This is a genomic window from bacterium (assembly GCA_024228115.1).
In the GTDB taxonomy this organism is placed as follows: Bacteria; Myxococcota_A; UBA9160; order UBA9160; family UBA6930.
In genome coordinates, this window is the sequence record JAAETT010000077.1 from 1 (window position 1) to 47,341 (window position 47,341).

At 65.5% G+C, this 47,341-nt stretch carries 40 protein-coding genes; 28 read left to right on the forward strand and 12 right to left on the reverse strand.

The window, feature by feature from the left end:
- A partial coding sequence (locus GY937_04375; protein ID MCP5055945.1) for a long-chain fatty acid--CoA ligase occupies positions 1 to 918 on the forward strand: 918 nt, incomplete at its 5' end.
- Between the two features lie 20 nt (positions 919 to 938).
- Here the strand turns inward: GY937_04375 and GY937_04380 are convergent.
- On the reverse strand, positions 939 to 2,135 hold the full coding sequence (locus GY937_04380; protein MCP5055946.1) for an amidohydrolase: 1,197 nt from the start codon (positions 2,133 to 2,135) through the stop codon (positions 939 to 941).
- Between the two features lie 89 nt (positions 2,136 to 2,224).
- Here GY937_04380 and GY937_04385 point away from each other — a divergent pair, with 89 nt between their 5' ends.
- Entirely contained in the window at positions 2,225 to 2,593 is a 369-nt protein-coding gene (locus GY937_04385; GenBank protein ID MCP5055947.1) for an MmcQ/YjbR family DNA-binding protein, read from the forward strand.
- Positions 2,594 to 2,629: 36 nt separating this feature from the next.
- On the opposite strand, the gene GY937_04390 is transcribed toward GY937_04385, so the two are convergent.
- Positions 2,630 to 3,103, reverse strand: coding sequence for a nuclear transport factor 2 family protein (locus tag GY937_04390; protein ID MCP5055948.1), 474 nt, complete (start codon positions 3,101 to 3,103; stop codon positions 2,630 to 2,632).
- A 156-nt stretch (positions 3,104 to 3,259) separates the two neighbouring features.
- Here GY937_04390 and GY937_04395 point away from each other — a divergent pair, with 156 nt between their 5' ends.
- From GY937_04395 to GY937_04405, 3 genes are all read left to right on the forward strand, one after another.
- Positions 3,260 to 4,561, forward strand: coding sequence for an MFS transporter (locus GY937_04395; protein MCP5055949.1), 1,302 nt, complete (start codon positions 3,260 to 3,262; stop codon positions 4,559 to 4,561).
- A gap of 117 nt (positions 4,562 to 4,678) precedes the next feature.
- Positions 4,679 to 5,257, forward strand: coding sequence for an acyltransferase (locus GY937_04400; GenBank protein ID MCP5055950.1), 579 nt, complete (start codon positions 4,679 to 4,681; stop codon positions 5,255 to 5,257).
- A complete protein-coding gene (locus GY937_04405) occupies positions 5,254 to 7,380 on the forward strand; it encodes a PQQ-dependent dehydrogenase, methanol/ethanol family (GenBank protein ID MCP5055951.1) in 2,127 nt (708 codons plus the stop codon). The genes GY937_04400 and GY937_04405 overlap by 4 nt, the downstream gene beginning before the upstream one ends.
- A gap of 250 nt (positions 7,381 to 7,630) precedes the next feature.
- Here the strand turns inward: GY937_04405 and GY937_04410 are convergent, their stop codons facing one another.
- Complete coding sequence (locus GY937_04410; GenBank protein ID MCP5055952.1) at positions 7,631 to 8,092, reverse strand: helix-turn-helix transcriptional regulator; 462 nt, start codon at positions 8,090 to 8,092, stop codon at positions 7,631 to 7,633.
- Between the two features lie 416 nt (positions 8,093 to 8,508).
- Here GY937_04410 and GY937_04415 point away from each other — a divergent pair, with 416 nt between their 5' ends.
- Positions 8,509 to 9,708 (forward strand): MFS transporter, encoded by a 1,200-nt coding sequence (locus GY937_04415; GenBank protein ID MCP5055953.1) that lies wholly within the window; start codon positions 8,509 to 8,511, stop codon positions 9,706 to 9,708.
- 47 nt (positions 9,709 to 9,755) lie between these two features.
- On the opposite strand, the gene GY937_04420 is transcribed toward GY937_04415, so the two are convergent.
- Positions 9,756 to 10,694 carry an LLM class flavin-dependent oxidoreductase gene (locus GY937_04420; GenBank protein MCP5055954.1) on the reverse strand — a complete coding sequence of 313 codons (939 nt, stop codon included), beginning with the start codon at positions 10,692 to 10,694 and terminating at the stop codon, positions 9,756 to 9,758.
- Between the two features lie 77 nt (positions 10,695 to 10,771).
- On the opposite strand from GY937_04420, the gene GY937_04425 reads away from it, so the two are divergent.
- From GY937_04425 to GY937_04465, 9 genes are all read left to right on the forward strand, one after another.
- Positions 10,772 to 12,610: a type II/IV secretion system protein gene (locus GY937_04425; GenBank protein MCP5055955.1), complete on the forward strand. Its 1,839-nt coding sequence runs from the start codon at positions 10,772 to 10,774 to the stop codon at positions 12,608 to 12,610.
- Positions 12,607 to 14,085, forward strand: coding sequence for an AAA family ATPase (locus GY937_04430; GenBank protein ID MCP5055956.1), 1,479 nt, complete (start codon positions 12,607 to 12,609; stop codon positions 14,083 to 14,085). The genes GY937_04425 and GY937_04430 overlap by 4 nt, the downstream gene beginning before the upstream one ends.
- Positions 14,086 to 14,427: 342 nt before the next feature.
- The gene (gene amt, locus GY937_04435) at positions 14,428 to 15,681 is read left to right on the forward strand and encodes an ammonium transporter (GenBank protein ID MCP5055957.1); all 1,254 of its coding nucleotides are present in this window, start codon (positions 14,428 to 14,430) and stop codon (positions 15,679 to 15,681) included.
- 11 nt (positions 15,682 to 15,692) lie between these two features.
- The gene (locus GY937_04440) at positions 15,693 to 16,034 is read left to right on the forward strand and encodes a P-II family nitrogen regulator (GenBank protein MCP5055958.1); all 342 of its coding nucleotides are present in this window, start codon (positions 15,693 to 15,695) and stop codon (positions 16,032 to 16,034) included.
- A 99-nt stretch (positions 16,035 to 16,133) separates the two neighbouring features.
- On the forward strand, positions 16,134 to 17,654 hold the full coding sequence (locus GY937_04445; protein MCP5055959.1) for a hypothetical protein: 1,521 nt from the start codon (positions 16,134 to 16,136) through the stop codon (positions 17,652 to 17,654).
- Entirely contained in the window at positions 17,651 to 17,845 is a 195-nt protein-coding gene (locus GY937_04450; GenBank protein MCP5055960.1) for a YnbE family lipoprotein, read from the forward strand. The genes GY937_04445 and GY937_04450 overlap by 4 nt, the downstream gene beginning before the upstream one ends.
- The gene (locus tag GY937_04455) at positions 17,845 to 18,210 is read left to right on the forward strand and encodes a YdbL family protein (protein MCP5055961.1); all 366 of its coding nucleotides are present in this window, start codon (positions 17,845 to 17,847) and stop codon (positions 18,208 to 18,210) included. Before GY937_04450 ends, GY937_04455 begins: the two co-directional genes overlap by 1 nt.
- Before the next feature lie 93 nt (positions 18,211 to 18,303).
- Positions 18,304 to 19,878 carry a rhomboid family intramembrane serine protease gene (locus GY937_04460; GenBank protein ID MCP5055962.1) on the forward strand — a complete coding sequence of 525 codons (1,575 nt, stop codon included), beginning with the start codon at positions 18,304 to 18,306 and terminating at the stop codon, positions 19,876 to 19,878.
- A 127-nt stretch (positions 19,879 to 20,005) separates the two neighbouring features.
- On the forward strand, positions 20,006 to 21,868 hold the full coding sequence (locus tag GY937_04465; protein MCP5055963.1) for a hypothetical protein: 1,863 nt from the start codon (positions 20,006 to 20,008) through the stop codon (positions 21,866 to 21,868).
- On the opposite strand, the gene GY937_04470 is transcribed toward GY937_04465, so the two are convergent.
- Complete coding sequence (locus GY937_04470; protein ID MCP5055964.1) at positions 21,807 to 22,511, reverse strand: gamma-glutamyl-gamma-aminobutyrate hydrolase family protein; 705 nt, start codon at positions 22,509 to 22,511, stop codon at positions 21,807 to 21,809. The genes GY937_04465 and GY937_04470 overlap by 62 nt on opposite strands.
- On the opposite strand from GY937_04470, the gene GY937_04475 reads away from it, so the two are divergent.
- From GY937_04475 to GY937_04495, 5 genes are all read left to right on the forward strand, one after another.
- Complete coding sequence (locus GY937_04475) at positions 22,385 to 23,056, forward strand: peroxiredoxin (protein MCP5055965.1); 672 nt, start codon at positions 22,385 to 22,387, stop codon at positions 23,054 to 23,056. The two genes, GY937_04470 and GY937_04475, sit on opposite strands and share 127 nt — an antisense overlap.
- A 49-nt stretch (positions 23,057 to 23,105) precedes the next feature.
- Positions 23,106 to 23,486, forward strand: a complete 381-nt coding sequence (locus tag GY937_04480; GenBank protein MCP5055966.1) for a PPOX class F420-dependent oxidoreductase — start codon at positions 23,106 to 23,108, stop codon at positions 23,484 to 23,486.
- Positions 23,487 to 23,555: 69 nt separating this feature from the next.
- Positions 23,556 to 26,822, forward strand: coding sequence for a hypothetical protein (locus GY937_04485; protein MCP5055967.1), 3,267 nt, complete (start codon positions 23,556 to 23,558; stop codon positions 26,820 to 26,822).
- Between the two features lie 34 nt (positions 26,823 to 26,856).
- On the forward strand, positions 26,857 to 30,441 hold the full coding sequence (locus GY937_04490) for a UvrD-helicase domain-containing protein (protein MCP5055968.1): 3,585 nt from the start codon (positions 26,857 to 26,859) through the stop codon (positions 30,439 to 30,441).
- A 153-nt stretch (positions 30,442 to 30,594) separates the two neighbouring features.
- Positions 30,595 to 32,127 (forward strand): YdgA family protein, encoded by a 1,533-nt coding sequence (locus GY937_04495; protein MCP5055969.1) that lies wholly within the window; start codon positions 30,595 to 30,597, stop codon positions 32,125 to 32,127.
- Between the two features lie 166 nt (positions 32,128 to 32,293).
- Here GY937_04495 and GY937_04500 read toward each other — a convergent pair whose 3' ends face one another.
- From GY937_04500 to GY937_04530, 7 genes are all read right to left on the reverse strand, one after another.
- Positions 32,294 to 33,853 (reverse strand): propionyl-CoA carboxylase, encoded by a 1,560-nt coding sequence (locus GY937_04500; GenBank protein MCP5055970.1) that lies wholly within the window; start codon positions 33,851 to 33,853, stop codon positions 32,294 to 32,296.
- Positions 33,854 to 33,873: 20 nt separating this feature from the next.
- A complete protein-coding gene (locus GY937_04505; protein MCP5055971.1) occupies positions 33,874 to 34,362 on the reverse strand; it encodes a gamma-glutamylcyclotransferase in 489 nt (162 codons plus the stop codon).
- Complete coding sequence (gene egtD / locus GY937_04510) at positions 34,359 to 35,324, reverse strand: L-histidine N(alpha)-methyltransferase (protein ID MCP5055972.1); 966 nt, start codon at positions 35,322 to 35,324, stop codon at positions 34,359 to 34,361. Before egtD ends, GY937_04505 begins: the two co-directional genes overlap by 4 nt.
- 19 nt (positions 35,325 to 35,343) lie before the next feature.
- A complete protein-coding gene (locus GY937_04515) occupies positions 35,344 to 35,856 on the reverse strand; it encodes a YfcE family phosphodiesterase (protein ID MCP5055973.1) in 513 nt (170 codons plus the stop codon).
- 10 nt (positions 35,857 to 35,866) lie between these two features.
- Positions 35,867 to 36,544 carry a pyridoxamine 5'-phosphate oxidase family protein gene (locus tag GY937_04520; GenBank protein MCP5055974.1) on the reverse strand — a complete coding sequence of 226 codons (678 nt, stop codon included), beginning with the start codon at positions 36,542 to 36,544 and terminating at the stop codon, positions 35,867 to 35,869.
- A 62-nt stretch (positions 36,545 to 36,606) separates the two neighbouring features.
- A complete protein-coding gene (locus tag GY937_04525; GenBank protein MCP5055975.1) occupies positions 36,607 to 38,088 on the reverse strand; it encodes a HAMP domain-containing histidine kinase in 1,482 nt (493 codons plus the stop codon).
- On the reverse strand, positions 38,085 to 39,554 hold the full coding sequence (locus GY937_04530; GenBank protein MCP5055976.1) for a HAMP domain-containing histidine kinase: 1,470 nt from the start codon (positions 39,552 to 39,554) through the stop codon (positions 38,085 to 38,087). Before GY937_04530 ends, GY937_04525 begins: the two co-directional genes overlap by 4 nt.
- A 59-nt stretch (positions 39,555 to 39,613) precedes the next feature.
- Here GY937_04530 and GY937_04535 point away from each other — a divergent pair, with 59 nt between their 5' ends.
- From GY937_04535 to GY937_04570, 8 genes are all read left to right on the forward strand, one after another.
- Complete coding sequence (locus tag GY937_04535) at positions 39,614 to 40,273, forward strand: gluconate 2-dehydrogenase subunit 3 family protein (GenBank protein ID MCP5055977.1); 660 nt, start codon at positions 39,614 to 39,616, stop codon at positions 40,271 to 40,273.
- Positions 40,270 to 41,808 (forward strand): GMC family oxidoreductase, encoded by a 1,539-nt coding sequence (locus GY937_04540; protein ID MCP5055978.1) that lies wholly within the window; start codon positions 40,270 to 40,272, stop codon positions 41,806 to 41,808. Before GY937_04535 ends, GY937_04540 begins: the two co-directional genes overlap by 4 nt.
- A gap of 180 nt (positions 41,809 to 41,988) precedes the next feature.
- The gene (locus GY937_04545; protein MCP5055979.1) at positions 41,989 to 43,272 is read left to right on the forward strand and encodes an alpha-hydroxy-acid oxidizing protein; all 1,284 of its coding nucleotides are present in this window, start codon (positions 41,989 to 41,991) and stop codon (positions 43,270 to 43,272) included.
- A gap of 147 nt (positions 43,273 to 43,419) precedes the next feature.
- Entirely contained in the window at positions 43,420 to 43,737 is a 318-nt protein-coding gene (locus GY937_04550; GenBank protein ID MCP5055980.1) for a hypothetical protein, read from the forward strand.
- A 510-nt stretch (positions 43,738 to 44,247) separates the two neighbouring features.
- Positions 44,248 to 45,597 (forward strand): DEAD/DEAH box helicase, encoded by a 1,350-nt coding sequence (locus GY937_04555; GenBank protein ID MCP5055981.1) that lies wholly within the window; start codon positions 44,248 to 44,250, stop codon positions 45,595 to 45,597.
- 161 nt (positions 45,598 to 45,758) lie between these two features.
- On the forward strand, positions 45,759 to 46,292 hold the full coding sequence (locus tag GY937_04560; GenBank protein ID MCP5055982.1) for a cupin domain-containing protein: 534 nt from the start codon (positions 45,759 to 45,761) through the stop codon (positions 46,290 to 46,292).
- 68 nt (positions 46,293 to 46,360) lie between these two features.
- The gene (locus GY937_04565; GenBank protein MCP5055983.1) at positions 46,361 to 46,501 is read left to right on the forward strand and encodes a hypothetical protein; all 141 of its coding nucleotides are present in this window, start codon (positions 46,361 to 46,363) and stop codon (positions 46,499 to 46,501) included.
- Between the two features lie 112 nt (positions 46,502 to 46,613).
- Positions 46,614 to 47,168: a hypothetical protein gene (locus GY937_04570; protein MCP5055984.1), complete on the forward strand. Its 555-nt coding sequence runs from the start codon at positions 46,614 to 46,616 to the stop codon at positions 47,166 to 47,168.
- The last annotated feature ends 173 nt before the right edge of the window (positions 47,169 to 47,341 follow it).

Here is a 47,341-nt window from a genome sequence, read left to right on the forward strand (position 1 = left end):
CGGTCGAGCCGGGAGGGCGTTCGCCCTGGGTCAAGGACCTTTCGACCCGGAAGATCTGAATCGGAATCCGGAACGGCGGGCTGCGTCGCCCCCCGGCCAAATGATCAGATTTCTACGCTTCTGAGTGAGCGTCTACAATCCTTCACGGGTGTCCCGATGATGTCCCGGGAACTGGTCGAGCATCCCGAGTTCGTCAGCCGGGACACCTCCAGCCTGGCCGGCCTCGGTGGCGGCGGGGCCGCCGTTCAGCCGGATCTCGTCGAGAAGATCGAAGCCAACCTCGAGCGCGGCCGGGCCGGCACGGGCTACGGACTCACGGAGACCTGTGGCGTGATCTCCGTGAACTCCGGCGATTTCTTCGTCGACAAGCCGGATACCGTCGGCCCAGCACTCCCTGTCGTGGAGGCAAAGATCGTCGACGAGGCGGGAAATGTGCTGCCCTGCGGCCAGGTCGGGGAACTCCTCGTACGGGCTCCGAACAACGTCCGGGGCTACCTGAACAAGCCCGAGGCAACCGCGGAAGCATTTCCGGAGGGCTGGTTTCGGACCGGGGACCTGGCGGCCTTGGATGAAGCCGGTTTCATCTCGATCCGGGACCGCGCGAAGGATATGGTGCTGCGCGGCGGCGAGAACATCTACTGCGCGGAAGTCGAAGCGGCGATCTTCGACCACCCGGCCGTGAAGGAATGCGCGGTGTTCGCCGTCCCTGACGACCGCTTCGGCGAAGTGCCTGGTGCAGCGGTCGTCTGCAAGCCCGGCGCGAGTGTCAGCGAGGATGAACTTCGCGCCCACGCGGGCGCACGCATTGCGGCGTTCAAGGTGCCGGTCCGTTTCTGGTTCCCGAGCGAAGACCTCCCGCGCAACGCGAACGGAAAGTTCGTGAAGCGGCAGCTGAAGGAGGAGCTACTCGGCAGCTGAGAAGGCCCTCTGCCTCAGCTTCAGCGACGGAAGGCGTTGGTATGCGTCTTCTTCGGGAATTCGTCTTCGGAAAGCGGTTTGGCGAGTTCTCCCGGCCGCGGTCCGATTCGTTCGACGAGTGGTGCGAGCTTTTCGAGATCGAAATCGTAGAGCTCGGCGGCATTGCCTCCGAGGATCGCGCGGACCTCTTCCTCGGGTTTGTCGTGGAAGCAATGGCGCATGGCGAGCCGGGTGTTCGGGTAGGTGCCCTCGTAGTGTGGGTAGTCGGTCCCCCAGCAGATGCGCTCGATGCCCGTTTCGTATCGGCCGGCGAGTTCCGGCGGCGAGGCCGAGCTGGCTCCGTACCAGCAGTTTCGCTTCGCGTAGAAGCTAGGCGGCTCCGGAGGCATGGCCTCCTTGGCGAATTCGAACTCGCCGACCGCGCCGCTGCCGATTCGCGACCAGAACATGTCGAGCATCTCCAGCTGTTCCGGTACCCAGCTGCAGCCAGCTTCGGTGAGGATGTAACGAAGCTTGGGGAAGCGATGGAAGATGCCGCTCAGCAGAAGGTGCCCGTAGCTTCGGGTCGAGTAGAAGGCCGTCTCGACGAGTCGGATCGGTAGAGAAATGGGCCACTTGCCGTAATCCGGGGAACCCATGCCGCCGTGCTGGTTCACCACCAGGTCGAGATCCTGGACCATCGCCCACAGCCGCTCGTATTCAGGTGAGTAGAGCGGTTGGATATGCGTGCAATCGTCCGGAACATGAGGCAACAGGATGCCTCCGCGTAGGCCGTGGTCCGCGATCCACTGGATGTCCTCCATCGCATCGTCGAGGTCGTTCAGGTAGACGAGCCCGATTCCCGTGCGCCGCTCCGGATGATCGGCGCAGAAATCCACCAGCCAGCGATTGTGCGCACGAATTCCCTGCAGCCAGAGTGCGTAGTCCTGGGGCTTGGGGTTTCCGCAGATCAGCACGCTGGATCTGAAGAATGGCGGAACTGTATTCGGGAAGATGACCTCCCCAGCCACACCCTCCGCATCCATGTCGCCAAGTCTTTCCGCATCGTCCCAGTTCTTGTGCTTCTTCGAACCGATGTGCTTCTTCTGCGGGTTCTTGTACGTCCCGCGCCACTCATCGAAGAGCGCCTTGTGCTTCTCGTCCAGGTACTCGCGATACGATTGAATGCTGGCCCCCGCATGGGCATCGGACGTAATCACTGCATAGGGCTGGGACATCGATCTCTCCTCGGCCTCATGGTAGCAGGGCGTCGTTGACCGATTTTCCCTCAGTTCGTGGACGAGAGTCGCCGGGCTACTCTTTGGCAATGGCGAAAGTCCGCGATCCGCTCACCAAGTTGCGCAAGATCGTCAACCGCTGGCCCGAGGTCTCGGAGCGTCTCTCCCACGGCGCGCCGACCTTCTGGGGCGGCAAGAAGACGTTCTGCAATTTCCACGTCGACCATCATGGCGACGAACGGGTCGCGATCTGGTGCAAGGCGGATCTGCCGACACAAGAGGGGCTGGTCGAAGCCAAGCCGGAGATCTTCTTCGTGCCGCCCTACGTGGGGCCGAGTGGTTGGATCGGGATCCGCGTCGATCGGGACGTCGATTGGTCGATGATCGAAACCATTCTCGAGCATGCCTACCGGAGCGTCGCGCCGAAGCGAGCCCTCAAACTGCTCGACGGTGAGTAGCGTGCGGCCCCTCGATTTCTCGTGGGCCGCCGACCCTCACTCAGTCGCCCAGACATTCTGCGTCAGCACCAGGCCGGGTACGCCCTTGCGCGTTCGGATCTCTTCGAAGGTTCGCTCATAGCCGGTCGATCGGATCTTCCACGCGCCATCGATCCGCACGTACTCGTCTTCGTAGAATGCAGCCCCGTGCAGCGTGAACTCATTCTCGGTATCGATCACCACGTCTTCGAGAGCCCAGATGCCCGTCGCCGTCGTTTCGCTCGTGAGCGTGATTTCGGGTTGGGTGACGCGATGGCAGGAGACGAAGCTGTCGCGGCTCATCGAGCCGGAGAGGAACTCCATGATGGCCTCGCGGCCTTGGAACGCGTATTTCCCGCCGCTGTAGGCACAGCTCGCATCCTCCGTCAGAAGCTGCTCGAGTTCGTCCCAACGCTTCTGATCCACGCAGCGCATGTATTTGTGCTTGAGCTGCTTGATCGCCTCGATGGCCTGAAGATCCAGTTGTGTCACGATGGTCTCCCTGACTTCTTCCCGACGGGGAACGGTACCATGGCTCTTCCCATCAGGAGCCCCGATGACGGATTCCCAGACGGAGAGCTGTAGAGCCCCCTGCAAGCTGATCGATTGCCCGTCCGAAGCGGATGAGCGCTGAGCCCGGCCACCAAGTTGCCCACCACACGTCCCCTCCCGCTCCTGCATCGGCTGGCGCCGAAGATCTTCTACGGCTGGTTCGTCGCGTTCGGGTGCGGCCTGCTCTCATTCGTCGTGGTCGGCATCGGCTTCTACGGCCTGGTCGTATTCCTGGATGCATTGGTGGCCGAGCGCGGATGGGATCGTGCCCAGGTGGCTGCCGCTACCAGCCTCTACTGGGTGGTGACGGGCCTCGTTGGGATTCCAATCGGGCGCGGGGTGGATCGTTTCGGTGCGCGCGGCTTTCTCCTGGCCGGCGTGTCCGTGATGGCGCTCGCGCTGATCGGGATCGGTCGCGTCACTGCCCCATGGCAGATCTTTCCCCTCTACGTGGTGCTTGCAATCGGATTCTCCCTGGCAGGCTCGATTCCGAGCGGTTCGATCATCACGCGCTGGTTCTCGGCACGGCGAGGAATGGCGATGATGCTGGCCCATACCGGTGTCTCGCTGGGCGGCATCATCCTCGTTCCCGTCTTCAGTGGATGGATCGCAGCGCATGAACTTGGAGTCGCCGTGGATCGCCTCGCGGTGATCCTGCTCCTGGTCGCCTTGCCCGTGATCGGTTTCGTCCTGCGGTCGGACCCCCGCTCGCATGGCCTCGAGGCGGATGGCGACGCGCGAATCAGAGCCGCGGAATCGCAGGCGTCCCGGCCCGGGCCCGGAACGCGATCTCAGGCCGACATTCTTCGCAGTCCTGCCTTTCGCCGTCTTGCGGCCTCGTTTGGATTGATGCTCTTCTGCCAGGTCGCATTTGCAATGCACGAGCTGGCCTTCCTTCGCGGCCGGATCGGCCCGGAGCTTGCGGCGCTCGCGGTCAGCGCGACCGCCGGCGGTAGCCTGGTGGGTCGTCTCGTGGTGGGGAGCTTCACCGATCGAATGGATCGTCGTCCCATCGCGGCGGCGCTCTTTCTGCTGCAAGCCGCCATGGTGGCGTTGGCTGCATCGGTCGAAGGCACACCCGCGCTGCTGGTGGCGGCCGCCGGTTTCGGTTTTACGATCGGAAACATCTTTCTCCTTCAATCCCTGCTCGTGGGCGAGCTCTTCGGCGCCGCTTCCTTTGGCACGGCCCTCGGGCTCCTCCAATTGGTCAGTCAGATCGCGAGCGGGCTGGGTCCCCTGGCGCTCGGCCTGCTTCTGAGCGCTCATGGTGCCTATGAGCCGGCTCTTTTCTGGTTGGTCGGCGGCGCCTGTGGGGCTGCGGGCATCGTTTTGACGATTCGGCGGCCTGAGGAGGAGGGAGGCGGGAAACGCCGGTTTCTGGGTAGCCATGACGAATAGGAGCGCGAAGCCTCCGAGGGCCGGGGCCCAGGGCGCGTCAGTGGTCAAGCTGACTCCACGTCAGCCCCGAGCCGCTCGGTTGAGGTAGTCTCCGCCACAACGGAGGTAAGAGGCATCATGCGACGTCAGCTCGCCGGCGGGATTCTGCGGCTCCTTGGATGGAGCGCAGTGGAAGGTGATCCCGTCCCGGATCGTGCTGTGATCGTGGCGGCACCCCATACTTCGAGTTGGGATTTCTTCCTCCTGATCTTGTTCGCTTGGCGATTCGATGTTTCGCTTTCCTTCATCGGGAAACACACGATCTTCTGGGGGCCGATGGGCCCGGTGATGCGCGCCTTCGGAGGTGTGCCCGTGGACCGATCCCGTCCGGGCGGGTTGGTGGGGCAGCTTGCGGAAGCGCTCGCTCGCGCAGATCGGATGAGCCTTGTGGTTCCCGCCGAGGGGACACGCGCCTGGCGGCCTCATTGGAAATCCGGCTTCTACCGCGTGGCACAGGTCGCCGGTGTGCCTGTGAGTCTTTCATTCCTCGACTACACGGAGAAGACCGGCGGCTTCGGTCCCTGCTTCGACGTAACGGGTGACATGAAGAAAGACATGGATCTCGTGCGCACATTCTATTCCGACAAGCGCGGCCGCCATCCCGCGTTGTTCGGTCCCGTGTTGTTGGCAGACGAAGAGGCGGCGCGGATCGAATGAGGACGGTCCGAGCGGGTCTGCTCCTGGCCGGAGCATTCGCGCTGATCGCCTCTCTGCAGAGCATGCCGGCCGCGGCCGAGCCAGGATCGGCTGCCAAGAGGCCCGAAGCCGAGTGGGCGCTTCACGGTCGGACCACGGACGAGCAACGTTTCAGCCCGCTCGAATCCATCCATCGCCGCAACGTCACGCAGCTCGGGCTGGCCTGGTCGGTTGCGACCGGAACGACACGCGGCATGGAAGCGACCCCCATCGTGGTCGATGGTGTCATGTATGTCACCACGGCCTGGAGCCGAGTGATCGCGCTCGACGCCGCGACGGGGGTGGAGCACTGGCGCTACGACCCGAAGGTTCCGGGATGGAAGGCTCGCCATGGCTGCTGCGACGTGGTGAATCGCGGAGTCGCCGTCTGGAAGGGTCGCGTGTATCTCGGCACCCTCGACGGACGGCTGGTCGCGCTTTCGGCCGGGACCGGGGAGCAGCTTTGGGAGGTACGCACGGCACCGCTGGACCAGCCCTATACGATCACCGGCGCGCCGCGTGTGGTGAAAGGACGCATCCTGATCGGAAACGGTGGCGCCGAGTTTGGCGTACGCGGCTACGTGTCGGCTTATGATGCCGAGACCGGGGCACTCGTCTGGCGCTTCTACACCGTGCCTGCGAGCAAGGACGGCCCACATGAGCACCCGGAGCTCGAGCAGGCGGCCAAGACCTGGTCGAAGGATTCCGTCTGGGAGTCCGGGCTCGGTGGCACCGTCTGGGATTCGATGGCCTGGGATCCGGAACTCGACCTGCTCTACGTCGGTGTCGGCAACTCGTCCATCTACCACCGGGAGACCCGAAGTCCCGGCGGAGGCGACAACCTCTTCCTCGCGTCGATCCTTGCGCTGCGCCCGGATACGGGGCGCCTCGTCTGGCACTACCAGACGACGCCCGGCGAGCAGTGGGACTACACCGCCACGCAGCATCTGATCCTCGCAGATCTCGAAATCGGGGGACGCTCGCGCAAGGTGTTGATGCAGGCGCCCAAGAACGGCTTCTTCTACGTCCTGGACCGCGCCACGGGTGAACTCCTATCCGCCGAGAAATACGTCTCCGTGAGCTGGGCGACCCATGTCGATCTGGCGACCGGCCGGCCCGTCGAACGCCCGGAGGCAACCTGGGATGACAAGGACGCGATCGTGGTCCCGTCGATCGCGGGCGGCCACAACTGGCACCCGATGTCCTACAGCCCCCGCACGGGATTCGTATACGTTCCGGCGGTCGAGTATGGCTACAGATACCTCCACGATCCTGAGTTCGCGTACAAGCCCGTGAAGTACAACACGGGCGAAGATATCGACCGGTTGGCGTCGAGCATGGAGGGCTACGAGGAAGTCGCCCTCGCGACTTGCTCGCCTACCCGCCTGCTGGCCTGGGATCCAGTCGCGGCCAGGAAGGTCTGGGAAGTTCGGCGAAGGACGGCCTTGCCGGCGGGTGTGCTTGCCACTGCCGGTTCCCTCGTGTTCCAGGGTGGCGAGCAGGGACGTCTTGCAGCCTACGATGCGCGAACCGGCGTGCGGCTCTGGGCCTCCGAGCCCGGAACACGGATCATGGCTCCGCCGATCAGCTATGCCGCGGGAGGCGAGCAGTATGTCGCGGTGGTGGCGGGCGCCGGGGGTAGCGCCGGTGGCCACTTCATCCGAATCGAGGATACGAACGAAGGCCGGATTCTCGCCTGGAAGCTCGGCGGCGACCAGAAACGGCCGGCGGCCAGCCCTCGGCGGCCCGGCAAGGTGCGGGCGCCCCAGGTCGCGCTTTCACAGGACGAAATCGCCCGCGGGCGGGGGATCTACCATCAATACTGTTTCGCCTGCCACGGCGTTGGCGTGAAGGCCAGCGGGCTCTACCCGGATCTCCGCTTTGCAACGCCAGAGGTTCACGATCGGTGGACGGACATCGTGTTGGGAGGAGTCCGCCAGGCCAAAGGCATGGCAAGTTTCGCCGACGCGCTCTCGATCTCCGACGCGGAAGCTGTCCACGCCTACGTCATTGAAAGATCTCTCGCGGAGCCGACGCTGGCGCAGCGCCTCGTAGGCTGGGCAACCGAGAACGCCTGCGTCCCCGCCAGCTGGCTGGCGGACTAACATTCCAGGAGTTGGCCCCAGGTCATCGCCGTCCGCGTCGGTGAGCTCTTCGGAGCCACTTCGCTTCTCCTGCGAAACACTCGACCCCCGGCCGAGCCATCCCGCGATGGCCGCCCCCCGCCCCGCGATCCGACACGAGAAGCGAAGCGAACCCGGGAAGCAGGGACGCCACCCGGTGGGTCCCAATCATGTTTCCGGTCGATGCTGGGCTGGAACCTGGCGGTATCCGCCTTCCGCCCGGTTGTCAGATTCAGGCTCGGGATGCGCGGCGAAGGTCGCGGATTTCGTCTCGTGCGTTTCGTAGCACCGTGCGGACCTGCTCCCGGACATCCGGGTCGTCGCAGGCGCCTACGGTTCGTACCGCTTCCTGCATCAGTCGGAAGCTGGGCCGGATCAACTCAGCGGCATCCGGGTCATGGGCATGGCCCCAGCCACCCCAATCGTCCTCTTCGAGCCGCGCCCAGATCAGATTGACCTGTTCGGCTTCGCCCGCGAGATGTTCGCGGCCCGCGTCGGTGAGTTCGTAGATGCGTCGGCCGCCTTCTTCCTCCCGCGATCCGGCCAGGCCTTGATCCTGCAACTGCTGGAGCGTCGGATAGATCGTGCCCGCGCTCGGCTGGTAGCACCCGTCCGTCCGCTCCTCGAGCAGGGTCATCAGCTCGTAGCCGTGTTTCGGGGCGTCCTCGAGCAAGGAGAGCAGTGCCAGAGACACCTCCCCTCGATCAAAGAAGCGGCCCTGCCAGGCCCAGGGCCCGAACCGAGCCCCTCGCCCTCGATGCCGTCGCCGATGATGTCGTCCAAGATGTCGATGATGATGTCGTCTCATGTATCAAAAACTATATCGTCCGATATGATTTCGCAAGGGCTATCGAGAACTCGGGTTGACCCGGGGGGTGGCCATCTGGTGAACTCCCGATCGCAGCGAACAGACTGGAGAACCCGATGCGCAAAGCGTTCATGTCCAACCAGAATCGAAACGCGACTCCCTCAGAGGACATGAGCGCCCATGCGAAGATTGATCTCCGGAGTACCGGAGCCGGCTGAAACCAGGAAACCAAGCCCGAGCGGCCGGCCGCTCCCTGCCGCGGGCCCCAGTGAAGGCCAGCTTCTGCTGGAACGGCAGATCTCGTGAGCGTGCCGACAAAGGACGTCGCCGCCGTCTATCTCCGCTGGGTCTTCCTGAGGGCGATCTTCCACCGCGGCTGGTGGCTCGTTACGAGCCTCTATCTCGTGGCCGTCGCTGATCTGTCCGCCCTTCAACTCGTGCTTCTCGGCACGGCCCAGAACTTCACCGCTCTGGCGTTGGAGGTCCCCACCGGAGTCGTGGCGGATACGCTCAGCCGGAAGGCATCCATCGTGATCGCCCATGTCCTGATGGGTGCCGGCATGTTGGCCACTGGGCTCGTGACCGCTTTTCCAGCTCTCGTCGTGACACAGATGGTATGGGGGTTGGCCTGGACGTTTTCGAGCGGTGCCGACGTGGCGTGGCTCAACGATGAACTCGACCAGCCCGGGCGCATTGCCGGCGTGCTGACTGCCAGTGCTCGGAGGGAACAATTTGGAGCGGCCGCCGGATTGGTCGGTTTCGGGGCGCTCGCCTGGGCTACGGCTCTCTCCACGGCGATCGTGGTTGCGGGCGTCGGGATGTGGCTGCTGGGATTGTTCGTCGTGGTGCGCTTCACCGAGCACGGCTTCACGCCTACCCGAGAGCATCGCTGGCAGGAGGCGGTGTCGATCTTCAGGCGCGGGGCCGAACTCGCGCGCCGCGATGACCAGATCATGGTCGTCTTCGCCGCGACGATCCTCGTGAACGGTGCCGCGGACGCATTCGGGCGTTTGTTCCCGAAGCGGCTCCTCGAGCTCGGTTTCCCCGAAGCGCCCGCGCCGATCGTCTGGCTCACGGCACTCGGACTGGTCACCCTGATGGTCGGTGCCCTTGCACTCCGCATCGTCGAGGCGCGCATCGATGGCGTGGGTGTCGCACGCCGTGTCTACGCCGCGGCCTGTTTCGTGGGCGCGCTCGGCCTGGCCATGCTCGCCCTCGCGCCCGGCGATGCCACCGGCATGGCGGGGGTGGTGCTCGTCAGCGGTATCGCATGGACCGTGACCCGTTGCGTGAGCATCATCTGGGTCAACCGGCGCACCACCAGCGACGTGCGCGCCACCGTGCAGTCCTTTCTCTCCCAGGCCGAGTACATGGGGGAGATCCTCTTCGGGTTCATGCTCGGTCTTCTTGCCCAGGCCACCAGCATCTCTCTCGCCATGCTGGCCTCGTGCGCACTCGTCGTCAGTGCCGGCCTGTGGGTGATTCGCTCGCGTCCCGACTGATTCGAGGCAATGCAACGAAGCGCCCGACCCATGGGCCCGCTTCGCTTCTACCTCAGCTTCGCAAGAACCGTGTCGGCGAAGAGCTTCGCCGGTTCGCGGGTATCCCGGCCGAAGAACTCGATCACGAACATCGTGCAGCCAAGGGCGCGGTGGCGCTCGATGCCGTCGATCACCCGCGCGGGATCTCCCCAGATGCCGTGGGCTTCGAGGCTCGCGCCCATGTGGCCGCCGTAGACCTTGTGCGCCTTGCCCAGCTGTTCCTTCGCAGTCGCCTCGTCGGGCGCTATGACGATCGTGCACTGTTGGGCGATCGTGATCTCCGCCGGATCCCGGCCTATCTCCGCACATCGCGCTCGGAGCGCTCCCACCTTGTGTTCGAGCTGTCCCTGGAAGACGGCCATGTTGTTCCAGATGTCGGCCTCGCGCGCGGCGATTCCCATCAGGATCTTCTCGCCGCTGCCTCCAATCAGGATCGCCGGCTTCTCTTCGGGCTTGGGCTCGAGCACACAATCCTTCACCTGGAAGTGCTGACCTTCGAACGTCGTGCGTTCTTCGGTCCACAGGGATTTCATGATCTGTGTCATCTCGTCGAGGGCTCGCAACCGCTCGCCGGTCTTCGGGAACCTGGCGCCGTAGCCTTCGAACTCCGCCTCGAACCAGCCGCCACCCAGCCCGGCGATGATCCGACCTCCCCCGGCGATCTGATCGATGGTCGCAATCTGCTTGGCCAACACGGCCGGGTTCCTGAAGAACGGTGGTGTGACCAGGCTGCCGAGTTTCACCTTCCGCGTGACCGCGGCAACAGCGGCCAGCAGGCTCCAGGCTTCGAGGATCGGAAGCTGGGGCATGGGGACGCCGTAGAGGTGATCGCAGACCCAGACGGAATCAAAGCCGAGTTCGTCGAAGCTCTCGGCAGCGGCTCGGGCTTCTTCCCAGCTGCGCTTGATCTGGGGAAGAGTGACGCCGAAGTGAAGCGAACGGTCCATGGAAGCGCAGGGTAGGGCGACAACTCCCCGCCAGCCAATGCTCAATCCCGGCCCCAGGCTGGCCGATAGAGCTGCCCATGCCGAGCCCTACGTCCGCGACCGAACCGCGTGCCCCGATCAGCCTGGAGGAGCTCCTCGAACAGCTCCAGTCCGCCGATCGCATCACCGCCGAACAGGCGCAGGACGTAGCGGCGCGGGAGCGCACGTTGCACAGCCAGGTGTTGAAGGAACGCTTCGGCTCCGTGCGCTCCCAGGCGGCATTGCGCTACGACGTGGCTCCGGCCGAAATCCTGACTGCGGCTCGTATTCCCGATCGCAAGGATCCCGGCAAGCGCCATTCCGAGGATACGGTTGCCGAGTTCATCGCAGAGCAGGCGGGCCTCGGCTCCGTGAAGATCTCGCCGCTCGAAGTCGATGCCAAGCTCGTCACGAAGACCTTCTCGCGTCCCTTCGCACGGCGCCACGCGGTCATCCCGCTGGCGGAGACAGCGGAGGGCGGCTTGCGCCTGGCCATCACGGATCCCCACGACAGTGTGCTCCGCGAAGATCTGGCCCAGCAGCTCCGTGTGCCGCTCGAGCTGGTCGTCTGCTCGAAGCGCGACATCCTCGGAATCATCGACCGGGTGTACGGCTTCCAGGCCAGTGTTTCCGGCGCGGAAGAGAGCCTGGGAGAAGGTGGCTTCGGCGCGGGCCTCGCTCCCTTCCTGGAGCTTCGCTCGAACGAAGAGCTGGCGGCCGCCGGCGACGAGCATGTGGTTACGGCGGTCGATTATCTCCTGAACTACGCGTTCGAGCAGCGCGCTTCGGATATCCATCTCGAACCGAGAGAATTCGACGCCGTCATTCGCTTTCGCATCGATGGCATCCTGCATGAGATCGAACGCTTGCCGATGAACGTCCACTGTGCGGTCGTTTCCCGCATCAAGGTGCTGGCGTATATGGACATCGCCGAGCGGCGGCGCCCCCAGGATGGTCGGATCAAGACCTTCCGAGCCGAGCGCGAGGTGGAGCTGCGCGTTTCGAGCCTGCTCTCGGCCTTCGGTGAGAAGGTCGTCATTCGCGTCTTCGATCCAGACGTGCTGATGACGGATCTCCAGCAGTTGGGTTTTGGCCGGGACGATCGCGAGAGCTACGAGCGTTGGATCACGTCGCCGAGCGGGCTGATTCTGGTCACCGGCCCGACGGGTTCCGGAAAGACGACGACGCTCTATTCGACGCTGCGCTATCTCGCCGGGCCCGAGATCAACATCACGACGGTCGAGGATCCGATCGAGATGGTGGATCCACGTTTCTGCCAGGTGCAGGTGCAACGTCAGGCAGACGTTACGTTCGCCAATGCCCTGCGATCGATCCTCCGGCAGGATCCTGACATCATCATGGTCGGTGAGATCCGCGATACGGAGACCGCGAACATGGCCGTGCAGGCAGCGCTCACCGGTCACCTCGTGTTCTCTACCGTTCATACCCGCGACGCGGCGGGCGCGGTTACCCGCCTGGTCGAGCTCGGCGTCGAGCGATTCCTCCTCTCGAGTGTGTTGAGAGGCGTGGTGGCCCAGCGCCTCGTGCGTTCCATCTGTCCGCATTGCGGTGTCGAGGGTTTCCTCTCTTCGAACCAGGTAGACGCGCTCGGCTTGAAGGTCCCGTTGGAGCGAAGAGAACAGCTGCGAGTGCAATGGGGCGAGGGCTGCGTAGACTGCCGTCAGACCGGCCTGTACGGACGAAGTGGTGTCTTCGAGATGCTCGATGTGGGTCGTCGTGTGCGCGGCTTGATCAATGAGGGCGCAGACGCCAATGAGATCACCCGCGCCGCCCGGGTGGAAGGCATGCAGAGCCTGCGGGAGGCGGCGATCCAGAAGCTCGCAGCCGGCGACACGCCCTTCGAAGAGGTCGTGCGGTTGACGGCGGATTCCGAATGATCTCGCCCATCGAGCAGGAGCTGAGCCTCCAGCTACGAGCCGGTTTTCGATTGATCGCTCTCGAGGCCCTGGAGGAAGAGCGCGCCCTGCGCGTGCTCGAGCGCTGCGCGCGACGGGCCGAGCGGGAGCTTCATACATGGTCTCTGGCGACGGGCTTCGGTGGAGATGGCAGTGGCGCCGGGAGCCTCGATGCCGCCATTCGGGCATTCGAAGCTCGTGAGGCACCCGCGATCTTCGTGATCGTCGATGCCCATGCCGTCCTGGGCGATCCGGTCGGCGTCCGACGTCTTCGCGATGTCCTCCCGCGCCTGGCCGAGCGGCGGCAAATCGTCGTGCTCCTCGCGCCCCTCCTTGATCTGCCGGTCGAACTCGAGCGGGAAGCGGCCCGGCTGTCGCTTCCACTGCCCGGGGCGGACGAACTGCGCAAGATGTTCGAGCGCGTGGTGGCCAACGTCCCGAATGCAGAGGCGGATTCGTCTCTGCTCGACGATTGCGTGCGGGCCGCTCTCGGCCTGACCTCAGGCGAAGCCGTGCGGGCTTTCCGAAAGGCCTGGTTGGCAACGGGCTCGCTTTCGCAGGACGCGGTCGCGGCATTGGCAGGAGAGAAACGCAAGGCGCTTCATCGCATCCCCGCGTTGACCTTCCACGATGGACCCGCGGATCTGGCGAGTGTCGGAGGGCTCGGCGAGCTCAAGAGCTGGCTACGCGAGCGCCGCCGCGCCTTCGGCCAGGAGGCCCGAGATTTCGGCCTGCCCTCCCCGCGAGGCTTGTTGCTGCTGGGAGTCCAGGGTTGCGGGAAGTCGCTTTGTGCCAAATCCGTTGCGGCCGAATGGCGCTTCCCGTTGTTACGCCTCGACCTCGCGGCTGCCTTCTCCGATCCTGCCCGAAGCCCCGAGCTCACCATTCGCGAAGCCACGGCGGTGGCTGAATCCCTGGCGCCCGTCGTCATCTGGATCGATGAAATCGAGAAGGGCTTTGCCGTCAGTGATCGCGACCCGGGGGCGTCCCGCGTGTTCGGCACCTTCTTGACCTGGCTCGCCGAAAAACAGGCACCGGTTTTCGTGGTGGCAACGGCCAACGATGTCGCTGCGCTTCCGCCCGAGCTGTTGCGCCGAGGTCGCTTCGACGATCTCTTCTTCGTGGATCTCCCTACGGAAGACGAGCGCGCGGAGATCCTGGCCATTCATCTCGCCAAGCGCGGTCGGGATCCGAAGCAATACCCGTTGGGGGAGCTCGCAGGCCGCGCTCTGCACCTTTCCGGTGCCGAACTCGAGCAGGTCGTGGCGGCTGCCCTCTATACCGCCTTCGCGGAGGGACGCGAGCTCCAGGACACCGATCTCGGGGAGGCGATCCAGGACACCGTTCCCCTGTACGAGACCTATGAAGAACGGATCAAGGAGCTGCGCAATTGGGCGCGGCATCGAGCACGTCCTGCGACGCTCGATGGGAAGGCCGTCAGCTGGTTCCAGGAGTAGGCATCGTTGCCCGCTTTCGGGCCGAGCAACGGAAACAGCGGAAAGAACGTCCCCGCCCCAGGCATCATTGCCTCGGAAACAGGCAGGCACCGACCCGATCCCAGGCAACCTCCCGCGAGGGCATGTGTCGACCCCGGCCCATTGGGGCCATCTGCCTCAGGTACGGCGGCGATCCGGTTGGCACGCCAGTTGCTCTATGCCACGCCGAGGGCACGAATTGCCCTGGGAGGATTCGACGTGGTTCGTTTGTTTGGAATCGTTGCGTTCGTAGGGCTCGTGCCTGCGGTGGCACTGGCTGAAGATACGGTGTCGCCGGGGTTGTTCACCGCCAACAATGTCTGGATGATGCTATGCGCGGGGCTGGTGTTCATCATGCACCTGGGCTTCGCAACCCTCGAGTCCGGGCTCACGCGCGCGAAGAACTCGACGAACATCCTGTTCAAGAACACGTTCATCGTGTCCGTCGGCATTCTCACCTACGCATTGATCGGCTTCAGCTTGATGTATCCCGGCGATTTCAACGGGATTCTCGGATGGGCGGGCCTGGGTATCGGTACCGATGCGGCCGGGCTGACAGCCGCCTACGCTAGTGGCGGCTACACCTACTGGACCGATTTCCTGTTCCAGGCCATGTTCGCCGCAACCGCCGCGACGATCGTCTCCGGTGCCGTCGCCGAGCGCATCAAGCTCTCGTCGTTCATGGTGTTCGCGACCTTCTTCGTCGCGATCGTCTACCCGATCGCGGGCTCCTGGAAGTGGGGTGGCGGCTGGCTCGATGGCGCGGGCTTCTACGATTTCGCGGGCTCGACGCTGGTCCACTCGCTGGGCGGCTGGGGTGCGCTGGTCGGCGCCTGGATGCTCGGGCCCAGGCTCGGCAAGTATTCGGGAAAGCGCATGAATCCGATCCCCGGCAGCAACCTGCCTCTGGCGACGGTCGGCGTCTTCCTGCTCTGGCTCGGTTGGTTCGGTTTCAACGGCGGCTCCGTCCTCTCGGCCGATCCGGCGTTGACTTCCTTCACTCTGGTGACGACGTGTCTGGCCGCGGCCGCCGGTGCGCTCACAGCCATGGTCACTTCATGGATCCTCGCCACCAAGCCGGATCTCTCGATGACCCTGAACGGCGTGCTTGCCGGCCTCGTGGGAATCACGGCGGGCGCGGATACTGTGAGCATTCTCGGAGCGGTGATGATCGGCGCCGTGGCGGGCATGATCGTCGTCGGTTCTGTCGTGATGTTCGATCGGATTCGGATCGACGATCCGGTGGGCGCCATTTCGGTTCACCTGGTGTGCGGCATCTGGGGCACACTCGCCGTCGGAATCTTCTCGACGAATCCCGAGCATACGTTAGGCGCACAGGCGCTGGGCGTCGCAGCCTACGGAGTCTTCACAGTGGCTTCGGCCCTGCTCCTCTTCGGGGCGATCAAGGCGACGATGGGCCTGCGTGTGGACGAGAGCGAGGAACTCGAAGGGCTCGATCTCGCCGAGCATGGTGGCCACGCATACGACTTCGGCGGAACGAAATCCGGTATCGCGGATGATGCCGTCACCCGGCCCACTCTTACTCGACCCGCTGCAGAGCTGGTCACCGAGCTCTAGGAGGTATCGAGATGAAGAAGATCGTTGCGATCTTGAAGCCGTTCAAACTGGACGATGCGACGACCGCGCTGCGGGAACTGGGAATCACGGGGCTCACTGTGAGCGAAGTGAAGGGTTTCGGCCGGCAAAAGGGGCATACCGAGCTCTACCGCGGCGCCGAATATGTGGTCGATTTCCTGCCGAAGGTCCGCCTGGAGGTGGCGCTCGCGGACGATCTGGTGGAGAAGGCCGCGAAGGCCCTGATGGAAGCGGCCCAGACCGGACGTATTGGCGACGGGAAGATCTTCATCGAGCCGCTGGAGGATGCCATTCGCATTCGAACCGGCGAACGCGGGGACGCCGCACTCACCTAGCTCGCGATTTCCACTTCTCTTGGGGCGGGTGACACCCCCCGAAACGCCCGAGTCGACGGAGGCCCCTCCCCGGCTCGGGCGTTCTCTATGGTTCTAGCGATGCGTCGCCTGATCTACGCGCTCTTCGTGCTGATCGCGCTCGCTTCCCTGGCGCTTTTCATGGCTTGGCGGGAGCGCGTGGTTTGGGCCCAGCGGGCGCTGGATGAAGCCCTGCGCAGGGCAGAGATTCCCGGGGCCGCCGCCACGCTCGCCGCGGTCGAGCTGGACGGGCTGCGCATTCGTGACGTGGCCCTCGGCACAGAGCCCATCTTTCGGGCGGATGAGATCGTGCTCGAGGCGCCGTGGGCAGAGCTGCGTGCGGGGCGAATTGCGGACGTGACGGTTCGCGAGGCCGAACTGCGCGTTCGGCTGGAAGCCGAAACGATCTCCGTGGGCTCCCTCGAACCTTGGCTCGCCGCGCCCGAAGACGAGGCAGCATCCGGCCCTCCCTTGCTCCCCGTCGAGCGTCTCAGCCTCGAGGACGCCAGCATCGCGGTGACCGGTGATCTCGGGCCCCTGGGTCTGGATGTAGATGGCGAGCTGTTTCTCGCTGAGCGGGGTCGCATCGAAGCAGCGCTCGGGGTGGTCGCCCGTCGCAAGGATTCGCTCATCGCCGGCCATCTGGAAGCCACGGCGGTTCATGGAGACGCCGGTTGGCAAGGGCAGGGCGCGCTGCGGATTCCAGAGACGACGATCGATTCGACCTGGCTCTCCCTCGCACCGGGGGTCCGGGACACGGTTCTGGGCATCCGCGGCCCGGCCGCCGCCGACATCGCGTTCGACCTCGGGAGCGAGGGCATCAGGGCGCGGGCGAATCTGGCCCTGGCGGGCATCGATCTGCGGACGCCCTGGGGCCGCATCGAAGGGATCCACGGCACCCTGCAGGTGGACGGCCCGGAGCCGCTCTCCACGCCGCCAGGCCAACTCCTGGCGATTCGAAGGATGGACGTGGGCTTGCCGCTTCTGGAGGGCCTGATCGAATTCCAGCTCTTTCCCGATGGAGCGATCGACGTCCAAAGCGCGATCTGGCAATGGGCCGGGGGCACGCTTCGGGCGGCGGGTGCCCTCCAACCCGACGCGGAGGCGAACGAAGTCACCCTACAAGCGGAAGGGCTCGAACTCGAACTTCTCCTCGAACAGGCGCAACTGGAGGGGCTCACAGGCAGCGGGAAGCTCGCGGGAACCCTGCCGATCTTCCAGGAGGGCGACCAGATTCGCATCGAAGGCGGGCGCCTCGCAGCCACCGGCCCAGGGCGGGTCCGCCTGGCGCCAGGCGCCGTGATGGGAGCGGCCGCTCGCAAGGGCAGCCAGCTGGAACTGGTTCTCGACGTTCTCGAAGATTTTCGTTTCGAGGAGCTTTCGATGGATCTCGACGGAGACACACGCGGCGAACTCGATCTGGGCGTCCATTTGAAAGGCAGCAATCCGAATTTCGAGGGGGGTCGAGCCGTCGAATTCAATCTGAACCTGGAAGCACGTCTGGCCGATCTCGTCCGGACGGGACTTACCGCCTATCGTTTGCCAGACAAGATCCAGGAGCGGCTCGATTCGTTTCGGGCCGCCCAGGAGGATTCGCCATGACCCGGCCGTACATACCTGCGCTGCTGGCGCTGCTCGTCTGGGGGGGCCTGGGCTGCGCTCCGACGGTGCAGGTAAAGGCTCCCGAGGAGCCCATCGTGATCAACTTGAATGTGAAGATCGAGCACGAAGTTCGCGTCAAAGTGGACAAGGAACTCGACCAGGTCTTCGAAGAAGAAGAGGATCTCTTCTGATGCTGAACTTTTCGATCAACCGACGACGAACTCTTGGCTGGATGCTCGCTTTGGCAGGCTCCGCGCTCTTGCTTTCGACGGCCGCCTGGGCCGCCAGTGAGCTGGATGCCGCGCGGGATACCGGCGTCGTGGGGGAGCGGCGCAATGGCTACATCGGGCTGGTCGTGAAGAACCCGACCGACGAGCAGAAGGCCCTGGTGAAGCGGATCAACGCCGGCCGACGTGCGCAATACAAGAAGGTGGCCAAGAAGACCGGCGCGACCGTTGAAGAGGTCGCCGCCCTGACGGCTGAGCGCCTGATGCGCGAGGCCAAGTCCGGCCACTACGTGCAGGCAGCCGACGACGGCTGGGTCCGAAAGCCCTAGCCCTCCGATCGGGCGAGCCCATTTCAGGGGTAGTTTGCCCACATATTCGATGCGCCTTCAGATCGGCCCCCGAATCGCCGATTCACGTGCCGCATGCTACTGCCCTGGAGTCACGAATCGACGGAGTTGCGCCGTCGTCCCTGGATCACGCTCACCCTGATCGCGATTTGCGTGGTGGTCCTGGTCGGTAGCCAGAGCGACCCGGCTGTCCAGCAGTTCGATCGGACACTCGGCGAGGCCCATGATTTCTGGCAGAGCCATCCCTACCTGGAGCCGGGTGAGCTGCTGGCCTCCCATTTCGGCGATGACGGCGCCGATGCACGGATGGAGTTCCGTGCCGACCTCAAGGCGGGCCGCGTTCCGATCCCGGTCTCTGCGGTCGAGGCGGAGCAGCGCGATCTCGATGTGCTCACTGCGCACGCGGAGGCCGCCCTCGAGCGCCACGTCTGGTATCGCTTCGGACTGGTGCCGACGGCGATCCGATGGCAGGGCGTGCTGGGACATATGTTCCTGCACGCAGGCTGGGCCCACCTGCTCGGGAATCTGCTCTTTCTCTTCCTGACCGGGCCGTTCATCGAGGATCGCTGGGGTCGCTCCGTGTTCCTGATGTTCTATCTCGGTGCCGGGGCGACGGCTGGGCTGGTCTTCGCCTTCCAGAGCCCGGAGATGACGAGCCCGTTGGTGGGGGCGTCGGGTGCGATCGCAGGCGCCATGGGCGCATTCCTCGTCTTGTTCGCGACGGTCCGCATCAAATTCGCCTATTGGCTGGGCTTCTTCTGGGGGACGTTCGCAGCACCGGCCTGGTTGCTGCTGCCGCTCTGGTTTGCCGGCGAGCTGGCGACCGCACGCCTGATGGACGTCGCAGGGGCGAGTGACGGAGTGGCCTACTGGGCGCACGTCGGGGGCTTTGGCTTCGGCGTGTTGTTCGCTGCTCTGATGCGGCTCTGCGGTGTCGATGCCTGGATGCAAGCACGCACGGAAAGACGGGTCGCCAAGAAAGCAGAGGTGTCAGAGCCCCCGGCCGATGCACTTCCGAACAGCCTGGCACCCAAAGCTCCCGCTGCCGCCTCTCTGGGCCGCCTCTGGACCGCGGTTGCAAAGGTCGATCGGTCTTCCGCACTCCGCGAGTGGGCTGAGGTGGTGAAGACGGGACCGGCTGTCGTGGGTGGCGATGCGGATGTGACGTTGCGTCTCGCCGGCTGGCTGGCTGCGACGGGTCAACAGGCGGCGGCCTGTAGCATGCTGGCAGAGCTTCTCCCGCGAAGCGACGCCGTGGTCGCTGCCCGCATCGCCGGAGCCGTCCGTCGCATCGATCCGAAGCTGGCCGCCCGCGCGCTGCAACAAGCTAGCGCGGGGGCCTCGCCGGATTCCGGTCCGACGACGATCGGGAAGGTCGCGTTGGCTCAGCGCCCTGTCGCCGGAGCTGCGGTGCCGCCCGCAACCGCCGAAGCATCCTCTCCCGTCGATCCCCCGGCTCCGCCCAAGCAGGTCGACGAAGAGGATCTGGATCTCTTCGAGACCGATGCGGTCGATCTCAGCAAGGACGATGAGGCCTGGGCCGAGGCCGACCTGGATGTCGATCTCGGAGCGCCCGGAAGCCACGCTGGCGAATCCGGCGACGAAGCCGAGTTATTCGATTCCGACGCTTTCGATTTCTCCGAGGAATAGCGAGCGCAGCGGGTACCCGAAGGGTGGGTCGGCCGGGCGGTGTCAGGAATCCCGGCCGGATCGAAGCGGGCTTTGTGGGCCTGCTGCGAAGCAAACCGAATGGCTTTCTCGCTAATCTGATCCGTCCATGCGTGAACGGGTCTTCGGAATCGAGACGGAGTACGCGGTCGTCTATTTCCCGGCCCGCGGCGAGGAAGGGCGTCCGACGAACCTGTCCTTGTATCCGCTCTTCGAGGGGCAGTTGGCCTTGCGGGTTCCCAGTGTGCCGCGGACGCTCTCGCTGCTGCGGGCCAAGCCCGGACGCTTCCTGGCCAATGGCATGTCCTTCCACTACGAAGCCACGCCTCACGCCTTCGAACACGGACTCCTCGAGATTGCGAGTCCGGAGTGCCGGGATCCCTTCAGCTTGTTGGCCCACGAGCGAGCCAAGGACGAACTGGTCGAGGCGCTTCGGATCGATGTGAATCGTGATCTTCGGGAGCGGGGTTGGCGCGGCGAGGTGCGGATCTTCAAGAGCAACGTCGACGCCCACGGCCATACGTTCGGCTCCCATGAGAGCTATTGGATCGACGATCCCCTGCCCGCCCTGAACCGGCTGGCATTGGCCCCGCTCTGGCTGTTGCTTTGGTTGGCGACTCTGCCCTCGTTGCTCTGGCTCGTGGGCGTGAGTCTGATGATGTTGTCGGCTCCGCTGCTACTGCTCCTGCTGCCTCTTCTGGCGAGCGGCATCCGTCTGGCCGCACGTGCCATGCGGGGCGTCTGGCCCGATGTGGCGCAAGCCTGGCGGCGCGCGGCCTACCGTCTGTCATCCGTACCGATTCGAATGGCGGCCCGTCTTCAGGCCGATCCCGGGCTTCTTGCGCGGCATCTCGCCTGGATCGATTGGCCGATCCGACCCTTCATGCACCTGCACGCTGCGTTCGCGCGCCGGTTCTTCTTCCGGCCCACCATTCGGGGAGCCATGGCTCACCTGGTGACACGCACGCTCTATTGCGGCGCCGGGCGCCTCGTCTTCGATGGCCAGAATCCCTTGCATTGCAGTCAGCGTGCGGAGTTCATGCGCGTGCCGGCCCACATCTTCACCCATGGTGAGCACCGCCCGCTGGTCGAGCTGCGCGATCTGTTCTTTCGCCCGTGGAGTGCCTTTGGTCGCTATCGGAGGTTGCACCTCATGTTGGCCGACGCCACGCAATGCGATCAGGCGAGTCTTCTCCGGATCGGAACCACGGCGCTCGTGCTCGAAGCCATCGAATCCCTTCCCGAGGCGCCCTGGCCCGAGCTGGTCGATCCCGTGGCCGGCTTGCGCGCTCTGAGCCGCGATGCAGACGCGATGCTTCGGCTTCGCGATGGAACGAAGGCGAACGCGCTCGAGATCCAACGACAAGTGTTGCAGCACGTTCGTGAGCGCGTGCCGGGGATCACCGAAGACTGGAAACGTGACGTGCTCGCCCTCTGGAAGGAAACGCTCGATCAATGGGAGCGCGACCCTGACGCCCTGGCGGATCGGGTCGATTGGATTGCCAAGCGCAGCCTGCTGCGACGCGACTGCGCCTCCGTCGAGGATTGGAAGCGCCTCGCCACTCAGGGAAGGCATCTGCTCGCCGCCGGCGCTTGCGACGGTGAAGAGGAGAGGCTGCGGCAGCTGGTCTTTCGAATGCTGCGCACGGACCTCCGCTACCATGACCTCGGGCCGCGCGGCGGGCACCGGCGGTTGCGCGGCCGTGGTCGGGTACGCGAATGGGTGGAGGCGGACGCCGTTACCCGCGCGCACGCCCATCCGCCCGCGGACACGCGGGCCCACGCCCGCGGGCTCGCCATCCGAGAAGCGCTGGCGGCTTCCGTGCCGGGAGCGGCCACCTGGCATCGGGTACGTGTCGGTCTCTGGGATTGGCGTTGGCTCCTCGACCCGTTGTCCCCAGGCCCGGGCGTCAGTCTTCTCGGCAAGCGTCGACGAAACCACGGAAGAGTCGGGACCGATTCGTCCCCCTGAGCTTCTCCGGATGCCACTGCACCCCGAGCCGGAGCAGCGGGCCTTCTGCCTCGATCGCTTCGATGATCCCATCCGGCGCATGAGCCGCGACCCGGTAGCCCTCACCGGGCTCGGCTACGGCCTGATGGTGCAGGCTGTTGACTTCGGCCGGTGCGTCGCCGAGCCACCGTGCGAGCTGGGTGCCGGCCTGAAGCGTGATGCCGTGGCGGCCGTCCCGCTCGTCGAGCCGGTGGGCTCCTGCGTCTGGCCGGTCGACCGGAATGTGATGATGCAGTCTGCCACCCGCTCCAAGCGCCATCAGCTGCATGCCGTAGCAGATGCCGAGTACCGGCAGGCCGCGCTCCAACGCTGCTGCCAGGAGTGCGGAGTCGAAGGCTCTTTGCTCGGGTTCGACCAGGCTGAATCGAATCTCGGCCGGGTAGGGCTGGGCCGGCGGGAAATCGTCGCCGCCCGGGAGCAAAAGGCCGTCGATCCCCTCCAGTGCGGCTTCCGGCGAGGCCGGCAGCGGTAGGTAGCATGGCGTGCCTTCCGCCTCGGCCACGGCCACGGCGTAGGCTTCGTCGATGTAGTGGTAGCGACGGCCGGGCCGGATTTGATCCGCTGCGTCGAGACAGAGCGGGATACCGATGCGCGGCTGGGCCATGGGGCCAGACTAGCCGAGAGACCTGTGCGAACATCCCGCCTTCCGGAACAAGGAGGATCGCCGTGGCCATCCAGGTGGGCGACCAGCTTCCCTCGCTGAAGCTCAAGATCGTGACGTCCGCCGGCCCGGCCGATGCCACGACGGAGGAACTCTTTTCCGGCAAGAAGGTCGTATTGTTCGGTGTGCCAGGAGCCTTCACCCTGGTCTGCTCTTCCCAGCACCTGCCTGGCTACATTCGCAACGCCGGGGCCCTGCGGGCCAAGGGTGTCGACCGCATCCTGTGCTTGTCGGTGAACGATGTCTTCGTGATGGAGGCCTGGGCTCGAGACCGGGGTGCGAGCGACGCCGTTACGCTGGTCGCGGACGGCTCGGCAGAGTTCACCCGCGCTGTGGGCCTGGACTTCGATGCCAGTAGCTTTGGCATGGGGACCCGCTCCCAGCGTTACGCGTTGGTGGCCGAAGATGGTGTGGTCACGCATCTGGGCATCGAGACCCCGATGAGGTTCGACGTTTCAAGCGTCGAGGCCATTCTCGCCGCCTTGTAAGAAAGGCCTCGACCGCCGGGCACCGAAGACTGCGGGCCAAGGAGATGCCATGACAGAACTAGGCGACGAACGCTACGTGAGCCTCGGCACCTTTCGGAAATCCGGAGTCGAGGTTCGGACAGCCGTGTGGATTGCGCAGAGCACGACGGGGGAGGTCCTCTACGTCTATACCAACCGGACATCGGGCAAGGTGAAGCGCATCCGGAATGGTGCGCGGGTACGCCTCGCGCCGTGCACCGCTTCCGGGCGTGTCACTGGAGACTGGACCGAAGCCAAGGCCCGCATGCTCGAGACTCCGAACGAGCGCGACCTGGGGCTCGAGGCGATCATTCGGAAGTACGGATTGCAGATGCGGCTGGCTCTCCTCGCCTCGCGACTCTCGGGACGCTACGCCGACCGGGCCGTCATCGAAATCCAGGTGGGCGCTTAGGGGCGCAGACGGCCCGTGACCGGATCGGTCACGGTTACGCAGTAGCCTGTGGACATCACGGGGGTAGGGTTGGGCGACTCGTTCGAGGCGGAGGCGGTACCGCGGACACCGGCCGCGCACATCGTATCGGCCGGGGAGGTCGTTGCGGCGCCTAGCGCACGCGCGGCCGAAGATCGGCTCGTGGTCGAGGTCGTGAGCCGAGCCGACGCCGCCGTTCGTACGCCCGGTGGTTTGCTGCGGCACATACGGGTGATCGTGCCCTCGGCCAGTCTTCGCCAGCATTTTTCTGCCCGGCTCGCCCAGGAGCGGCCGGCACTCCTCGGAGTGGTGGTCCAGACGCTCGCCTCGGTCGCCCAGCAGTTGGCGAACTCGGGCCGGGGCGAGGCCCCCGTGGCGGATGGCGATCTGCTGTTTCCGGTGCTGGTGCAACGCGCTGCGGCTGAAGAGCCAGAACTGCTGCGCGAGCTGCGTGAGCCGTCCGAGGGTGATGGCGCGTTGGTCGGGGTCGTGCGGGACTTGCTCGATGCGGCTTTTCTTCGGCCTCATGAGGAAGGTATTGGGGAGCGGTTGGCAGAGGTCTCGACCGGCCGCGTGCGCGCACGGGCCGAGGCCGTCGTGCGGGTTGCACGGCGGGTGCTCGTGGCCTGCGAAAACGGCGGGCTGAGGCCGCGATCGGCGGTCTTCCTCCAGGCAACCGAGAGGCTCGAATCCGAAGGGCCGGCGGCATTGCCCTCGAGTGCAGTCTTCATCCATGGAGTCGCAGACGCGACCGGCGTCGCCAGCGAGTTGATCGTGGCGTTGGTGCGGGTTCTCGGGGCGCAGCTCTGGCTTCCCATGCCAGGGGATCCCGCACAATTCGTCGATCCCTCCCCCCCGGCCAGGCCGGGGCCTGGGCATCGTTTCACGGAGCGGCTGCGAGAACGCCTTGGCGAGCCTTCTTTCGTCGAAGAAGGCCCGGCCTCGGAATCAACGATCCTGAGCCTCCAGCGCGCCCAGGGCGCCAGCGCAGAAGTGCGAGCAGCTGCTGCGCGCATCCGAGGGCTGCTCGAGGCCGGTGCGATTCCCGAGCGCATCGGATTCGTCGCGCGGGATCTCGACGGGTACCGCTTGGCGATCTCCCGCGAGTTTCGCGCGTTGGGCATTCCCTTCTCCGGTGGCCTGGGTTTCGCCACCCACGAGAGCCGCCGTGTGCGGGCCTTGTTGGGCCTGCTCTCCACGGGTGACGGGTGTGTCGTCGATCTCTGGCTCGATGCGACGGATCGTTTCCGCGGGGCCGAACTCGGCGATCTTCGGTTGGGCCTCCATGGTCTCGGCATCGGGCGGCTACGCGATCTCGCCGCTCTCGATCTCGATGAGCGACTCGGCGAGCGCAAGGTTCTTCGATTGCCTTCGGTGCGCGGGATCGCCGACGATGAAGGATGGCTTCCCCCGCTCAACCCTGAGGCCTCGGCGCCGCCAGGCTCCAGGCGATTGAGACGGCGGACGGTCTCCCGGGAAGCGCTGGCCTGGGCGGTGGAAGCCGCCGGCGCCACGCTGCGCTGGCTCGAGTTGGCATTCGAGCCGCGCAGCTTGGAGGCACAGCTCGGCCGGATCCAGGAACTGCTCGCAGGTCCACTTGGCTGGGGAGAGACGACGTCCGGTGCGAAGACGGTTGTGGCCGCCACCCGGGATCTGGTGGCACGGGTTCTCCCCGGATGGAACTTCGACGGGCCCGAGGTTGCGCTTCTGCTCGGCCGAATGCTCGAAGGCGCCGGCAAGGCAGAGTTGGGCGGTGCCGGCGCCGGCGTGCAGGTGTTGACCGCCATGGAAGCCCGGGGGCGGAGCTTCGATCTGCTCTTCCTGGTCGGCCTGAATCGCGATGTGTTCCCGCGTCCCGTCGGAGAAGACCCGCTCCTGCCGGATTCGCTCCGTCGGGCCCTCCTTCCTCTCTTGCCATCCATCCCGGTGAAGAGCCGCGGCTTCGATGAGGAGCGGCATCTGTTCGCCTGGTTGTGCTCGGCGGCACCGGAGGTCGTTCTCTCCTGGCAGGCGGTCAGTGAGGATGGCAAGGAGCGGGCACGGTCGCCGTTGGTCGAGCGCATCCTGATCGCGCACCCGACGCTGCCCGTACTGGATGCGTTGGCACCCATCGAGGCGGAACTCAGCATCCGACCCCTCCAGGAGCATCTGCAATGGGCAGCACTCCGCGGCGGAATCGGGGCACAAGGAGCGCTCATGTGCGCGCTCGATCCGGCGCGGGGTGCTGCGCGCATGGCGGTACTGGACGAACTCGAGGCGCGAGGCGAGCGCTGGCAACGGCCCGGTCCGTACTCAGGTTTTGTTGGAGCGGATGCCACACGCCTCCAGGGGCTGTACGTCACACGCCTCGAGGGTCTTGCGCGCTGTCCCTGGCAACATTTCCTGGAACGCAGCCTGGGCCTGGAAGCGGTGCCTGATGCGATCGCCGCGCTTCCCGATACGAGCCCGGCGCTGCTCGGAAACGTCGTTCACAATGTGCTGGAAGCCGTCGTCGCTCTTTCCGGTGTGCCGACGCGAGTGTCGCTGGCAGGTCAGCTGGCCGCTGAGCCACGATCCGTCGCCTGGCCGGCCCCTGCAGAGCTCGACGCCTTGTTGAAGAACGCAGCTCGCGAAGCGGCTTTGGACGAGGGCATCGTGCTGCCCGCCTTCGCCCATTTTCTGGCGCGCCGGGCCAGGCCGATCCTCGAACGGATCGCTGAACTCGAGACCCAGGGCGGTGTGCTGCCGGCTGTCATCGGTGCCGAACTGGAGGCATCGCTTTCAGTCACCGGGCCCGGCGGCGTCTCGGTCGAACTGGGATTTCGCGCTGACCGCGTCGATCGAGAAGAGCGGTCGCTCGTGTTGGTCGACTACAAGACGGGCAAGCCCTTCACCGATGCGAAGGGGGCTTCGACGCGGCAGCGACATCTGATCACTGGGATTCGTGAGGGCCGCCGCCTGCAGATCGCTGCCTACGCAGCGTTCGAGGCGGACAACCTCGCGACCGAGGGACGTCTGGTATTCGGCCAGCCGGAGGCAGAGGACGAACACGCTCAGGTGAACCTCGAATCCGGGAATTCGGAGGCGCGTGCGGCGTTCGATGAAGCCGTCGAGGTCCTGCTCGGCGCCCTCGGCTCTGGCGCGCTTCCGCCCAGGCTGTTGGATGCCAAGCTCACCGACGAAGCTGGGCAATGCGCGTATTGCGAGCTGAGCCAAGCCTGCACGCGGCGTGATAGCGGGGCCAGGCGTCGATTCGCTTCCTGGATTGCGAGCGACGGGGGATCGGAAGCCGAGCGCGCGGCTCGCGCAGTCTTCAACCTCGCGATTGGCAAGGCATGAGCCGGTCCATGGACGCGTACCGGGGCAAGCTGCGATGACGTCTCGAGCGGACGATCGACGAGCCCGAGCGCTCGCGCAGCGAGAGTTCGGGTCTCCCCTGGTGCTCGAAGCCGGTGCCGGAACCGGGAAGACGGCGGTACTGGTCTCGCGAATCGTGGCCTGGTGCCTGGACCCGGGTTGGCAGCGAGCCAAGCTGCGGGTCGAAGAGCGGGGCCTCCTCGGGGCTCCCGCTCCGACGGATGACCAGATTGCGGCAGAGGCGTTGCGCGGTGTGGTCGCGATTACCTTTACCGAGGCCGCTGCCGCGGAAATGGCGTCAAGGGTTGCCGAGGCATTGCTCTCGTTGCGTGCCGGAAAAACCCCGGTCGGTTTCGACGACGAAGCGCTGCCCAATGCTCCGCTTCGGGATACCCGAGCCGAGGCGTTGGTGGGCGCACTCGACCAATTGGCGGTGCGCACCATTCACGCCACCTGTCGACGTTGGCTCGCTGCCCACGCGGTCGATGCGGGCCTGCGCCCCGGCTTCGAGATCGATGCGGATGGCCAGCGCCAGGTCGAGCTCGTGCGCGAAGTGTTGGAGGCGCATCTCCCGGAAGCCTTCGGCGAGCCGTTCGACCCGGATTTCGCCGTTCTGGCCGATGCGGAGATCGGCCCGCGGGACATCGAACAGGCCCTGGTCAGCCTGCTCAATGAGGGTGTCCTGGCCGAGGATCTGGCCGTCGATCCGATCGAACCCGACGCCCTCGCCGATCTGGCGATCCAGCTTCGCGAAGCCAGCGACGCATTTCTCGGGCTCGAGGCCGGGCGATTGCTGGGGTTGGGGAAACGCGCTTCAGCCGTCGTCGAAGCGGTTGAAGCGGTGATGGGGACCCGCGCTGCGGTTCACGAAGCGCTTCCGCGAGACGCGGAAGCCTGGGACGAATGGCGCCGGGGAATCGCGGAGTGCTGGGCGGCTCGCCGTCCGAAACTCGCCGAGTTCGCGCGCGGCAAATTCACCAGGGGTGGAGGCGACGCGCTGGCAGACGATGCGCCTGCGTTGGCCGACGCTGCGCGGCGGCTGCAGCTCGTCCTGAAGCACGTGTTGGATTTCGATCCGATCCGGTTGGCCTCCAGCCGCCGGGTTCTCCTGCGCCTGCTTGCCGAAGCCGAGGAACGGTTGCGCGAGTCCGGCGTTGTTTCGTTCGGTGGGTTGCTCCGTGGCGCACGGGACCTGCTCGTCTCGCGGCCGGATGTTGCGGGAAGGTTGCGACACGAAATCGATCAGATCCTCGTCGACGAATTCCAGGACACGGACGCGCTGCAATGCGAAATCCTGGAGGCGCTGGCATTGGGAGGCGAGGCCTCCGAGCGGCCGGGGCTCTTCCTCGTGGGAGACCCCAAGCAATCCATCTACGCCTGGCGAGGCGCGGATCTGCGCGCCTATGAGGATTTCGTCGGCAAGGCCCGCGCAGCCGGCGGGCAGGTGCTTCCCCTGATCGTGAACTTCCGCTCGACCGGTGCCGTGTTGGACGAGGTCGAGCGCGTGGTCGCGCCGATCATGCACCAGGCACCCGGCCTCCAACCCGCCTTCCAACGCCTTCTGCCCCAGGAGGGAAGGGTCTTCGAGCCGCTACCCGAGGGCTGTGCGTCGGTTGAACATTGGTTGAGCTGGCCGCTGGACGACGAGGGCTCTCCGGATCCGAAGAGGGCCAAACGTTTCTCCACCGAACTCGAGGCCCGGGCGGTGGCGGCGGATCTGCAGAGGCTTCGCGAGAGCGGAGTCTCGCCCGGCGAGGTGGCGTTGCTGATGCGCTCCTCGGGCGATTTCGATGTCTACCTGATGGCATTGCGCGAGGCCGGTATCCCTTTCGTGGTCGAACGTGAGGAGCAGCATGGTCGGCGTCGCGAGGTGGTGGATGCGATGGCCTGGATACGCTGCGTGCTGGATCCGAACGACGCATTGGCCCTGGTGGCGACGCTGCGTTCGTCCCTGGTCGGGGTTCCCGATGCGGCGTTGGTTCCGCTCTGGCGGCTCGGGCTGCCGGAACGCGCGGGCCGCCTGCACGGCAGCGGAGGAGAGGATCTCGAGACATTAGGCGAAGAAATCCGCTCGCTGGCGGCAGCATTGCCTGCGGGTGTTCCCGGGCTCGAGCGGGTCGCGGGCTGGGAGGAAGGCTTGTTGGCATTCCTCGACGAACTGGGTCCCTTGCGGGCCCTGGCAGAAGAAGGGCCGGTCGATCGTTTCGTCGAGGCCCTGCGCGGGCCCTGGGGGCTCGAGGTGGCCGAAGCCGGGCGGCACCTCGGAGCCCACCGACTGGGCAGCCTGGATCGGGTCTTTCGGGAGCTGGCAGAGGCTCTCGAAGCCGCAGGCGGTTCGTCGTCTGCCGTACTCTCGCAGCTGCGCCGGGCCGGCAGTCCGGATCGCGAGCATCGCGAGGGGCGAAGGCGGTCCTTTCACGAGAACGCGGTGCACGTGATGACCGTGCACAAGGCCAAGGGCCTGGGGTTCCGTCACGTCTACGTGCTCCAGACGCACAAGGGCGTACGCTCGGAAACGCCGGGCGATACCACTCTGGAGCGACGCGGTGGGCGTTGCGAGTACGTGCTCTTCGGGTTCGCGACGCCGGGCATGCTCGCCCTCGGAGAGGAAAGAACGGCGAGGGAAGCCTGTGAGGGTGTTCGCCTCCTCTACGTCGCAGCGACGCGCGCCAAGCAGAGGCTGGTGATCGCCGGGCACCGTCCCCCGCGTTCGGGAACGGACCCGGGAGTGAGCCCGACTCCCTCTCGACTGGCCAAGGCGAGTTTCAGCGAACTCCTCGAATCGCGTCGCGGCAGCCCCGAAGCTCTCGCCGATCACGGGGAGGCAGCGCGGCTCGCCGGAGGCAGCTTCCTGGACGATGACGGCGTTCGTTGGTGCCTGCCGGCTGGTTGGCCTCCTCCTTCCCTGGCTGGCCCCGCCGCAAGCGCACTCGGGCCATCCCAGCCGTCGGAAGTGTTGGCCGAGGAGAAGCGCCTGGTTGCGGCACGGGAGTTCGCGGCCCGGCATCAGGCCCGACCCTTCGGCGGCACGGCATCGTCGAGGCATGAGGCACGACTGCCTCCTGGTGGTGCGCCCAGCGATGCGACGAGTCGCAGCGAGGCGATGCGAATCGGTACGGCATTCCACGCCGCTCTCGAACGGCTCACCTTGGACACCCCGGTGGATACCTGGCGTGCAGCGCTGGAGACCTGCTTGGAGGAACAGGACCTGGATGCAGACATGCTCGCCCGAGCCAATGCCCTGGTGGAGCGCTTTCTCGGCTCTCCCCTGGCAGAACGGCTGGGGGGCCTGGGTGAGCGCTTGATGGGACGAGAAGTGCCGCTCCTGCTTGCCCCGGAGAAGGGGGAGGACGAGCCGGTTGGTTTCGTCGCCGGGGCGATCGATCTGCTCTACCGGGACGAGCACGGCAAGATCGTCGTGGCGGATTTCAAGACCGACGCGGTCGGGCAGGCTGGGGAGTTGGAGAGGCGCAGCCAGGCGTACGCAAGCCAGGGCCGGGTGTACGTCCGAGCCGTCCAGGCCGCGTTCGGCCTCGACGAGCCACCGCAATTCGAACTCTGGTTCATCGACGCGGGGCAGGCGGTCCGGATCGAGCCGTGATCCGGCTGTGAGAGGGCGTGAGCCCGGTCACCGCCGCCGAATCCACATCTGCCGCTTCTTCCCATAGCTGAAGCCGGACAGTGGCTTTTGGCCCCAAAGTGCCTCAAGCCTGCGGGGGGGGCGGACGATGGATGTCGCGATGGCGAACACCGGATGAAGAAGACCCTAAGCGTCCTCCTTCTGCTTGGATTGGTGGCCTCGGGCCTTTCCGTGTGGGCCGGGTTGCGCGTCGAAGCCATCCATCAGGAGATGATCGCCGCCCTCGAAGAGCGTCCCCAGCTGCGCGTGCTCGGGAGCACCTTCGAGCGCGGCCTTCTGGGCTCGACCGCCGAGACGACCTTCGAGCTGCGCGGCGCTGCGGGTGAACTCTTCCAACGGCCCCTCGCATGGGCCGGCCAGGAGAATGTTCGTCAGCGCATCGGCTTCCGGCTCGAGCATCATATCGATCACGGCCCGACCAGCCTCTGGACATGGTTCAGTACGGGCGCGGTGGGCCCGCCCATCGTGGCCTATGTGCATTCGACCCTGACGCTCGATCAGGAGGCCTGGTCCGAGGTGGCGGCTGCCTTCGGAAAGCTGCCGGCGGCGAAGTTCTACGTGCAGGTCGCCGCCGATGGACACGTGAAGGGCCGCCTCTCCATGCCGGCTGCCGAGCTGCGGCCTCGCGATGTCGAGGCGGGTGATACGCCGCGCTGGGTTGGCAAGCTTCAAGCGCTTCGCGCGAAACTGGAGGTCGCTCCGGAAAGCGACCTGTTGCAGGTGAGTCTCCAGGCCGGAGGGCTCCAACTGGCCGGCAGCGACATGAGCCTGGATCTGGGCGAGTGGACCGGCCAGCTCGGTATTCCGCTGAGTGAGTCGATGCGTTCGGTCCGTAGCGAGCATGTCATCCAGAAGCTCGCACTGACCTGGCCCACGTCGGAAACTGGAGCGCCGGAGGGTGCGGCTGCACGGCCTACCCCTGCCGCACAGCTTACGAGGATCGCCGTCGAAGGGATCGCCTGGACGACTGAAGGTCGCCCCGAAGAGCTCTGGGTCGAAGCTGGCTTCGACCAGGTGCACTGGAATGCCCTCGAAGCCGCGGATGTACGGGTCGGATTCGAGGCCCTTCGCGATCTCGACACGGACGAGGCGTCGCCTGAGGCGAGTCTGGCCACGCTCCTGGGTTTCCTGCCGGAGCTGAACATCACGGCGATCGACGGTCAGACAGCGTCTGGCCCGTTTCACGTTTCTGGCAGGATTCGCTTCGATGAAAGCGTGGGTGAAGGCGGGTCGAACCTCGAAGGCGAACTCGAACTTCGCCTGCCCGGTGGCTGGGCCGATGCGCTGGCAGACGAAAATGATGAATTGTTAGGTGCCTGGGTCGACTCCGGCGAGCTGGAACGAGACGGTGAGGGCTTCCTCGGCGACCTTCGTTTCGAGCCCACGGAGCCCGACGAGGAGAGCGAATCGAGTCGGCTCGCGATCCGTCTGCTCGAACTGCTCCCCGAGTTGCCCGAGGGCAGCACGGCTGGAGAGGCGGAAGGGGACGTTGCTGTGGCCGACGAGGCAACGGAAGATTCGGCTGGCCCCGAGGCCGAAGCCGACCCGAAGGGCGAGCTCGTCGTATCACCGGAGCCAACCGCACCGGCGGAGCTGGCGGACGACACCGCCGCGCCGTCGGCGCCACCCGCAGCTCCGGCACCCTAGCAGGCTACGGAAGAACCCCTCCCGTCGCCTGGCACGCGTCTTTTCGGCCCACTCTTCGTTGCGAAAGCTTGCTGGGGCTCGCCCCAGCTGCGCTTCCGCGCCTCGATTGGACCGAAAATCCACGCACCCGGCTCGGTCCGGAGTTCTTCCGCAACCTGCTAGAACCCTACGGTCTCAGGCTGTATTGGCGCGGGCCACGCAAGGCCGCGAGCTGCGGTGCGCATAGCTCGATCCATTGGCAGAGCGCCGGCCGCGTCTCGCGGGGGTCGAGCAGGTCGTGCACGCCAAAGGCTTCCGCCCGCGGGTAGGGGGAGCGGCGTGAGGCGAACTGCTCCTCCAGTTCGGCACGCCGGGCGGCTGGGTCTGCGGCGGCTTCGATTTCACGGCGGAAGGCGACGGCGACACCGCCCTCGATGGGGAGGGCGCCACTTTCCGCGGATGGCCAGGCGAATACCGTTCCGTCGGGCCCGAAGTGGGCAGCCGCCGCGACACCGTAGGCCTTGCGCACGATGACGGAGACCATGGGAACCGAGGATTGCTGAACTGCGAAGAGCGCGGCCGCACCGTGGCGGATGGTCCCGGCCCGTTCGGCTTCCGAGCCGATCATGAAGCCCGGTTCATCGACGAAGGCCACGATGGGAAGATGGAAGGTGTCGCAGAAGTCGACGAAGCGACGAACCTTCTGGGCAGCATTCGCCGTCATGGCGCCGGCGTAGAAACGCGTATCGTTGGCCCAGACACCGACCGGGTGACCTGCCAGGCGAGCCAGGCCGGTGACCTGGGAACGGCCGAAGCCCGGCGTCATCTCGAAGAACGAATCGCGGTCGACGATGTGGCCTACGAGCTTGCGTGCGTTGTAGACGCGGCGTCGCTCGCGAGGAATGATCTCGGCGAGTGCTTCTTCCTTGCGATTCGGATCGTCCTCGCATGCCGCGACCGGTGGGAGTTCCCAGACATTGGTCGGCAGGTAGGAGAGGAAGCGGCGGATCGCCGTGAAGGCTTCTTCTTCGTCTTCGACCACATTGTCGACCACACCGCTGCGGGCGTGCAGTTTGGCGCCCCCGAGCTCGTCCTTGGTGAGGTCTTCACCGGTGGCGCGAGCCACCACGGCGGGCCCGCCAATCAGGATCTGCGCCGTATTGCGGGTCATCAACGAAAAGTGGGAAGCGACCAGCCGGGCGGCGGGAAACCCCGCGACCGCGCCGAGCGCTGCGGAGACGACCGGGGCCGTTGCCATCACCTGCATGATCGAGCGGAAGCGCGGAGCCGCGAACACCGGGTCGCCCATCGGCCGGGGTGCGCCCTTCCCGCGGCTGCCCGTCACACTGCCACCACCGCCCTCCAGGAAGCGGACGAGTGGCAGCCGGTACTGGAGCGCCAGGGTTTCGGAGTAGACGCTCTTTCGCAGGCCGGCGGGAGAAGGCGAGCCTCCGCGCTGCGTGAAGTCTTCTCCGCCCAGCACGACCGGGCGCCCATCCACCTTGGCCGTGCCGAGTACGTAGTTCGCCGGGGCGAAATCCGTGAGGCGGCCGTCCGCGTCGATTTCACCGTGACCCGCGATCGGGCCCTGCTCGCGGAAACTCTCCGGGTCGGACAGACGATCGATGCGTTCGCGTACCGAGAGCCGACCTCTCGCGTGCTGGCTCTCGACCGCCTCGGCTCCACCCATTTCGAGGGCCCGGCGGCGTCGTTCCTCGATGCCCTCGATTTCGTTCTTCCAGCTCACGGTGCCTCCAGTGCGAGTTTCTAGCGCACCTCGGCTCGGCTCGGATCCAAGCGGCAGGGCAGGGCTTCGAGGCGGGCCAGCCAGGCTGCAGGGAGGCCGTGATCGCGTGCACCGTCGAGGATCAACTGTCGGTACCAATCGAAGGGAATCGGGTCGGCCGTGCGCAGGTCGGAGCGGTAGGTCAGCGCGTCCCGGAAGCCTGCAGCGCGACCGTCCACATGGCTCTCGACGCTCACTACGAGGCGTTCGTACCCGCCTTCGAAGCGGTCGAGGGTCGCGAGGTGGCGGGCTTCGAGCAGGTAGAGGGCGCCCCAGACATGCCCGGCCGGGTCCGTGACCAGGTTCGCCTTGGCGGATCCGTCACGCCCTGGTTTGTCGCAGACCAGCCGATGGCCCTCGAGGCGTGCGGTACCGGCGGGCTCGGCGGTCAGTACGCGCGCCTGCAGGCGCGCTGCCGAGAGGTTCGATCCGTAGGCGAAGTAGAGGGTCTTCAGCGTTTCCCTCTTCACCTCGCTCGCAGGGCCTGCACGCTGAACCAACCCCGCGGATCGGTCCATACCCGTTCCACATCGAAACCCGCCGCCCCGGCGAGCGCCCCGAAGCCGTCGAGGGTGTATTTATGCGAATGCTCGGTGCAGACAGCCTCGCCGGCGGCGAATTCGATCAACTCGCCGCCGAGGCGCACCTGCTGAGCCACGCTGCTGACGAGATGCATTTCGATCCGCCCATCGACTCCATTCCAATGGGCGCGGTGGGAGAAGCGCTCCAGATCGAAATCCGCCCCGAGTTCCTCATTCATTCGCACCAGCAGGTTCTTGTTGAAAGCAGCCGTCACGCCGGCCGAATCATCGTAGGCGCGTTCCAGCACGTCCGGATTCTTGACCAGGTCGACGCCGATCAACAGCACGCCCCCGTGGCCGACCTCGGCGTGGGCAACCCGAAGCAGAGTCGTGGCGCCATCGGGAAGGAAGTTGCCGATCGTCGAGCCCGGAAAGTAGACCGCCACACATTCCGGACCGATCCGAGAAACCGGAACCTCGAAGGGATGCGTGAAGTCCGCACAGACGGGAAGGATCTCCAAGCCTGGATAATCGGTTGCCAATCGGTCCGCCGTGGAAAGCAGATGCTCGCGAGAGATGTCCACGGGTGCATAGCCTGCAGGTGAGTCCAGCTGATCCAGGAGCAGGCGCGTCTTCGTGCTGGAGCCGCTTCCGTACTCGACGAGCAGGCAATGCCTTCCGAGCACGGCCGCCATCTCCTTGCCGTGCAGGCCCATGATCTCGAACTCGGTGCGGGTCGGGTAGTACTCGGGGAGCTCGCAGATCTCGTCGAAAAGCGCGGAGCCGCGCTCGTCGTAGAAGTACTTGCAGGGCAGACCTTTTGGCTCACACGCCAGGCCAGCGAGTGCCTCTTGAAGAAATCGTTCCCGCTCCGGTTGGTAGTCGGTCAGGGCGGGCTCAGCCGATTTCATGAAATCTCCTCGGGGGTGCTCAAAATCGGACCAACTCGACACCGGACCCGCTACCGAACCCGTTACCGAACTGGGCCAGATCGACGATGCCGATCGTGTTCTGGCCCTCCATCATGCCAGCGCACTCGCCGGGATTGAAGGCCAGGACACCGTCCTGCTGCCATTCCTCGGTCGTCCGGTGGGTGTGGCCGTGGAGCGCAAGGGTTCCGGAGTCGAGCTCCAACTCGGCCAGGTCGCTGGGGTCGTGGACGACCACGACGTCCCGTTCGTGCCAGCGCAAACGCAGTGGTGGGTCGACGAGTTGGAAGCCCAGCTGCTCGGCAGCTTCTTCCAGGCTCGTGCGCTCCAAATCGTTGTTGCCGTAGACACCCACCACCGGGCAGATGAGCGGGGACAGCGCATGCAGCGTCTTCGCCTGGGTGATGTCACCTGTGTGGACGACCCGGCTCACACCGGCCCCATTGAACAGCTCGACGATGCGCTCCACATTCCGCAAATGATTGTGGGTATCGCTGACGATTCCGATGCGCATGTGCCGTGAGCTACTCCGGCGGGAGGGCGGCTCCTCGACGGTAACCCGTGACGTAGGGCGGCGCTTCCCGGGTCGGCGCGTGGCGTTCATCCGGAATGGCCTGCCCGGCTTGAAGGCGCAGCGGCACGACTCCAGCCCAGGCAGGGTGTGTCAGATCGGCTTCGTCGTCGAGAGGCGGGCCCGAACGGACCTTGGCTGAAGCCTCCTCGATGGGAACCGCCAGGATGCGGGTGAAGGCGATCTCTTCCGGGTTTCCCGGCCGCGCATCCGACGAGCGCCCAGCAGCGACATGTTCGACCAACGCATCCAGCACGCGCTTCTTCTCATCCAGATCATCAACGTTGCGTGCGGTTCCGAACACGACCACCGAGCGGAAGTTCATCGAGTGATGGAACGCGGACCGCGCAAGGACGATGCCGTCGAGGTGCGTGACCGTGACACAAACCGGAACGCCCTTGCGCAGCTCCTTCAGCATGCGGCTGGCTGGAGAGCCGTGGAGGTACAGGGTCTCGTCGATCCGTACGTAGGCGGTGGGAATGACGAAGGGCTGGCCGTCCACTGCGAAGCCGACGTGGCCGACGAGGCCCTCATCGAGGATGGCGTGAACCGTCGCATGGTCGTAGTGGCCCCGCTCCGGGAGACGCTTCAGGGTGCTTCGGGGGCCGGGCGAATACGAACTCGGGTTCATTTTTTGTACCACTACAATATAGATTTACGAGTGGTACATTGTAGCGAAGTCCTGGGATTCCTCTAGCGCGTGCTCACGGTCCGGCGCAGCGCTGCCGGGAGGGAGATGCGCATGCAGGTGCCCTTCGGATTGGTCTCCACGTCGATCGTGCCGCCATGCCGGGCGATCAGCTGGCGAGTGACCGGGAGACCCAGGCCCGTGCCTCGGCCGGGTTCCTTCGTCGTGAAGAACGAATCAAAGATCAGCGGCAACACGTCGTCCGGGATCCCGGTGCCGTCGTCGATCACGGCCAGCTCCACGCGTTCGCCGTGGTCGCGGATCCGCAAGGTGATCTGGCCTCCGCCGGGACGGTTTTCCGGGATCGCGTGGATCGCGTTCACCAACAAGTTGAGCACGACCTGGCCTAGCAGCCGCTCGTCACCGACCACCGGGGTGGCAGGGTCCAGATCGGTCCGCAAGACGACATCCTCGGGAACCTGGTGCCGGGCGAGTCGCAGGACGGATTCGACCACGTCTTCGAGATCGACCGCGTGGGCGGCCCCTTCCTCCCGCTGCGCCATCGCCACCAGGCCCGAGACCGTGGAGGAAATGCGCGTCAGGCCTTCGCGGGTTTCGAGCAGGATCTCCTGAAAGAGCGCCGGGGCGTCCTGCTCATTCGGATCCTTGGCCAGTTCCTCCAACTGGTTCAGGTTGGCCGAGACGAACGCGAGCGGGTTGTTGATCTCATGGGCGACCCCCGCCGCCAGCGTGCCGACGGTGGCCAGCCGGTCGCCGTGGGCGAGCTGAAGCTCTCGCTGGCGGATGGCCTCGAGACGCGCTTCGGCAAGGCTGTGGAGTTCCTCGGAGGCTTCCTGGCCGAGGGCACGGGAACGGGTGATTCGACCGACGAGCAGCCCGGTGAACGTGCACGCAAAGACGTCATAGCCAAGGACGAGAACGAAGGGCCCTTCGACGAGCCCCGTACCGACTGCGATCTCGAAACCGGCGCAAGCCGCCCAGAAGAGGGTCGCCACGAGGACGGGGCCTGTCGGCACATCGACATGGGGCAGGTGGCGGCGATAGTGGCGAACGATCAGGCTGATCGGAATGAACGCGAGAAACGCGATGGCGGCGTTCGGCAACGCGATGACGGTATCGACGTAGTGGATGCCGAAGAGGGGAACCATACGCACGACGGGTTCCAGGGTATGGCCCACTCCAGGCATCCAGGCCACGGGGATCAGCACGGCGATGCTGGCGACGAGGGCAGGGCGCAACCACCCGAGAGGTGCTTCCAGGAGTTCCTCGCTGAAACGAGCGATTCCCCAGGCCAACACCGCAAGCGAAAACAGGGAGCCCTGGCGGTAGAGCGCCGCTTCCCACGGTCCGCTCGACGTGTAGAGGGCGGCTGTGAAGCCTGCAGCGGGAACCATGCCCGCCGCCGCGATGGCGAGCCACAGGTGGGCTCGCTCTTGCCTTCGCAAGAAGAAGAAGAGCCCATTGAAGGTGGCGATGCACAGGGCCACCACCCCCAGCATGACCGTCAAGAGAGAAGCCGTGTTCATGCTGGCTCCACGACGGGATCGGAAGCCGGCAGGTCGACGATGAATGTCGTGCCTCTCGAAGTGCTCCGGAAATCGATCTCCCCACCATGACGCTCCACGATCTGCCGCGTGACCGTAAGCCCGAGGCCGCTGCCTTCGCCCGGTGGCTTTGTGGTGAAGAAGGGCTCGAAGACGTGCTCGCGGATGTCTCTCGAGATTCCGGGCCCCGTATCGCTGACCAGGATTCGGACCCCATCCGGCACGGCCTGGGTGCTGACCCGAACCTGATGCCCATGGGCGCCTTTCTCGGGCGCAGCGTGCAATGCGTTCAAGACCAGGTTGAGCACGATCTGGCCGAGCAGGCGTTCATCGCCATCGACGTTCGGCAATCGTTCGAGCGAGGTCTCGAGCGAGGCCCGCCCTCGGGCTTCGTGCCCGACGATGGGAAGCACAGCCTCGATGACCTGGTTGACGTTCACAGGCCCCAATTGGCCCGTATCCCGTCGCGCGACGTGGAGCAGCCGGGTGACGATCGTTCGGATTCGATCTACGCCCCGACGCGCGTTGGCCAGGCTGGCTTCGAAGGCCTCGCGCTCTTCGATCACGCCGAAACGAGTCGCGGCACCCTCGAGACGGTGGGTGACGTCTTCGAGTGGCAATTGGATCTCCTGGGCCAATCCCGCGGCCAGCGTCCCAACCGTGGCCATACGGGCGCCGTGCGCCACTTGCATGTCCTTTTGCCGCAGCTTCTCCGTGGTTTCTTCGATCACCAGCTTGAGATCGTCCGAGCTGGCTTCGACAGCGTCGAGGCTATCGACGAAGCGGCGCACCAGGAGGAATGTGAAAGCCAACAGGAAGACGACGTAGCCGCCGACCATCAGGTACGGGCCGCGGTAGAAGCCAGTTCCCACGAGGGAATCATTCGTTGCCGCCAGCAACCACAACACAGCCGACCCGACCAGCAGGCCTGACTGCTCAATGTTGCGCCGGTTTCGCCAGAACAACACGATGACCGTGGCGAAGACCAATAGAAATGGTGCGAACATGAGGCCGGCCAGAGGACTGAGCCTACTCTCGACGAAGTGGAGGCCCAATGCTGGGATATGTGCTTCGACGATCTCGCCGGTGAAGAGCAGCTCCGGCCGGGCGAGGACCGTCAGAACGATGGCCGCCGAAAAAAAACCGGCCGGGATCTCGATCCAGAGGATCCGCACGCCCACCAGCAAGGAAGCGAAGCGCAAGGAGCCGATGACAAGGGGAACACACGCCGCCAGTGAGACGACCTGGGCGGCCTCGGCTGCGGCCACGGTCTGCGCGGAGTAGACCAGTGCATTGCCGATCGCCAACTGAACGATGCCGAGGGCGGCTACGGCCAGCCAGAAATGGTCGCGGCTCCGCAGCCCGAGGCGGTGGAGGCCGAAGTTGAGAAGTGCCGCGCAGAGCGCGGCCACGCCCAACGAGATTGAAATGACCGAGGCGGAGCCCATCGCTTACTGCATCGGCGTAGGGTGATTTCCCCTTGAGATTGCTGGGCTAACCTCCGCCGATGCCGTCTGCCTGGGGCCTCTCGGCCGGTCTGTTCGCCGCAACGCTCCTCGGTTGGGCGGTCTGGCGTGTGTTTGGAGGTTTCCCCCACGCAAAGCGGCCGGGTCTCGTGTTGGCCGCCCGGGAACTCGCGTTTCTGGCTGCCGCGGCGGACGCCACGTACCCGGAAGGTGGTTCTGATCTGCCCTCGGGCACCCAGGCCGGGATTCCAGCCTACGCTGATCGCTACGTCGCCGCGGTACCGCGGTCTGTCGGGATCCTGATGCGGCTGCTCTTCTTCCTGGTCGAGCACGCGACGCTGGTTTTTTCGGCGCCCGGCAGGGGGGGGCGGCGTCGGTTTTCTTCACTGAGTCCGGAGCAGCAAGGCGCCGTCCTCGAAGGGTGGCGTACGAGCTCCTTGTTTCCACGTCGGTTGGTGTTCTCGAGCCTGCGAGCGATCCTGACGATGGGCTTCTTTTCCGATCCCGTCGTTTTGAGGGCTCTTCACCTTGGGGCCAAGCAGATCGATTCGCCGATCGTCGAAGCCGATCTCCTCTACCCGGCCATCGGCGCCCACCCCCGCACGATTGCCTACGAGCGGGAAGATCTGGTCGCGCGCTCCGGCGTTCCGCTCGCCGCGGATGCGCCGCTCCACCCAGACCACGCGGAGCAAATGCAATGAGCGCTGCGGTCGAGGGCGAGGTGCGGGTCTTCGCCGAGTACGAGCGGGATTTCACCGAAGAGGCCGACGTGGTGGTGGTCGGCTCGGGCCCCTGTGGTGCTGTCGTCGCGCACGAACTCACAGCACGGGGCAAGCGCGTGGTCCTTCTCGAGGAAGGCCCGCCCTTCACACCTCAGGATTTCGAGCTCGATGGCGCTCTGTCGATGACCCGCATGATGCGCGAGGCAGGCCTGCGGACCACACGCGGAACCATCATTCCCACCATGCAGACCATTGCTCTTGGCGGGGGCTCCCTGGTGAATTCCGCCATCTGCGTGCGTCCGCCGGATTTCGTATTCGAAGGTTGGGAGGAATACGCCGAACTCGAGGGGACGCGCCGCTCGGATCTGGATCCCCACTACGACGCGGTGGAAGCCTTTCTCGGGATCGCGCTCACACCCGACGAGCTGCAGGGCCAGCGCAATCTCTTGTTTCGGGATGGCTGTGACGCGCTGGGAATCGAGAGTGAGCCGATCGCCCGCAACGTACGAGGTTGTCGCGGCAGCGGAGAGTGCTTCACGGGTTGCCGTGCTCGCGCCAAGCAATCGATGGATATTTCCTATGTGCCCGCGGCCATCAAGGCCGGCGCCCGCGTGTTGACCTCCGTACAGGTGCAGGAGGTGCTCTCGGATGGGCGCCGCGCCACGGGCGTACGGGGTCAGGTGGTCGAGCCTTTCAGCGGTCGCCGAAGTCATCGGTTCCGGATCGATGCGAAAGCCGTGGTGTTGGCGGCCGGGTGCATGGCGACACCCGTCCTCCTCCAGAAGAGCGGCAATCTGGCGAATGGTTCCGGCCAGGTGGGGCGGAACCTGCAGTTCCACCCGGGCATCGCCGTCCTCGGGATCTTCCCGGAGAAGGTCGACCCTGGTTTCGGCGCGACCCAGGGCTATCAAAGCCTGGCCTTCCTGCGCGAGGGCTACAAGCTCGAGACGTTGTGGGCTCCGGCGGCGATCCTCGCCGTGCGCTTCCCCGGTTTCGGTCACGACTTGAAGAAGCGCCTTGCCCAGGTCCCCTATGCCGCCAACTGGGATGCCATTGCCACCTGCCATCGGTCTCTCGGGACCGTCCGGGCCAGGCGCGGCGCCTCCCTCGACCCGATCCTCACCTGGAACTTCGACCCGGAGGATGCACAGGTGTTGGGCGGGGCGCTCTACCAGATCGCCCGCATCTTCTTTGCGGCGGGTGCGAAGACGATCCTCCCGGGCGTTCATGGGGTGCCGGACGAGATGCATTCGCTCGAAGAGGCGGATGTCCTACGCACGCGACGCTATGCAGCTTCGGATTTCGTCACCGCCTCGAATCACGCCTTCTGCACGACCCGAATGCACGGCGATCCGGCCAAGGGAGTGGTCGATCCGCGGGGTCGCGCACACGAGATGGATGGGCTCTTCCTGGTCGATACGGGGATCTTCCCGCGCTGCACCTCCGTGAACCCGATGCTCACCGGGATGGCGCTTGCCCATCGGAGCGCACAAGCGGTGGCAGACGAACTCTAGTCCCGAGCCGGCGTCTTCTCGGCACTTGCTCCTCGGCCGAAACACGCTGGCGATCCGGGCATCCGTGCAGTTCGCGAACTGCGGAGACGCAGGAGCCCGGCTGCATGTGTCCTCGCAATCGGGAAGAGAGGCCAGCTCCCGATCGTAGAGCTTGGCACGTGGATTGCGGATAGGGAGTTCATGACGAAAGCCCTTCCCTCGATCGATAGGCGCTCCCTGCTTCAGTTCCTCCTCGCGAGTCCGTTGATCTACTCGCCAAGGCCTCTCGCCGCAGTCGAGCTGATGCTAGGTGCTGTGGAGGAGGGTGAGGCGCTCGTCGACCGGGCGAGAGAAATCGTGGCGAAGGCCGGTGACGCAATCGATGTCTTCGATTTCGAGCCCGTGGCCAGAGGCAACCTGTCTCCGGCCCACTACACCTACCTGTCGATGGGGGTCCAGCACGAGGTCACCCTCCGGGCGAATCGCTCGGCCTTCGACGACTTCCAGCTGCGACCGCGACGACTGGTCGACGTCCGCACGCTCGACACTCGAACCAACCTCCTCGGGGCCGAGTTGTCGTGCCCGCTCGTCCTGGCGCCCGCCGGGGTCCAGAAGGCGTTTCACCCGGACGCCGAGCTTGCGGTCGCACGGGCTGCCAGGCGTAGGGACCACCTCCAGATCTTGTCGACCGGCACCTCGACGCCGATCGAGGACGTCGCGAACGCACGCGGCGCGCCGCTCTGGTTCCAGCTCTACACCGGGAACGCCTGGCCCGTGACACGGCTGCAGCTTCGCGAGGCCGAAGAGGCGGGCTGCTCCGCGGTCGTCCTGACCGTCGACATGGTCGCGACCATGTTCGGCGAGAACCGCGACCGGATTCGACGCTTCCGCCGAGCCGACAATCCCGGCTGCCAGCCCTGTCACCAATCCCTCACCGGTGATTTGCTTCGCGGAACCGTGAAGGCAGCCGAGGCCGTCGGGCTCGATCCCCAGGGTTGGCTCTCGGACCTCATGATCCTGGACTGGGACTACGTGGACCGCATTCGTGATGCCACTTCGATGAAGCTCCTGATCAAGGGAATCCTCACCCGTGAAGACGCACGCCGATGTGTCGAGCACGGAATCGACGGAATCGTCGTTTCCAACCACGGAGGACGTGCCGAGGACAGTGGCCTCTCCACGATCGAAGCCCTGCCACCCATCGTCGATGAACTGGAGGGGCGTATCCCGGTTCTGGTCGACAGCGGCTTCCGGCGGGGTACCGACATCTTCAAGGCCCTGGCTCTCGGAGCCGACGCCGTCTGCGTGGGCCGTCCGTATCTATGGGGGCTCGCGGCGTTCGGCCAGGAGGGTGTCGAGGCCGTGCTCCAGATCCTCCGAAGCGAGTTCGAGACGATCATGCGGGGCATGGGCACCCCCGACCTCGGTTCGATCTCACCTGCGCATGTCCGGGTGCCGAGTCGATTCTGCGAACCCAGCGTCTGACCCGGCTGGGTCCATGTGGCCGCTTCCAGCCGGACCGAGGCCGGGCGGAGCCACCACGGATGCTGAACTTGTTCCCCGCGGGGGCAGGGCCTTCACTTCTGAAGCGGTCCTGCCGATACGCCTCCTGGCTATCCGGGGGGACTGCCATTGAAGACGCTCATTCAAGCCATCCTGATCGCGATGCTCGTGGCGGGCCCGGCCCTGGCCGCGCCCAAGCCCGTGGGTCGGGAGTGCGTGAAGCTCACCAATCAGATCGGGCGCTACCAACGGGATGCCGGCTGGGCCCGGGAGCGTGAGAACCTGCTCTGGGAACGCGCAAGCCTGGACCAGATCGAGCGCCTGGCCTCTCGCAGGGCAAAGCGTTGCCCCGAGTTCCATGAGCAGGAGAGCATGATCGGCCGCCTGGCTGCCCTCGCCTTGAAAGCCGGGGAACTCGCCGCTCGCTACTACCTGCTCGGTCTCTGAGCCCTTCGGCGGAAGGCCGCCTTCGGGATCAACTTCTTCTCCCGTAGGCCGATGGAAGAGGGGACCGGCGCCTCCCCACTCCATCCTGTATGGTCTGCGCCGAGCTTGATCAGCAGAGGCGAGCCTCGTTTGCTCGCACACTCCTGACGCCCTGCTCCTGGCCTCGAATCTATTCCTCTCTCGGCCAGGGAGCGCTCGAAAGAAACTTCATCACGTCACGAGGGCGGGACGTGCAGGTGGCCCGGCCACCGCCTCGAGCTCCATGCCTCCGCGAAGAGCGCTCGAATGACGAGCAGGCCCTTCGGGAGAGTCCAGGAACTCGTCCATTCAATCATCTGGCGATGTCTCGCACCCCGGCCTACGAGGGCCCGTGCCAGGCCGCTACCCAAGGAAAATCAATTGACTGCATCTCCGATCCAACCCGACCCGGTTTCTTCCGGCGGTTTTCAGAACCTGGGCCTCGACACTCGTCTGTGTCGTGCCCTCGATCGCGCGGGCTACGAATCGCCCATGCCGATCCAAAGCGAGGCGATTCCTCACATTCTCGACGGCCGAGACGTGCTTGGCTGCGCCCAGACGGGAACCGGCAAGACGGCCGCCTTCGCACTCCCGATCCTCGAGCATCTGCTCGATGCTGGCGACGATCGTGGTCGCCGTGACATCCAGGCACTGGTGCTCGCGCCGACACGTGAGCTGGCGGCCCAGATCCACGAGAGCTTCGAATGTTATGCGGCCAACTCGTCCGTTCGAGCAACTGTCGTATTCGGAGGCGTGAGCAAGCGACCGCAAGCGCAGATCCTACGCCGCGGGGTCGACGTCCTGGTCGCGACGCCGGGACGCCTGCTCGACCTGATGAACGATGGCGTGATCGATCTCGGAGCCATTCGTTTCTTCGTGCTCGACGAGGCCGATCGCATGCTCGACATGGGCTTTGCGCCGGATGTTCGCCGCATCACGCGAGCGGTGCCCCAGAAGCGGCAGACCTTGCTCTTCTCCGCGACGATGCCGCGCGAGATCGAGGCGCTGGCCAACAAGATTCTCCACAAGCCGGTACGCCTCGCGGTCGATCCGGTCTCGAGTACGGTGGAACCGATCGAACAATCGGTCTACTTCGTCGATGGACGACGCAAGACCGATCTCCTGAAATCCCTGCTCGAGACGGGCGAAGTGGATCGTGCCCTGGTGTTCACGCGCACCAAGCACGGTGCGAATCGGCTCGTCCAGAAGCTGGAACGCGCACGCATCGAATCGGCGGCGATCCACGGAAACAAATCGCAAGGCGCCCGCGAGAGGGCGTTGCGTCGTTTCAAGACGGGAGAGACCCGCGTCGTGGTTGCGACGGATATCGCTGCCCGCGGCATCGATGTGAAGGGGCTCTCGCACGTCATCAACTACGACATGCCGAACGAGGCCGAGACCTACGTGCATCGGATCGGTCGCACCGGTCGGGCCGGTGAGAGCGGCGTAGCGCTTTCGTTGTGTTCTCCGGAGGAGCGTGCTCACCTGACGGCCATCGAGCGCCTGACCCGTCGGCCGCTGGATCGCCTGAAGACGCCCGAGGGCCTGGAGGCAGAATCTGGCCGGGAGGAACGTTCCTCCAGAGGGCGCGGCGGACGACCGCGCACCGGCCAATCCGGTGGTGCCAGGCGCGGAGCACGCAGCGCAGCTTCCGGTGGCAACCGTTCGAACGGCAGGTCGCGCCGGCCCGGCAGCGGAGCGAAGGCCAGCGGCGGTGAGTCGGAGGCCCGGGGTTCCAACCGGCGTCCGCGCAATGCCAGCCAGACAAGGAGCCAGGAGTCTGGGAGCCGCGGTTCCCGGGGTCGTGGGCGTCGGCCCGGGGGGGCACGGCCCAACGCGTGAGACGGCGTGAACAGATGCCGTCGAGCCCGAATGGATTCGCTCCGCTGAAGGGTCCCTGCGTGTAGACACTCTGTTTCAGGCGGGCTTTCGGGGCTCTGTTCGCATTGGATTCCGTTCCACCCGTAGATCGGCGCTACGCTCGGTTCCGAGAGGAGCCCGGCATGAAAGTCCGCCGCGTCGTGACAGGACACTCGCCCGAGGGCAAGGCCGTTTTCGCCAGCGACGAGACCGTCCCGCCCGTTCGCCTGGAGAAGGCCCAGGGAAACGAGTTCCACCGGCTCTGGGGTTCCGATGAGCGCTCCAGCTTCCCGGACGACGGCTCACACCCTCCCACACCAGGCTACTTCCCGACTAGAGACGGCTTCCGCTTCGCACTCTTCACGGTGCCCCCCTCCTCGACCCTCCCACCCGCCGACGTGACCCTCGAAGAAATGGCGGCGGAGGCGCGAGAGAAGCTCCCCGGACTCGTCGAACACATGGAGGCCGACGCGCCCGGCATGCATACGACGGACACGATCGATTTCGAGTATGTGATCTCCGGAAGGGCCGTACTCGAACTCGACGATGGTGCCACCGTCGAACTCGGCCCCGGTGATACCGTGGTGCAGAACGGCACGCGCCACGCCTGGCGCAATCCCTACGACGAGCCGTGTCGCATGGTCGTCGTGCTGATCGGTGCGGACCGGAACGGTTAGTCGCTTGCTGTCGCGAAGGGGACGGCTCGGGTTGCCATCGCCGTTCCTCTCGCTAGAGGGCGTCACACTTGAACGATTCACCGCGGATGGTCCTGCTGACCTACGAGAGCCTTGCTTCCAACACCGTCAGCCGAATCCTGGCAGAAGAGTTCACCGACTCCGTTGTCGCCATCTATTCAGCATCCGCCCGCACCTCGCATCGCGAGTAGCTGCGCATTCTGCGGACGTCTCCGGTCTTTCTGGTCTGGAAGGCGGCTGAAGTACTCCTTTTCGAACTCGCCTGATGCTGGGTCGGAAGAATGGCTGCGCTCCATCGCCGACATGACCGGGGCGGAGCTGGTCGCTGTCAGCGACATCAATCACGCCGATGTCGCTAGTCGAATCGAGCGGGAGCGCCCCGATCTGATCGTCTCGATCTACTTCCCGCACAAGATCGGGCGCCGGGTTCGGGACGCAGCGAGTGTTGCCGCCATCAACGTCCACGGGTCGTACCTACCGGGCAATCGAGGCCTCTTCCCGTACTTCTGGACGATGGCCCGCGATGATCAGCATGCTGGTGTCAGCGTCCACGAGTTGTTCGATGCGTGGGATGCGGGAGATGTGTACGCCAGGGAACGGCTCGATCCACAGGATGGGGAGTGCGTCCTGTCGTACTCGATCCGAAACGCTGTCCGCGCCGGTGAGGTGCTTGTGGGCGCCAGTGCCGGATTGCTCGCGGGAACATCCGAGTCACATCCCCAGTCGGCGGGAGACGCCAACTACGTTGACTGGCCGGCGTGGGCGGACATCCGGGAGTTGTGGCGCAGGGGCAGGCGGCTCGGCTCCCCTCTGCGCGTCCTCACCTACCGAGAGGAGGGACAGCAGCGAACGCGCTAGTCCCTTGTCACACCAAAAGCTGGGGGTAGAGCCGTCGCAGTTTCACGCGGGCTTGTTGGGTCGTGAATTGCCAGTCGACGCCCTTCGTCGTTCGGTTGCGATCGTCTTGCCAGGCTTGGACTTGGCGCGTGAGATCTTCCTTCGTTGAGATCCGGCGGTTGAGACACTGCATC

What these genes read in the sequence shown, in the direction of transcription:
- GY937_04380 (MCP5055946.1), bottom strand. Translation starts at nt 2,135, where the DNA reads ATGTCCCAGCCCTATGCAGTGATTACGTCCGATGCCCATGCGGGGGCC.
- GY937_04385 (MCP5055947.1), top strand. Translation starts at nt 2,225, where the DNA reads ATGGCGAAAGTCCGCGATCCGCTCACCAAGTTGCGCAAGATCGTCAAC.
- GY937_04400 (MCP5055950.1), top strand. Translation starts at nt 4,679, where the DNA reads ATGCGACGTCAGCTCGCCGGCGGGATTCTGCGGCTCCTTGGATGGAGC.
- GY937_04405 (MCP5055951.1), top strand. Translation starts at nt 5,254, where the DNA reads ATGAGGACGGTCCGAGCGGGTCTGCTCCTGGCCGGAGCATTCGCGCTG.
- GY937_04420 (MCP5055954.1), bottom strand. Translation starts at nt 10,694, where the DNA reads ATGGACCGTTCGCTTCACTTCGGCGTCACTCTTCCCCAGATCAAGCGC.
- GY937_04425 (MCP5055955.1), top strand. Translation starts at nt 10,772, where the DNA reads ATGCCGAGCCCTACGTCCGCGACCGAACCGCGTGCCCCGATCAGCCTG.
- GY937_04430 (MCP5055956.1), top strand. Translation starts at nt 12,607, where the DNA reads ATGATCTCGCCCATCGAGCAGGAGCTGAGCCTCCAGCTACGAGCCGGT.
- amt (MCP5055957.1), top strand. Translation starts at nt 14,428, where the DNA reads ATGATGCTATGCGCGGGGCTGGTGTTCATCATGCACCTGGGCTTCGCA.
- GY937_04440 (MCP5055958.1), top strand. Translation starts at nt 15,693, where the DNA reads ATGAAGAAGATCGTTGCGATCTTGAAGCCGTTCAAACTGGACGATGCG.
- GY937_04445 (MCP5055959.1), top strand. Translation starts at nt 16,134, where the DNA reads ATGCGTCGCCTGATCTACGCGCTCTTCGTGCTGATCGCGCTCGCTTCC.
- GY937_04450 (MCP5055960.1), top strand. Translation starts at nt 17,651, where the DNA reads ATGACCCGGCCGTACATACCTGCGCTGCTGGCGCTGCTCGTCTGGGGG.
- GY937_04455 (MCP5055961.1), top strand. Translation starts at nt 17,845, where the DNA reads ATGCTGAACTTTTCGATCAACCGACGACGAACTCTTGGCTGGATGCTC.
- GY937_04460 (MCP5055962.1), top strand. Translation starts at nt 18,304, where the DNA reads ATGCTACTGCCCTGGAGTCACGAATCGACGGAGTTGCGCCGTCGTCCC.
- GY937_04465 (MCP5055963.1), top strand. Translation starts at nt 20,006, where the DNA reads ATGCGTGAACGGGTCTTCGGAATCGAGACGGAGTACGCGGTCGTCTAT.
- GY937_04475 (MCP5055965.1), top strand. Translation starts at nt 22,385, where the DNA reads ATGGCGTGCCTTCCGCCTCGGCCACGGCCACGGCGTAGGCTTCGTCGA.
- GY937_04470 (MCP5055964.1), bottom strand. Translation starts at nt 22,511, where the DNA reads ATGGCCCAGCCGCGCATCGGTATCCCGCTCTGTCTCGACGCAGCGGAT.
- GY937_04480 (MCP5055966.1), top strand. Translation starts at nt 23,106, where the DNA reads ATGACAGAACTAGGCGACGAACGCTACGTGAGCCTCGGCACCTTTCGG.
- GY937_04490 (MCP5055968.1), top strand. Translation starts at nt 26,857, where the DNA reads ATGACGTCTCGAGCGGACGATCGACGAGCCCGAGCGCTCGCGCAGCGA.
- GY937_04495 (MCP5055969.1), top strand. Translation starts at nt 30,595, where the DNA reads ATGAAGAAGACCCTAAGCGTCCTCCTTCTGCTTGGATTGGTGGCCTCG.
- egtD (MCP5055972.1), bottom strand. Translation starts at nt 35,324, where the DNA reads ATGAAATCGGCTGAGCCCGCCCTGACCGACTACCAACCGGAGCGGGAA.
- GY937_04515 (MCP5055973.1), bottom strand. Translation starts at nt 35,856, where the DNA reads ATGCGCATCGGAATCGTCAGCGATACCCACAATCATTTGCGGAATGTG.
- GY937_04520 (MCP5055974.1), bottom strand. Translation starts at nt 36,544, where the DNA reads ATGAACCCGAGTTCGTATTCGCCCGGCCCCCGAAGCACCCTGAAGCGT.
- GY937_04525 (MCP5055975.1), bottom strand. Translation starts at nt 38,088, where the DNA reads ATGAACACGGCTTCTCTCTTGACGGTCATGCTGGGGGTGGTGGCCCTG.
- GY937_04530 (MCP5055976.1), bottom strand. Translation starts at nt 39,554, where the DNA reads ATGGGCTCCGCCTCGGTCATTTCAATCTCGTTGGGCGTGGCCGCGCTC.
- GY937_04535 (MCP5055977.1), top strand. Translation starts at nt 39,614, where the DNA reads ATGCCGTCTGCCTGGGGCCTCTCGGCCGGTCTGTTCGCCGCAACGCTC.
- GY937_04540 (MCP5055978.1), top strand. Translation starts at nt 40,270, where the DNA reads ATGAGCGCTGCGGTCGAGGGCGAGGTGCGGGTCTTCGCCGAGTACGAG.
- GY937_04545 (MCP5055979.1), top strand. Translation starts at nt 41,989, where the DNA reads ATGACGAAAGCCCTTCCCTCGATCGATAGGCGCTCCCTGCTTCAGTTC.
- GY937_04555 (MCP5055981.1), top strand. Translation starts at nt 44,248, where the DNA reads ATGCCGATCCAAAGCGAGGCGATTCCTCACATTCTCGACGGCCGAGAC.
- GY937_04560 (MCP5055982.1), top strand. Translation starts at nt 45,759, where the DNA reads ATGAAAGTCCGCCGCGTCGTGACAGGACACTCGCCCGAGGGCAAGGCC.
- GY937_04570 (MCP5055984.1), top strand. Translation starts at nt 46,614, where the DNA reads ATGACCGGGGCGGAGCTGGTCGCTGTCAGCGACATCAATCACGCCGAT.